The 57,671-nt window shown below is 71.7% G+C and carries 42 protein-coding genes, 1 other RNA gene and 1 pseudogene (1 of these 44 only partly in view); 26 read left to right on the forward strand and 18 right to left on the reverse strand.

Annotation, left to right across the window (positions count from 1 at the left end; genetic code table 11):
• The first annotated feature begins 213 nt into the window (after positions 1-213).
• The 4 genes from IEJ02_RS16980 to yicI all read left to right on the forward strand — a co-directional run bounded on the left by IEJ02_RS16980 (position 214) and on the right by yicI (position 5,602).
• Positions 214-1,518, forward strand: a complete 1,305-nt coding sequence (locus IEJ02_RS16980; RefSeq protein ID WP_191065654.1) for an ABC transporter substrate-binding protein — start codon at positions 214-216, stop codon at positions 1,516-1,518.
• A gap of 7 nt (positions 1,519-1,525) precedes the next feature.
• Positions 1,526-2,440, forward strand: a complete 915-nt coding sequence (locus IEJ02_RS16985; protein WP_191065655.1) for a carbohydrate ABC transporter permease — start codon at positions 1,526-1,528, stop codon at positions 2,438-2,440.
• A gap of 92 nt (positions 2,441-2,532) precedes the next feature.
• The gene (locus tag IEJ02_RS16990; RefSeq protein ID WP_191065699.1) at positions 2,533-3,297 is read left to right on the forward strand and encodes a carbohydrate ABC transporter permease; all 765 of its coding nucleotides are present in this window, start codon (positions 2,533-2,535) and stop codon (positions 3,295-3,297) included.
• 19 nt (positions 3,298-3,316) lie between these two features.
• Entirely contained in the window at positions 3,317-5,602 is a 2,286-nt protein-coding gene (yicI, locus tag IEJ02_RS16995) for an alpha-xylosidase (protein ID WP_191065656.1), read from the forward strand.
• A gap of 70 nt (positions 5,603-5,672) precedes the next feature.
• On the opposite strand, the gene dacB is transcribed toward yicI, so the two are convergent.
• Entirely contained in the window at positions 5,673-7,271 is a 1,599-nt protein-coding gene (gene dacB / locus IEJ02_RS17000) for a D-alanyl-D-alanine carboxypeptidase/D-alanyl-D-alanine endopeptidase (RefSeq protein ID WP_191065657.1), read from the reverse strand.
• A gap of 126 nt (positions 7,272-7,397) precedes the next feature.
• Here dacB and IEJ02_RS17005 point away from each other — a divergent pair, with 126 nt between their 5' ends.
• On the forward strand, positions 7,398-7,805 hold the full coding sequence (locus tag IEJ02_RS17005) for a DUF3592 domain-containing protein (protein ID WP_191065658.1): 408 nt from the start codon (positions 7,398-7,400) through the stop codon (positions 7,803-7,805).
• Positions 7,806-7,885: 80 nt separating this feature from the next.
• On the opposite strand, the gene IEJ02_RS17010 is transcribed toward IEJ02_RS17005, so the two are convergent.
• Entirely contained in the window at positions 7,886-8,560 is a 675-nt protein-coding gene (locus IEJ02_RS17010) for a TetR/AcrR family transcriptional regulator (RefSeq protein ID WP_191065659.1), read from the reverse strand.
• Between the two features lie 99 nt (positions 8,561-8,659).
• Here IEJ02_RS17010 and IEJ02_RS17015 point away from each other — a divergent pair, with 99 nt between their 5' ends.
• Positions 8,660-9,586, forward strand: coding sequence for a zinc-binding dehydrogenase (locus IEJ02_RS17015; RefSeq protein ID WP_191065660.1), 927 nt, complete (start codon positions 8,660-8,662; stop codon positions 9,584-9,586).
• A 16-nt stretch (positions 9,587-9,602) separates the two neighbouring features.
• Here IEJ02_RS17015 and IEJ02_RS17020 read toward each other — a convergent pair whose 3' ends face one another.
• Positions 9,603-10,118, reverse strand: a complete 516-nt coding sequence (locus IEJ02_RS17020; RefSeq protein ID WP_275559540.1) for a GNAT family N-acetyltransferase — start codon at positions 10,116-10,118, stop codon at positions 9,603-9,605.
• Positions 10,115-11,446, reverse strand: a complete 1,332-nt coding sequence (locus IEJ02_RS17025; protein ID WP_498067038.1) for an NsdA family TPR-like regulatory protein — start codon at positions 11,444-11,446, stop codon at positions 10,115-10,117. Before IEJ02_RS17025 ends, IEJ02_RS17020 begins: the two co-directional genes overlap by 4 nt.
• Before the next feature lie 123 nt (positions 11,447-11,569).
• Here IEJ02_RS17025 and IEJ02_RS17030 point away from each other — a divergent pair, with 123 nt between their 5' ends.
• The 8 genes and pseudogenes from IEJ02_RS17030 (at position 11,570) to IEJ02_RS17065 (ending at position 18,785) form a co-directional block, all read left to right on the forward strand.
• Positions 11,570-12,037 carry an ATP-binding protein gene (locus tag IEJ02_RS17030; RefSeq protein WP_191065663.1) on the forward strand — a complete coding sequence of 156 codons (468 nt, stop codon included), beginning with the start codon at positions 11,570-11,572 and terminating at the stop codon, positions 12,035-12,037.
• Between the two features lie 69 nt (positions 12,038-12,106).
• The gene (locus tag IEJ02_RS17035) at positions 12,107-13,234 is read left to right on the forward strand and encodes an adenosylhomocysteinase (protein ID WP_223863960.1); all 1,128 of its coding nucleotides are present in this window, start codon (positions 12,107-12,109) and stop codon (positions 13,232-13,234) included.
• A gap of 9 nt (positions 13,235-13,243) precedes the next feature.
• Positions 13,244-13,786: an NUDIX hydrolase gene (locus tag IEJ02_RS17040; RefSeq protein ID WP_191065665.1), complete on the forward strand. Its 543-nt coding sequence runs from the start codon at positions 13,244-13,246 to the stop codon at positions 13,784-13,786.
• Between the two features lie 77 nt (positions 13,787-13,863).
• Positions 13,864-15,039: pseudogene (gene tgmC / locus IEJ02_RS17045) on the forward strand (ATP-grasp peptide maturase system methyltransferase).
• Positions 15,040-15,636: 597 nt separating this feature from the next.
• Positions 15,637-16,038: a hypothetical protein gene (locus IEJ02_RS17050; RefSeq protein WP_191065666.1), complete on the forward strand. Its 402-nt coding sequence runs from the start codon at positions 15,637-15,639 to the stop codon at positions 16,036-16,038.
• Between the two features lie 132 nt (positions 16,039-16,170).
• Positions 16,171-16,923, forward strand: coding sequence for an ATP-binding cassette domain-containing protein (locus IEJ02_RS17055; RefSeq protein WP_191065667.1), 753 nt, complete (start codon positions 16,171-16,173; stop codon positions 16,921-16,923).
• A 3-nt stretch (positions 16,924-16,926) separates the two neighbouring features.
• Positions 16,927-18,195: a DUF7224 domain-containing protein gene (locus IEJ02_RS17060; RefSeq protein WP_191065668.1), complete on the forward strand. Its 1,269-nt coding sequence runs from the start codon at positions 16,927-16,929 to the stop codon at positions 18,193-18,195.
• A complete protein-coding gene (locus tag IEJ02_RS17065) occupies positions 18,192-18,785 on the forward strand; it encodes a hypothetical protein (protein ID WP_191065669.1) in 594 nt (197 codons plus the stop codon). Before IEJ02_RS17060 ends, IEJ02_RS17065 begins: the two co-directional genes overlap by 4 nt.
• A gap of 165 nt (positions 18,786-18,950) precedes the next feature.
• Here the strand turns inward: IEJ02_RS17065 and ssrA are convergent.
• The 5 genes from ssrA to ftsE form a co-directional block, all read right to left on the reverse strand.
• Positions 18,951-19,320, reverse strand: a transfer-messenger RNA (tmRNA) gene (gene ssrA / locus IEJ02_RS17070).
• Positions 19,321-19,436: 116 nt separating this feature from the next.
• Positions 19,437-19,916 carry an SsrA-binding protein SmpB gene (smpB, locus tag IEJ02_RS17075; protein ID WP_137978213.1) on the reverse strand — a complete coding sequence of 160 codons (480 nt, stop codon included), beginning with the start codon at positions 19,914-19,916 and terminating at the stop codon, positions 19,437-19,439.
• 18 nt (positions 19,917-19,934) lie between these two features.
• Positions 19,935-21,146, reverse strand: coding sequence for a S41 family peptidase (locus IEJ02_RS17080; RefSeq protein WP_191065670.1), 1,212 nt, complete (start codon positions 21,144-21,146; stop codon positions 19,935-19,937).
• Positions 21,147-21,214: 68 nt separating this feature from the next.
• Positions 21,215-22,126, reverse strand: coding sequence for a permease-like cell division protein FtsX (gene ftsX, locus IEJ02_RS17085; protein WP_020870885.1), 912 nt, complete (start codon positions 22,124-22,126; stop codon positions 21,215-21,217).
• A 9-nt stretch (positions 22,127-22,135) separates the two neighbouring features.
• Entirely contained in the window at positions 22,136-22,825 is a 690-nt protein-coding gene (gene ftsE / locus IEJ02_RS17090) for a cell division ATP-binding protein FtsE (protein WP_069863504.1), read from the reverse strand.
• A 330-nt stretch (positions 22,826-23,155) separates the two neighbouring features.
• Between ftsE and IEJ02_RS17095 the strand changes: the two genes are divergently transcribed.
• A complete protein-coding gene (locus IEJ02_RS17095; RefSeq protein WP_020870883.1) occupies positions 23,156-23,350 on the forward strand; it encodes a hypothetical protein in 195 nt (64 codons plus the stop codon).
• A 130-nt stretch (positions 23,351-23,480) separates the two neighbouring features.
• Here the strand turns inward: IEJ02_RS17095 and IEJ02_RS17100 are convergent, their stop codons facing one another.
• The 4 genes from IEJ02_RS17100 to IEJ02_RS17115 form a co-directional block, all read right to left on the reverse strand.
• Complete coding sequence (locus IEJ02_RS17100) at positions 23,481-24,149, reverse strand: LPXTG cell wall anchor domain-containing protein (protein ID WP_191065671.1); 669 nt, start codon at positions 24,147-24,149, stop codon at positions 23,481-23,483.
• Between the two features lie 291 nt (positions 24,150-24,440).
• Positions 24,441-25,553: a peptide chain release factor 2 gene (gene prfB, locus IEJ02_RS17105; protein ID WP_137978216.1), complete on the reverse strand. Its 1,113-nt coding sequence runs from the start codon at positions 25,551-25,553 to the stop codon at positions 24,441-24,443.
• A 40-nt stretch (positions 25,554-25,593) separates the two neighbouring features.
• Complete coding sequence (locus IEJ02_RS17110) at positions 25,594-26,934, reverse strand: serine/threonine-protein kinase (protein WP_137978217.1); 1,341 nt, start codon at positions 26,932-26,934, stop codon at positions 25,594-25,596.
• A gap of 206 nt (positions 26,935-27,140) precedes the next feature.
• Positions 27,141-28,859 carry a serine/threonine-protein kinase gene (locus tag IEJ02_RS17115; RefSeq protein ID WP_191065672.1) on the reverse strand — a complete coding sequence of 573 codons (1,719 nt, stop codon included), beginning with the start codon at positions 28,857-28,859 and terminating at the stop codon, positions 27,141-27,143.
• Positions 28,860-29,512: 653 nt separating this feature from the next.
• On the opposite strand from IEJ02_RS17115, the gene IEJ02_RS17120 reads away from it, so the two are divergent.
• The 4 genes from IEJ02_RS17120 (at position 29,513) to IEJ02_RS17135 (ending at position 38,093) form a co-directional block, all read left to right on the forward strand.
• On the forward strand, positions 29,513-34,171 hold the full coding sequence (locus IEJ02_RS17120; protein ID WP_191065673.1) for an FtsK/SpoIIIE domain-containing protein: 4,659 nt from the start codon (positions 29,513-29,515) through the stop codon (positions 34,169-34,171).
• A 287-nt stretch (positions 34,172-34,458) separates the two neighbouring features.
• Positions 34,459-35,817, forward strand: a complete 1,359-nt coding sequence (locus tag IEJ02_RS17125; protein ID WP_191065674.1) for an ABC transporter substrate-binding protein — start codon at positions 34,459-34,461, stop codon at positions 35,815-35,817.
• 24 nt (positions 35,818-35,841) lie between these two features.
• Positions 35,842-37,215 carry a carbohydrate ABC transporter permease gene (locus IEJ02_RS17130; protein WP_191065675.1) on the forward strand — a complete coding sequence of 458 codons (1,374 nt, stop codon included), beginning with the start codon at positions 35,842-35,844 and terminating at the stop codon, positions 37,213-37,215.
• Positions 37,212-38,093 carry a carbohydrate ABC transporter permease gene (locus tag IEJ02_RS17135; protein WP_191065676.1) on the forward strand — a complete coding sequence of 294 codons (882 nt, stop codon included), beginning with the start codon at positions 37,212-37,214 and terminating at the stop codon, positions 38,091-38,093. Before IEJ02_RS17130 ends, IEJ02_RS17135 begins: the two co-directional genes overlap by 4 nt.
• 64 nt (positions 38,094-38,157) lie before the next feature.
• On the opposite strand, the gene IEJ02_RS17140 is transcribed toward IEJ02_RS17135, so the two are convergent.
• On the reverse strand, positions 38,158-38,613 hold the full coding sequence (locus IEJ02_RS17140; protein ID WP_191065677.1) for an ATP-binding protein: 456 nt from the start codon (positions 38,611-38,613) through the stop codon (positions 38,158-38,160).
• A gap of 168 nt (positions 38,614-38,781) precedes the next feature.
• On the opposite strand from IEJ02_RS17140, the gene IEJ02_RS17145 reads away from it, so the two are divergent.
• The 5 genes from IEJ02_RS17145 to IEJ02_RS17160 all read left to right on the forward strand — a co-directional run bounded on the left by IEJ02_RS17145 (position 38,782) and on the right by IEJ02_RS17160 (position 43,754).
• On the forward strand, positions 38,782-39,696 hold the full coding sequence (locus IEJ02_RS17145; protein ID WP_191065678.1) for a helix-turn-helix domain-containing protein: 915 nt from the start codon (positions 38,782-38,784) through the stop codon (positions 39,694-39,696).
• Positions 39,659-39,787: a DUF397 domain-containing protein gene (locus tag IEJ02_RS48605; protein WP_317985826.1), complete on the forward strand. Its 129-nt coding sequence runs from the start codon at positions 39,659-39,661 to the stop codon at positions 39,785-39,787. Before IEJ02_RS17145 ends, IEJ02_RS48605 begins: the two co-directional genes overlap by 38 nt.
• 217 nt (positions 39,788-40,004) lie before the next feature.
• Positions 40,005-40,547 carry a DUF4232 domain-containing protein gene (locus tag IEJ02_RS17150; protein WP_191065679.1) on the forward strand — a complete coding sequence of 181 codons (543 nt, stop codon included), beginning with the start codon at positions 40,005-40,007 and terminating at the stop codon, positions 40,545-40,547.
• Positions 40,548-40,842: 295 nt separating this feature from the next.
• On the forward strand, positions 40,843-42,687 hold the full coding sequence (locus IEJ02_RS17155) for a stealth family protein (RefSeq protein ID WP_191065700.1): 1,845 nt from the start codon (positions 40,843-40,845) through the stop codon (positions 42,685-42,687).
• A complete protein-coding gene (locus IEJ02_RS17160) occupies positions 42,660-43,754 on the forward strand; it encodes an FkbM family methyltransferase (RefSeq protein WP_191065680.1) in 1,095 nt (364 codons plus the stop codon). Before IEJ02_RS17155 ends, IEJ02_RS17160 begins: the two co-directional genes overlap by 28 nt.
• 311 nt (positions 43,755-44,065) lie before the next feature.
• On the opposite strand, the gene IEJ02_RS48610 is transcribed toward IEJ02_RS17160, so the two are convergent.
• Positions 44,066-46,147: a glycosyltransferase family 39 protein gene (locus IEJ02_RS48610; protein WP_223863976.1), complete on the reverse strand. Its 2,082-nt coding sequence runs from the start codon at positions 46,145-46,147 to the stop codon at positions 44,066-44,068.
• Between the two features lie 163 nt (positions 46,148-46,310).
• On the opposite strand from IEJ02_RS48610, the gene IEJ02_RS17170 reads away from it, so the two are divergent.
• On the forward strand, positions 46,311-48,470 hold the full coding sequence (locus IEJ02_RS17170) for a hypothetical protein (RefSeq protein ID WP_223863961.1): 2,160 nt from the start codon (positions 46,311-46,313) through the stop codon (positions 48,468-48,470).
• Positions 48,471-48,670: 200 nt separating this feature from the next.
• Positions 48,671-50,677 (forward strand): glycosyltransferase, encoded by a 2,007-nt coding sequence (locus IEJ02_RS17175; protein WP_191065681.1) that lies wholly within the window; start codon positions 48,671-48,673, stop codon positions 50,675-50,677.
• A 224-nt stretch (positions 50,678-50,901) separates the two neighbouring features.
• On the opposite strand, the gene IEJ02_RS17180 is transcribed toward IEJ02_RS17175, so the two are convergent.
• The 3 genes from IEJ02_RS17180 to IEJ02_RS17190 all read right to left on the reverse strand — a co-directional run.
• Entirely contained in the window at positions 50,902-52,911 is a 2,010-nt protein-coding gene (locus IEJ02_RS17180) for a glycosyltransferase family 2 protein (protein ID WP_191065682.1), read from the reverse strand.
• Between the two features lie 152 nt (positions 52,912-53,063).
• Positions 53,064-55,313 carry a bifunctional glycosyltransferase/CDP-glycerol:glycerophosphate glycerophosphotransferase gene (locus tag IEJ02_RS17185; protein WP_191065683.1) on the reverse strand — a complete coding sequence of 750 codons (2,250 nt, stop codon included), beginning with the start codon at positions 55,311-55,313 and terminating at the stop codon, positions 53,064-53,066.
• Positions 55,314-55,518: 205 nt separating this feature from the next.
• Positions 55,519-57,671 carry the end of an NAD-glutamate dehydrogenase gene (locus tag IEJ02_RS17190; protein WP_191065684.1) on the reverse strand. The gene runs 2,857 nt beyond the window's last position, so 2,153 of the gene's 5,010 nt are visible here — the last part of the coding sequence; its start codon lies off the right edge, out of view; it ends in the stop codon at positions 55,519-55,521.

Here is a 57,671-nt window from a genome sequence, read left to right on the forward strand (position 1 = left end):
GGGGCGGGGAGGGGAGCAGCCCGCCGCGGGCGTCACAACCCGTCGGGCGCCCCCTCCGAGAGCCTGAGGGGTCTCCCCCGGCGCTTCCGGGTACGCCCGTTTTGTCAACGGCATTGACATATCTCTATCACCCCTCGTATACCTCTCCCCATCGAAGCGCTTCGACGAACGTTGCACATGCGCCCTTCCTTCCCACCCTCCCGGAGGCAGCGGATGTTGTCGGCACGGAAACGGACGAAACGAACGGTGGCCGTCATCGCGGCCACACTGGCGGCATCCCTGGTCATCGCGGGTTGCGGGGACGGCGGGGACGAGGCCGGGGACGGCAAGTCGCTCAAGCTCTGGCACTACGAGGCGCCCAACAGCGCCATGGGCATCGCCTGGAAACAGGCGATCGAGGAGTTCAAGAAGAGCCATCCGGGCGTCACCGTGAAGGTCGAGGAGAAGGGCTTCGAACAGATCCAGAAGACCGCCTCGATGGTCCTCAACTCCGGTGACGCGCCCGATCTGATGGAGTACAACAAGGGCAACGCCACCACCGGCCTGCTCTCCAAGCAGGGCCTGCTCACCGACCTCACCCCCGAGGTCACCAAGCGCGGCTGGGACAAGCCGCTCAGCCCCGGCGTGCGCACCACCAGCCGCTATGACGCCCAGGGCGTGATGGGCTCCGGCAACTGGTACGGGATCCCCAACTACGCCGAGTACACGATGGTCTTCTACAACAAGGCCCTCTTCGACCAGCACCACATCAAGGTCCCGACCACCTTCGCCGAATTCACCGCCGCCCTGAAGGCGTTCAAGGACAAGGGCGTCACCCCGCTCGCCGGCGCGGGCGCCGAATACCCCGCCCAGCAGTACGTCTACCAGCTCGCCCTCTCCAAGGCCGACCGCTCCTGGGTGGACGCCTACGAGCAGTACCAGGGCAAGCCGGACTTCCACGACGCCGCCTGGACCTATGGCGCCACCACCTTCGCCGACTGGGTGAAGAAGGGCTACCTCGCCAAGAGTTCGAGCGGCGCCAAGGCCGAGGACGCGGGCGCGGCCTTCATCGCGGGGAAGTATCCGATGTTCTTCTCCGGCAGCTGGTGGTTCGGCCGCTTCAAGGCCGAGATGAAGGACGAGTGGGGCACCTTCCCCTTCCCCGGCTCCAAGCTCACCCTCGGCTCCGGCGGCAATCTCTGGGTCGTCCCCAAGGGCGCCAAGAACAAGGAGCTCGCCTACGACTTCATCGACATCACGATGAGGAAGGGCATCCAGAACACCCTCGGCAACAACGGCGGAGTGCCCGTGGCCGCCGATCCCTCGGCGATCACCGACCCCAAGTCCAAGGCCCTGATCAAGGACTTCACCACCTACGCCGACGGCGACGGCCTGGCCTTCTACCCCGACTGGCCGGTCCCCGGCTTCTATGACGTCCTCGTCTCCGAGACCCAGAAGCTGATCACCGGCAGCGCCGAGCCGGACGCCTATCTGGACGCGCTGAAGAAGGCGTACGACGCGGGCGCGCCGAAGGGATGAGCTCCCGATGAGCTCCCACAGCCACGGCGTCCGACGCGGGCGCCGCGAGTATCCGTACGCCCTGTTCCTGCTCCCCGGCGCGCTGGCCTTCCTCGCCGTCATCGTCGTCCCGTTCCTGATGAACACCGGGATCAGCCTCACCCACTGGCAGGGCGTGGGCAGCCCGAAGTGGGCCGGGCTCGCCAACTACCGCGATCTGCTGGACGACTCCGCGTTCTGGGAGTCCTTCCGGCACAGCCTGGCCATGGTGGTGGCGATGGCGGTGCTCCCCACCGCCCTCGGCCTGGTGCTGGCCGCCGCGCTCTTCGACTACATCGCCAAGCACATCGGCACCCGCACCGCGAGCGTGCTGCGCGCCTGCTTCTATCTGCCACAGGTGCTGCCCATCGCGGTGGCCGGAATCGTCTGGAGCTGGATCCTCGCCCCGGAGAACGGCGCGCTCAACGAGGCGCTGGGCGCCGTCGGCCTCGGCTCACTGCGCCAGGACTGGCTGGGCGACCCGGACTTCGCGCTCTACAGCGTGATGGCCGTGATGGTGTGGGTCCAGCTCGGCTTTCCGCTGGTGGTCTTCATGGCGGGGCTCCAGCGCGCCGACCCGTCCCTGCACGAGGCGGCCGAGCTGGACGGGGCCTCGTGGTGGCGGCGGTTCTGGCATGTGACGCTGGTCCAGATCCGCCCGGAGATCTATGTCGTGCTGCTGTGGTGCACCATCGCGGCGCTCAAGGTCTTCGGCGCGGTGTATGTGCTCACCAAGGGCGGGCCGGGCGGGGCCACCAACGTCCCCTCGTACTTCTCCTTCCAGTCCTTCTTCGAGAAGACACAGGTCGGGTACGGCTCCGCGGTCTCCACCGCCCTCACCGTGATCATCCTGGCGCTGGCCCTGGTGGCATTGCGCCTGCAAACCCGGGCGGAGGACGAGTGACCGCCCTCGGAGGACCAGTGAACGCCCTCAAGCGACACCAGGCCCCGGCCCGCTACCCCGTACTGGCCGCGCTGATCGTGGCGGCCGCCCTCATGGTGCTGCCGTTCCTCGTGGTGGCCCTCAACGCGGTGAAGTCGCCCGCCGACTACTCCGCGAACGGCCCCCTCAGCCTGCCCGAGGGGATCCACCTCGACGGCCTCAGCGACTTCTGGCAGCGGGTGGACTTCGGCCGGAAGCTGTTCAACTCCGCGCTGATCTCCGGCTCGGTGGCGGTGCTCGCCGCGCTGCTGTCGGTGCTCAACGCGTACGCGATCGGCATCGGGCGGGTCAGGGGCCGCCCCTGGGTGCTGGCCTTCTTCGTCCTGGCCAACATGCTGCCGCAGGAGGCCCTGGTCTACCCCGTCTACTACCTGTCCAAGGAGGTGGGCCTGTACGACACCCGGCTGAGCGTGATCATCGTCTTCACCGTGATCCAGTCGGCCTTCGGCACCTATCTGCTCTCCTCCGTGCTCGGCGCCTTCCCCAAGGAGGTCATCGAGGCGGCCCGGATCGACGGCGCCACCAAGTGGCAGGTGCTGTGGCGGGTCGTGGTGCCGGTCAGCCGCCCCACCATCGGGGTACTGCTGGTCTTCTTCTTCATCTGGACCTGGAACGAGTTCCTGCTGCCCCTGGTGATGCTGATCTCCAACGACAACCAGACGGTCTCGGTGGCGCTCGGCGTCCTCCAGGGCCAACGGCTGATGGACGCCACCATGACCAACGCGGCCGCCCTGCTGGGGGTGCTCCCCGCGTTCTGCTTCTTCCTGATCTTCCAGCGGACCCTGACCCGTGGCATCGCCATGGGCGCGGTCAAATGACGAGGAGGGCCGCATTCGCATGAAGTTCAGCGATGGCTATTGGAGGCTGCGCGAGGGCGTCCACGCCGCGTACCCCCAGGGGGTGCTCGATGTGGAGACCGGCCCCGGCACCCTCACCGTCCACGCCCCCACCCATCCCGTACGCCACCGCGGCGATCTGCTCAAGGGTCCCGCCCTCACCCTGACCTGCACCGCCCCCATGCCCGATGTGATCGCCGTCCGGATCACCCACTTCGCGGGCGGGGTGGAGCGCGGCCCGTCGTTCGACATCGCCCGCCAGGAGGGCGACGCCAAGGTGCGCTGCGACGACGGGGAGGCCCGGCTCACCTCGGGCGCGCTCTCGCTGCGCCTCGCCCGCACCGGACCCTGGCGGATGGACTTCGAGGCCGCCGGGCGCACGCTCACCAGCAGCGGCGTCAAGGACATGGGCATCATGGAGACCGCCGACGGCCACCACTACCTGCGCGAACGGCTCGCGCTGCGGGTCGGCACCTCGGTCTACGGCCTCGGCGAGCGCTTCGGCCCGCTGGTGAAGAACGGCCAGGCCGTCGACATCTGGAACGCCGACGGCGGCACCGCCACCGAGCAGGCGTACAAGAACGTCCCGTTCCTCCTCACCGACGCGGGCTACGGCGTCTTTGTGGACCACCCCGGCCGGGTCTCCTTCGAGGTCGGCTCGGAGGCGGTCTCCCGGCTCCAGTTCAGCGCCGAGGACCAGGAGCTCACGTACTACGTCATCCACGGGCCCACCCCCAAGGAGATCCTGCGCCGCTACACCGCGCTCACCGGCCGCCCCGCGCTGCCGCCCGCGTGGTCCTTCGGGCTGTGGCTGTCCACCTCCTTCACCACCTCCTACGACGAGGAGACGGTCACCGGCTTCGTCGACGGCATGGCGGAGCGCGCGCTGCCGCTGTCCGTCTTCCACTTCGACTGCTTCTGGATGCGCGAGTACCAGTGGTGCGACTTCACCTGGGATCCGCGGGTCTTCCCCGACCCGGAGGGCATGCTGCGGCGGCTGCGCGAGCGGGGGCTGAAGATCTCGGTCTGGATCAACCCGTACATCGGCCAGCGCTCCCCGCTCTTCGCCGAGGGCAAGGCGGCAGGCCATCTGCTGAAGCGGCCGGACGGCTCGGTGTGGCAGTGGGACCTGTGGCAGCCGGGCATGGCGCTGGTGGACTTCACCAGCCCCGCCGCCCGCGCCTGGTACGCGGCCAAGCTGACCGCGCTGCTGGACATGGGCGTGGACTGCTTCAAGACCGACTTCGGCGAGCGGGTGCCGTTGGACGTGGTCTACGCGGACGGCTCCGACCCCGAGCGGATGCACAACTACTACACCCAGCTCTACAACCGCACCGTCCACGAGGCGCTGAGCGAGCGGCGCGGGGAGGGCGAGGCGGTGGTCTTCGCGCGCTCGGCCACGGCGGGCGGCCAGCGGTTCCCGGTGCACTGGGGCGGCGACTGCGAGTCCACCTACGAGGCGATGGCCGAATCGCTGCGCGGCGGGCTCTCGCTGGGGCTCTCCGGCTTCGGCTTCTGGAGCCATGACATCGGCGGCTTCGAGGGCACCCCGGACCCGGCCCTGTTCAAGCGGTGGATCGCCTTCGGGCTGCTGTCCTCGCACAGCAGACTGCACGGCTCGTCCTCCTACCGGGTGCCGTGGCTCTTCGACGAGGAGTCGGTCGAGGTGCTGCGCCACTTCACCCGGCTGAAGCTGCGGCTGATGCCGTATCTGTACGAGGCGGCGCGGCAGGCGCACACCGACGGCATCCCGGTGATGCGCGCCATGGTCCTGGAGTTCCCGGACGACCCCGGGTGCGCGGGCCTGGAGCGGCAGTACATGCTCGGCGGGGATCTGCTGGTCGCCCCGGTCTTCGACGACGAGGGCGAGGTGACGTACTACGTACCGGAGGGCGTCTGGACGCATGTGCCCAGCGGGCGGACGGTGCGCGGCCCGGCTTGGGTGCGCGAGACCCACGGCTTCCTCAGCGTCCCGCTGCTGGCCCGCCCCGGCGCGGTGATCCCGTTCGGGGCGGCCGAGGACCGCCCCGACGCCGACTGGGCGGACGGGGTCACGCTGCGGGTGTACGAACCGGTGGCGGGCCCGGTCACGGTGCGGGTGCCGCGCCCGGACGGCACGACGGCCGCCACCTTCACCGTCGTCCGGGACGGGGCGGTGCTGCGCGCCGAGGCCGCCGGCACCTCGGCGCCGTGGCGGCTGGAGGTGGCCGGCGGCCCGTCCGCGGAGGCGGCGGCGGGGACGTCGGTGCTGACGGTGCGGCTTCCGCCTGGCGGCGGCGGGGCCTGACCTCAGCTCAGCGGCGGGGCTTGACCTCAGCAGTTCCGGGGCCTGACCTCAGCACCGGTGGGGCCTGACCTCAGCACCGGCGGGGCTTGCTCCAGGAGCACTCGCGTCCGGCGTCGGCCGTGGCGGCCGTGGCACCCGTGGCGTCGTCCCGTACGGCACGGGGCCGCACCGCCTCCGCATGGCCCGCGCCGGACGTCGCGAGCGTCACCACGATCGCGTCCTCCAGGTTCTTCACCGAGGGGGCGAGATAGTTGTTGAGGACGACGCTGTAGACCAGCTCCCTTCCGTCCGCGTCGGTGACATAGCCGGAGAGCGCGGAGGCGCCGGTCAGGGAGCCGGTCTTGCCGCGGGCGTTCCCGGCCGCCGGGGTGGAGCACATCCGTGACCGCAGGGTGCCGCCCACGAACCGGTCCGGGGCGCAGGCCACCGGCAGCGAGGCGTACCAGTCGGCGTACCAGGGCTCGTCGCGCACCGACAGCAGCAGTTCGGTGAGGCGCCCGGCCGCGATGTTGTCCATCCGGGACAGCCCCGAGCCGTCGACCTGGCGCACCGCGCCGGTGTCCACGCCCTGCTTCTTCAGCCAGTCGGCGATGGCGGCGAGCCCTGCGTCCCAGGTGCCGCGCCCGGCCGTCTCATAGCCGATGGCCTTGGTGAGCGCCTCGGCGTGGATGTTGTTGGACAGCTTCATGAAGGGGATCAGCAGGTCCTTCAGCGGCATGGAGCGGTGCGAGGCGAGCGTTCGGGCGTCCGCCGGGGCGGCCCGGCCCAGGCGGGTGGGCCCGGCCACGCGGACGCCGTGCCGTTCGAGGGCGTCGGCGAAGACCGAGGTGGCGTAGCCGGTGGGCGCCCAGACGCTGACCCACTCCTTGGCGGTCGCCGCCCCGGCCGGGAGGGCGCCGCTGACGGTGATGGTGTTGGAGCCGTGCTGCCGCTCGATGGTGAGGCCGCCGCTCCCGGTGGTCGCGCGGTTGTCGATCCGTACGTACGCGTTCGGCGGCGTGACGGTGACCTTCGGCCGGTCGCCGGCCGCCGCGCCAGGGGTGACCTCCACGATGACGCTGCCCGCGTCGTAGTCGGTGTCGGGGGCGAGGGTCAGCGCGGAGATCTGCGCCGCGTAGTACGAGGACTCGTCGTCGGCCGCCCAGGAACGGCCCACCCGCTGGGCGTCGAAGCGGGTGTCATCGGCGATCAGCCGCCCGCTGACCTTGGTGATCCCCGCGTCGGCGACCCCCTTCGCCAGACGGTCGTAGTCCCCGGCGAGCATCGTGGGGTCACCGGTGCCCCGAAGGTAGAGATCGCCCCTGAGGGTGTGCCCGCGGCGGGCGCCGTCGGTCAGCACATCGGTGCGGAAGCGGTGGTCGGGGCCGAGCAGCCCCATGGCGGCGGCCGAGGTGAACAGCTTGGTGTTGGAGGCGGGCATCAGCCGGTCGTCGGGCCGGTGCCGGTAGAGCACGGCACCGGAGTCGGCGTCGGCGACCACGACCCCGGCCGCGCCGCCCTTCAGCAGGGGGTCGGCGAGGATGGTGTCGATGGCGTCGCCGATCCCGGCGCGGGAGGCGTCCGCACCGGCCGGTGAGCTCCAGGTGAGGGTGAAGGCGAGTCCGGTGACGAGGGGGATGACGAGGGGCCAGATCCAGCCGCTCACACGACGGTTCAGGGGTCTGCTCATGTCACGGGAGGATCCCGCACCCGGGGGCTCGGCGACAGGGCGCCGCCCGACGGCAACCGCGGCTCCGGATCAACGCGTCTCCTGTGGCGGGCGGGGGATTCGAACACGACGAGAGGCGATTCATCGATGGGCGCTCCCGCGGCCGAGGTGCTGTGCATCACGATCGGGCTGTTCCTCTACGCCTGCGCCGTCCGCGACGCCCGGCTGGTGCGACGACTGCGCCGCGAGGGGGTCCGTGCGGAGGGGCTGGTGGTCGCCAACGTCGTGGACCGCCGGGACCAGAACCGGAACCCGACCCAGACGCCGGTCATCCGGTTCCACGACCACCAGGGCTACGAGGTGGAGTTCACGACCGCGATCCAGGGCATCGGAATGGGGCTGGCGACCGGCCGGAGGGTGGACGTGATGTACCTCCCGGGCGAGTCACAGAAGGCCCGGGTATGGATGCGACGCCACATACTCGGCCCGGCGGCGGGCCTGACCCTGGGCGGCACGCTCTTCCTCGGCTTCGGCCTGGTGATCGCCTTCGGCTGACCATCGCCCGCGGGGCGGGGCCGCGAGGTCACCGCGCGTGGGCGGGCAGCGGCCGACCACGGGCGGCCAGGGCCCGAACATCAACCGCCGTCCCCGCCGGGCCCGGCCGTCAGGGCGAGGCTTTCGGGGAGGGCGGCTACCGCCTCGCGGAGGCGGGCGGCCAGTTCCTCGGCGGTGGGCGGCTCGCTATGGCCCGCCTCACGCGCCTCGTCCGCCTGCGCGACCCAGGCCGTGAGCGCCCCGTGGAACGCGGCGACCAGCATGTCCACCGCCAGCCGCGGCCGTAGGTCGCCCGGTGCGCCGAGGCCGAATCGGCGGCGCAGGATCGCCAGCGCCTCCTGCGTGGTGGCCTCGCAGAACTGCAGGCCGTGCGCGCCCATCGAGGGCGTCCGCTCGGCCAGCCGCCGGCTGAGCAGCATCCGCCGGGCCCAGCCCTCGTCGTCCATCCGCGCCAGCGCGGCCAGCAGTGCGTCCCGCCCCAGCTCCACCACCGGCAGCCCGTCCGGCTCCGCCGTCTCCAGCTCCTCCAGGAAGGCCCGCCACAGGTCCTGGTCGGGGGCCATCGCGACGTCTTCCTTACTGGTGAAGGTGCGGAAGAAGGTGCGCTTGGAGACCTCCACCTCCTCGCACAGCTCATCCAGCGTCACCCCGCCGAAGCCGCGCCGGGTGAACAGCTCCAGCGCGGTGTCTATCAGTGCCTGGCGGGTGCGCCGCTTCTTGCGTTCGCGCAGTGAGGAGTCGGGAGCGGCAGTCACGGCGAAAAGTGTAGCCGTCACTGATAACGCCACTTGCACGCGTTTGCCACTCAGTGGCATAACTGATGTCGCCATCACTCACCGGAAAGGCGAACCGCCATGCGCGCCCTGCTCGTTGACCACTCCTCCCCCTCCGGCCTCCGCCTCGGCGCGGCCGCCGACCCCGAACCCGCCCCGCACCAGGCGCTGGTCCGGGTGACCGCCACCTCCCTCAACTACGGCGAGGTCGCCCACCGCACCGAGGCCCCCGACGGCACCGTCCTGGGCTGGGACGCCGCCGGAGTGGTCGAGCACGCGGCCGCCGACGGCTCGGGACCGGCCGCCGGAACCCCCGTCGTCACCCTGGGCGCGGACGGCGGCTGGGCGGAGCTGCGCGCGGTGGACACCGGGATGCTCGGCGTCCCGCCCGCCGGTGCCGACCCCGGCGCGATCAGCACCATCCCGGTCGCGGGCGGCAGCGCCCTGCGCGCGCTGCGCCGGATCGGCGACACCCTCGGCCGACGCATCCTGGTCACCGGCGCCACCGGCGGAGTCGGCCGCTACGCCGTCCAGCTCGCCCGGCTCGGCGGCGCGTACGTCATCGCCTCCACCGGCGATCCGGCGGCCCACGGCGACGGTCTGCGTGCACTGGGCGCCCACCAGGTGGTCACGGACCCGGCGGAGATCGACGAGCCGGTGCACGGAGTGGTCGACAACGTCGGCGGACCGCAGCTGGTGGCGGCGTACGACAAGCTCGCCGCGCACGGCACCCTGGTGTCCGTCGGCCATGTGACGGGCCAGCCCGAGACCTTCCCGTTCGGCGCCCTCTACGGAAACGAAGGCCGCCACAACCGCTCGATCGTCACCTTCTACCTGCTGGACCGCCCCGACATCGGCGCGGACCTCGGCTGGCTCGCGGAGCGCGTCGCGACGGGCGACCTGGACCCCCAGATCACCTGGCGCGGCGGCTGGGACCGAGCCGAGGAGGCCGTCACCGCCCTCACCGAGCGCCGCCTCCACGGCAAGGCCGTCCTGGACATCGGCTGACCGCCGACGGCCGACGTCACCGCACCATGACCGTCAGAACCGGCGCCTCCGGCGAGGACTGGGCGGTGCCCACCACCCGGTAGCCCCATGACACGTAGAGGGCCTGCACCCTCCCGTCCTGGTTCAGGGGGTTGACCATCAACGAGGCTTGCGTCTCGGGCCGCCCGGCCAGCAGGACGTCGTGCAGCCCACGGGCGATCCCCTGCCTGCGCCACCGCTGGCGGACCATCATCTCTTTCACCGCGACCGTAGAAGCCCCCGCAACGACCGACTCGGGCTCTGGTCGGATGCGACGCCACCAGCGGTCATCCGCTCCGGTGAGTCGGTTGGCGTAGATATAGCCGATGGGCTCACCGGAGTCGTAGGCCACCACGGCCTCCCAACCCGGTTCGGCGGCGTGCCGGTGCAAGCGCTCCCCGAACGTCTCCGGGGCGTAGTGCGGTAGGTGGAGTTTGTGCGCCCAGCACTCCTTGTAGATTCCCACCAGGTCATCCCACACGGACTCCACGTCACCGATCCGAACGAAGCTCACGCTGCCCTGCACTGCTGCTCCCAGGAGTCGCAGACAGGGCCGGGCGCGATCCGACGAAGGTCACGGGTGAACGAGTCGAGCATGGACCGCACCCGAGGGTGCTCCACGTCAATGGAGGCGGCGGTGACCACGGCGCGCTCCGCCTCTCCCTGCCCGAGCTGGGCGCGGGCCAAGCGGGCGGTCGTGATGGCCCGGGAGCGGACGAGATGGGGACGGAACAGGGTGAGGGAGGCATGGGCATGCGCCTCGGCCTCGGCACCTCGACCGGCAGCCAGGTACGCGGTGGCGGCAAGGCTGTGCACTTCGGCTTCGTCGTAGAACGCGGGCAGCCACAGTGGCCGCCGCTCGCCAGGATCAGCGCGGAGCATCGCATCCCGGGCGCAGTCCAAAGCGCGGTCCACACCGGCCTTGTCCCGCGTCAGGCCGAGGATCGCGGCATGCCTGGCGTGGCCGAGGGAAGCGAACAGCGGGTCACGGCGGGTGATGGACAGGCGCCGGGCGACATCGTTGGCGTCGAGGGCATCAGCCGGTCGGCCCAGGTGGCGGTAGAGACTGCCCTTGTGGGACCAGACGCGGAACAGGATGGTCTGGTCGCCGGATTCCTGGGCAAGGCTGGCCGCCCGCTCGTGATGCCGTAGGGCCGCATCGAAACGACGCCCGTCGGTGGCGGCCCACATGGCGCTGGACACGCAGGCGGCGGCCGTGGCATACAGGGCGTGCCTGACGCGCTGGGAGCACGAACCGCGCTGCCGCAGGGCAACGGCTTCATCGGCCAGGGCCAGGGCAGCGGTCTCGGTCCGCTTGTCCCCGCCCCTCTTGTGGTCGGCGGCGATGAGTTTGGCGAAGCGGCCTTGCAGAGCCCGTACGTCGCCCATGCCGACGCGGTAGGGCGTGGCGGGAGCCGGTGCGGTTACGGCCGCCCCCAGAGCAACTCCCGTGGTGAGGGCTTGGCGGCGGTTCACATTGTCCTCCGGAGGGGCAGCAGGGAGACGGCCCGGCGGGGGAACGAATCCCAGCTCGACCGGTTCCCGGCCCAGTGTCATCGTGAGGGCGCGGCGCTGGAGCTCGTGGGGCCAGCGGGTTTGGCCGCTCAGCCACCGCCGCACCCCCCGGTCACCGACCCGGCCTGGCCTTCCGGTCATTCGCTCGATGGCCTTGTTCACCGCCTCGGCCAACTTCTCCTGCGTTAATCCAGCATCATCCAGGGCCATTTGGAAGGCTCGGTTCCCCATGTCTCCACGGTAGACACGCATGCACAGCCCACCAAGCAACTGAGTCAAGGGGAGGCAAAAAGGTCCGGGTGCATGCGGGCAGGGCGGATTGCACATGCCCTAAACACGGAGCGCTTCCAAGCGTTGACTGGGCGTCATACAGCGCCAGGCCGCCCACACGAGCAGCCCGTACCCCGATGTCTCCACGCTGCCTGGCCCACTCACCAGAAGGCCGACGAGATGACCACGATGATGATCAGCAAGCCCTCACCGCTCACACCCACCTGCACAGGCCATCCGACCTACACCCAGTCGCTCCCGTGCGCCGAGGAGTCCGTGGGCATCGCGCGCCTGTCCGTCGCCGCGACCCTGCACGCCTGGGGGCTGGAGGACTTGGTGGACGACGCCTGCTTGATCGCCTCAGAGCTGGCCACCAACGCGATCCGGCACGCCACCCGCCACATCCCCGATCCCGAGCAGCGCGGCTGCTTCCGCCTCAAGGTCGAACGCCCCAGCGATCACCTGGTACGAATCTCGACGTTCGACCGATCCCGCACGATCCCCCGCGTCATCGAGGCGAGCGAAACAGCTGAGTCCGGGCGCGGCATGGCCGTAGTGGACGCCGTCTCCTGCCGGTGGGGCATCGCCCCCAGGCCGTGGGGCAAAGGCGTCTGGGCAGAGTGTGCCACCCCGGATCACCTGCCGTGACGCGTGACCGCAGCCCGACGCACCCGGTGCCCAGACCGAAGCACCGAACGTCCCTGCCTTCGTGAGGAGATGCACGTGGAAACCACGGACCTTGTGCGGCTGGATACCTACTTCGGCCGCATCGTGCAGCGGTTTCAGCTGCCCGACCGGCCCGCTTCGCTCCTGGTCACGCATCTGCTGGCCGGGCGCCCAGCGTTCGTCCGAGCCGTGGCCGGTCTGTCGGACCTGCGTGCCGTACTCCCCAAGCCGAAGTCGATCAGCGCCACCGCCCGCCGGGAGGTCGAGCGGTCCTTCCCCTGCGACGCACTGTCCCGGGACCTGTTCGCAAACCCGGATTCGGCCGTGACGTATCTGGAGGCGCGAGCGGCGGGCGACGACGTGTTGCTGCTCGACGTGGGCGGCTACTTCGCCCCCGCACTGGAAGCCCTGTACGACCAGTTCTCCGGCCGGATTCTCGGCGTGGTCGAGGACACTGAGAACGGGCACCGCCGGTACGCCGAGATCGACAAGCTGCCCTGCCCCGTCGTGTCCGTGGCCCGCTCACCGCTCAAGGACCCGGAGGACTTCCTCGTCGGCCAGTCCGTCGTTTTCTCCACCGAAGCCCTGCTGCGGGGCAGAGGCGACATCTTGCACGGCCGCCCCGCCCTGGTCCTCGGGTTCGGGAAGCTCGGCTCCAGCATCGCCCGCCTCCTGCACGCCAAGGGCATCCACGTCACCGTGTACGACGTCAGCCCGGTCCGGCGCGCCCAGGCCCTGTCCCAGGGCTTTGGCGTCGCCCGCGATCGGGACCACGCCCTCACCCAGGCCGGACTGGTCCTGTGCGCGACCGGTTCCCTGTCGCTGCGAGGCGAAGACTTCCCGCAGCTCCGCAACGGCGCCTACGTCGCCACCGTCACCAGCAGCGAAGACGAACTGGAGCTGGACGGACTGCCGGACAGCTACACCCGCAGTGCCGCCGGAGACGGTGTCACCCGCTACCTCGCCACCGGCCACTACTTCTATCTGCTCAACAACGGCAACGCCGTCAACTTTCTGCACGGCGCCAGCGTCGGCCCGTTCATCTTCCTCGTACAGGCCGAGATACTGGCCGCCCTCCGCATGCTGGCGCGGGGAGACCTCACCCCGGGCATGCACGAGGTGCCGTCCGAGGACCGTGCCGCCATCGCCGCGACCTGGCTCAACTACTACAACCGCTAGGGGAGACCCGTGACCATCACGGCCGACCAGATCCGCGCCGTCATCAGCGACTACACCAGCGCTCATCCCGAGGAGAAGACGACCCTCACGCCCGTTCTCGATCTGCTGGACAGCGGCGCCGACCTCACCAGCCGGAAGGAATTCCGGGGCCACGCCACTGCCGGGGCCGTCCTGGTCGACGACGACGGGCAGGCCCTGTTCATCGAGCACCTGGCGCTCGGCAAATGGCTACTGCCCGGCGGCCACTTGGAGGCCGACGACGCCGACCTCATGGGCGCCGCCCTACGGGAACTGGCGGAGGAGACCGGCATCGACGCTGGTATCGTCCCGCTCTCACCCGTCCCGGTGCACGTCGACGTACACCCCATCCCGGCCAACGACGCCAAGGGCGAGCCCGACCACCAGCACTTCGACTTCCGCTACCTGTTCCGCACCACTACTGGCAGCGGCGTGACCTTGCAGGCCGAGGAGGTCAGCGGCTTCGCGTGGCGAGGCCTGGACACCATCAGCGACGAGCGGCTGAGGAACCGCGTTCGCGCCGCCTTGCGCTGACCGGGACCTTGGCTCCGACAGCCTTCCGCCCCCTCCGGCCTCTTCGCCGACCTGCTCGCGCAAGGAGACACCTCCCGATGACACCCGACACCGCACCGGAGCGGCGCGCCCTCGCCGACCGGCTTCAGGAGGCCGGAGTCCTCGCCCATCCGAAGTGGCGCGCGGCGGTCGAGGCCGTACCCCGTGAGCTGTTCCTCCGGCCCGGCGTGTTCCTGCCCGCCGACGATGGGCGCTGGCGGCCCGTCACCGCACTCGGCACCGACCCGAAGGAATGGTCCGAGATCGCCTACCGCGACGAGTCCCTGGTGACACAACTGGACGGGCACCTCACCGCCGACCAGGCCACCGAACCCGTCCCTGGCGTGCCCACGTCATCGTCCACCACCCCCGTGACGGTCGTCGGCATGCTCGAGGCCCTGGATATCGAGGACGGTCACACCGCGCTGGAGGTCGGCACCGGTACCGGCTACTCCACCGCCCTGGTGTGCCACCGGCTCGGAGAAGACAACGTCACCACGATCGAAGTGGACCCGGACGTGGCCGCCCGCGCGGATGCCGCCCTGGAGGCTGCCGGATACTCCACCTGGACCGTGACCGGCGACGGGCTCCTCGGCCACCCCCGCCGCGCCCCTTACGACCGCGTCATCGCCACCTGTGCGGTACGCCGCATCCCCCACACCTGGGTACGCCAGACCAGGCCGGGCGGCACCATCCTCACCACCCTCGCGCCCGGCTCCTGAGCGTACGGCACCGGCCTCGCCAAGGTCACCGTGCACGACGACGGCACGGCCGAGGGGCGGATCATCGGGGAGTCGTCGTTCATGCAGGCACGCTCCCAGGCGGTCGTACCGCTCGCCGGGGACCTCTCGGCGCGCGCCGCCTACGCCGACAGCGAGCGCGAGGCGAAGGTGGGGCCGACCCTGCTGGAGGAGTGGATGCCCGCCTTCCTCGCCCAGCTCGCCGCACCCGGCGCCCAGCTCGTACGCGCCGCCCGACCCGATGGCGCCCAGCAACGCTATGTGTTCGATGCCGACCGCGAATCCTTCGCCGCGTTCACCGACAACGGCTCCGGCTGGACCGTCCGGCAGGGCGGGCCAGTGGCGCTGTGGGACGACATCGAGCGGGCGCTCATCGCCTGGCAGGACGCCGAACGTCCCGACATCAGCACCGTGCGGCTCCGCGTCACCCCCCGCTCGCACACGTACTGGATCGGCGACGGGCCCGCACTGCGCTGGGAACACCGGCTCGACTGATCACAGGCCATACACACGACGAAGGGCCCCGCCGTGGCTTGGATTCCAGGGGCCGCCGTCATGTGGCGCGCTGTCGCGCCCCCTGCCCTCCCTGCTCCGATGACGAGGCGAAGCCCTGTACCGCAGCGTGCTGCTGCAACTACCTGTCGAACCCTGCGCGGCCAGGTCGGCGGCCGGTGGGCTGATGGCTTTGTGTGCGGCACCGTCCGGTTGTGGACTGTAACCATGTGATGACTGTGCGTTTTCGGCCATTGTGGCTGCAGGGGTCCGCGTGAGCATTGCGGAGAGCGACTGAGCCTCGTGGCGGTCTCGGATTGCGACTCGCTCACGCGTACGACCAGGATGGATGCGACATCCACCTCTTCGGTCGAGCGATGAGGTCGCTTACGAGTGGATTCGAGCGATGCGAAAAGCAGTGCGACACTCGCACGCTTTTGGTCGTTATTTGACATGATCATCGCTGTGAATCGGTGATGTGGATATAAGTTCGTGTGGCGATCGCAAGCACGACAGCGCTGCATCCGGGGGGAATGCGAAAGGTGCTTCCTCCGTCATGCCTGCATGGCTCATGTCATGCGCAGGACACAGGAGAACTGAATGCACATGCACCGGAAAGCTGTTGGTCTCGTCGCCGGGGCCGTACTGCTGGGATTCGCCGGCGCGGTCCCGGCCCATGCCGAGGGCAGCCGCACCACGTACTTCACCGGCTGGCACCCCGGCAACGAGTCCTCCCGCTGGACTGACAACAACACCGACGGTGTCAGCACCTCGGTGACCCTCAGCGGCTGCCACACCGACGGGGCCAACGGGTTCCAGAAGGCCAACCTGAAACTGTGGAAGAACCGCGACCTACTGCCCGACGACGACCAGGGCACCCGCAGCAACAGCTGCGGCAGATCCGCCTGGGGGGACCAGTCGTCTGGTAAGTACTACTTCGAGCTCTTCAGCTTCACCACGGGCAGCACCATGAGCGCCAACAAGGTGGTCATCGCCTACTAGAACCCGAAGACAGTACGGCACGTCTTCACAGGTGCCCGGGCGCAGGCAGGCTCTGCCCGCGCCCGGGCACCTCCCGCTCCGCTCCTCACTACAGCCTCCTCGGGACCACCCTGGCGGCGGATTGTGCGACTCATGGCCCTGGAATTCCGCGGTGTCTCCTTCCGGTACAACCGGAAGACGACCGTTCTCGACAGCTTCGACCTTCGCGTCAGCAGCCCGGCAACGGTGCTGCTCGGCCCGAACGGGGCAGGAAAGTCCACGCTGATGGCGCTGGCCGCTTCCCAGCTCAGGCCCCTGGTCGGCACGGTCATCTGGAAGGGCCGCAACCCTGCGGCTCGCAAGGACGTGATGGCGTACCGGAAGGCGGTGGCCTGGCTGCCGCAGCACATCACGCCCGTACCGGGCCTGACCGTACGGGAGCAAATCGCCTATGCCGGCTGGCTCAAAGGCATGAACCGCACTGACGCCTGGAAGGCATCGGCCACCACGCTCGGCCGTGTCGGCCTGGACAAGCTCGCCGACCGCCGCAGCCACCAGGTCTCCGGCGGCCAACTGCGCCGGATGGGCATCGCCGGAGCCCTCACCCACCACAGCGAGCTCATCCTCATGGACGAACCGACCGCGGGCTTGGACCCCACCCAGCGCAAGGTCTTCCGGTCCTTACTCGAACAACTGGCCGACGAGGTCCACATCGTCGTCTCCACCCACCAGACCGAAGACCTCGCGGACCTCTACCAGCACGTGGTCGTCCTGGACCGGGGCACCGTGCGCTTTCACGGCACCACCACCGAATTCCACGCCATGGCCGACAACGCCGACAACGCCCAAGGCCCCCGCGAGCGCGCGGAAGCCGCCTATGCCCAGCTCGTAGGCGAGGAGATCTGACCCGTGCTGCTCCGTACCCTCGTCCGCGTCTCGTCCGGCACCCGTCTCCTGCCGTTTCTGGTCGGCTTCATCGTCATCGCCCTCGGTGACAACCTCTCCGAGTGGGTCACGCCCCACTACTGGCTCTCCGCCACCGGCACCGCGAGCCTGGCCCTGTCCTTCGTGGGTCCTGCGTGTGCCGGAGCCGGTGCCTGGGAGGGAAGCCGGCTCAGGCGCGCACGCATCTCCGACCAGAACGCGGTCCGCTCGCCACTGGCCATCGCCTTCCCCCTGCTGCTGCCGGTGTTCGTGATGGGCGTGGCCGGCATGACGGCGGCCCTGCTCGTCTCCGCGGCTGCCGCCGACGTCGGCTTCGGCATGCCCCACCTCGGCATCCTCGCGGTCGAAGCGGTGCTTCTCGCGGCCAACACTCTGGTCGGCTTCGTTCTGGGCCGTCTGTGGGCTCCGATCATCGCGGTGCCGCTCACGCTGATCGCGAGCTTCGTAGCCAACGCCTACCCGGTCTCCTGGAGCATCGTGTGGATCCGCCACCTCATCGGCGGAGGACTGCAGGACTGCTGCATGCTCGACCAGAGCCTGGACGCATGGGCGCTGGTCAGCGCGGGAACATTCGGCGTGGCGGTCTGTCTGTCCGCCGCCGTGCTGATCCAGTACCGCAAGGCCACCCCCGCCGTCGTCGCCGCGGCCGCGCTGCTCGCCGGAGGGTTCGCAGGCGGTGCCGCCTCCGCCCACGGCATGGGGGCCAACCCGGTGACCTCCCGTTCGACCAGCGACCTGGCGTGCGACCACGGCCGGCCCCGCATCTGCCTGTGGCCCGAGATGGACCACCAAGCCGCCATGATCCGCACCGAATCACGCAAAGCCGTCGCAAGGCTCCGCCAGGCCGGCGTCGCGGTGCCCGCCACCCTGACCATGGCCGACCGGCCAGGCACTGACGAGACCAAGCTCGCCATCGGGCCCGGCATCAGCGCCCTCGGCGTGCCCACAGGAGTGGCGGCAGGACTCCTTCCGCACTCGCCCGCCTGCGCGGACAACGGAGAGCCCTATCCGGCCGCTGACGCCTACGGCCCCGTCGGAGCGTGGCTCTCCCTGACCGCCGGCGCCTCGCCCCGCACCCTCACCAACCGAGTCGCACCGCCCGAACTGGCCCTGGTCCAGCACGTCCTCAAACAGTCCCGACAGGCCCAGCTCGCCTGGTACGAGCACAACACCCGCGCCATGCGATCCTGCAACGCAACCCCCCAACTGGACATCAACGGGAGCCACGGATGAACTGGTGGCTGAAGGCCCGCGCCGTCCCCGCACTGAGCGTGTCCGTCGTCCTGACCAATGCGGTGGGACTCCTCATGGGCAACGCCGAACTCCCTGTACCCGTTCTGACCGGCCAGTCCGGACACTTCCTCGTCGGCCACCTCATCACCCTCCTGCCTGCGATGCTGCTCCTCCACGGCATGGGACGCGGCGACCTGCGCACCGAAAGCGCCGCCTGCCGCCCCGTCCGGACGTGGGACGCCACCCTCGGCCTGGCGGCCGCCACCACCGGGGCGGGGATGGCAGCCCTCTGCTACGCCCTGGGGGCCGACAGCATCGCTCTGGTACTGGGGCGCAACATCGCCGGGTACGTCGGCCTGGCGCTGCTGCTCTTCCCTTTCCTCGGTCACCGCATCGCGGCTGTCACCGTCGCTATCGTGCCCCTTGTGTGCGCGGCGGCCGGCTGGAGAAGCGGCGGTCGCCCCGAGCCATGGGCCTGGATCCTGTACCCCGCGAACTCCCTGATCGCCCCACTCATCACGGCAGCCATCGTCCTCGTAGGCATCCTTGTCTGCCTCACACGACAGGACCCGTTGCGGTCCACTCGCTGAAGAAGCCGTCAGTTACTGCGGCAGGTGCCGGCGAGGCTGCCAGAGCCCGAGTACTGCTCGTTCGTTGCCGCTCTGGAGCCGGGCCGGACCTCGTGGAACCATACGCCGGAACGACGAAGGGCCCCTCGGTCGGCTGACCGAAGGGCCCTTCGTCGTACATGGGATGAGTGGAGATGGCGGGAATCGAACCCGCGTCCAACGGTGCGGAATCAGGGCTTCTCCGAGCGCAGTCCGCTGTGCTTTTCTCGGCCCCGGAGATCACGCGGACAAGTCTCCGACGGGCTCAGTCACTGTTTGATTTCCCACTACACCCCGTGACCGGGTCTAGTGGTTTAGTTCCCTAGTCGATGCCAGGATCCGGGTCGGGAACAGCCCCGGGCTGACACTTCGCAAGTCGCTACTTAGGCAGCGAGGGCGAAGGAATCGCGCTTGGTGTTGGCGATTATTGGTTGCGACATATGGTTAACGAGATCATTGCCGCTTCCTCGGCTCGCTTCCCCTGCTTCGACAGCCGCTGTCGAAACCGATCATCCCCATGTGGTGTTTTCAAAGGTGGTGCCACGCCCTCGGTGGGGCGCAGAGCCATCATAGGTGAACAACGCGCGACAAGGCCACATCATTCCCGCCGCCCGTGGTGCGCCTTCCGGCTGGTCAGGCCCGCTGGCGACGCCGCGCCGCCGACATCGCCCGCTCGGCCTCGCGGCGGTCCTGCTTCTCCCGCAGGGTCTGGCGCTTGTCGTACTCCTTCTTGCCCTTGGCCAGCGCGACCTCGACCTTGGCCCGGCCGTCCTTGAAGTACAGGGCGAGCGGCACCAGGGTGTGGCCGGTCTCCTGGGTCTTGCCGATCAGCTTGTCGATCTCCGCCCGGTGCAGCAGCAGCTTGCGCCGGCGGCGCGCCGAGTGGTTGGTCCAGGTGCCCTGGCTGTACTCGGGGATGTGCACGTTGTGCAGCCATGCCTCGCCGCCGTCCACCTGGGCGAAGCCGTCCACGAGCGAGGCCCGCCCCTGGCGCAGCGACTTCACCTCGGTTCCGGTCAGCACCAGACCGCACTCGTAGGTGTCCAGGATGTGATAGTCGTGCCGCGCCTTCTTGTTCTGCGCGATCAGCTTGCGACCCGTCTCTTTAGCCATGGTCAGGCCATTCTCGCACTAGGACCCGCCCCCGAGGCCACTCAATACCGTGCGCGCCCGCGCCTCCGCGGACGGGCCGTCGTCGCGCTTGACCGTCAGGTCCGGGTCGATGCCCTCGCCGTCGACGTTACGCCCGGCCGGGGTCCGGTAGTGGCCGACGGTGAGCTCGGCGACCGAGCCGTCGGGGAGTTCGCTCGGCATCTGGACCGAGCCCTTGCCGAAGGTCCGGGAGCCCACGACCACGGCGCGGCCGCGGTCCTGGAGGGCGCCGGTGAGGAGTTCGGCGGCGCTCATGGTGCCGCCGTCGACCAGCACCACCAGCGGGCTTTCGGTGTCGCCGCCCGGTCGCGCGTCGAGGACTCGCTGGTCACCGCGGACGTCATAGGTGGCGACCAGGCCGCCGTCGAGGAAGGAGGAGGCGGCGGTGACGGCCTCGGAGACCAGCCCGCCGGAGTTGCCCCGCAGATCCAGCAGGATGCCGTCGCCCCGGGGGATGGAGCGCACCGCGCGCCGGATCCGCTCTCCGGTGCCCTTGGTGAACGAGTCGACCTTGATCCGGACGGCGCCGGGTCTGTGGTCGTCGTAGCCGCTGAGCCGGTCGACGGTGACCGGGTCCGTGGTCAGCCGGGCCCGGCGGAGCTCCTGCGTCCATTCGTGGCCGCCGCGCCGCAGCCCGAGCTCCACCCGGGTGCCCGGGGAGCCGTCGGCGGGGCCGCGCAGCAGGGCCACGACCTCGGTGACGGGCCGCCCGGTCACGGTCTTGTGGTCGACCGTGCGCAGTCGGTCACCGGCGCGGACCCCGGCCTTCTGGGCGGGGCTGCCGGGCTCGACGCGCTCCACCGCGATCCGCCCGTGGGCGTCCCGGCGGGCGGAGATCCCGACGCCGACGTAGGCGCCGTCGAGGGTCTGGCGGTAGCCCTCGTACTCGCGGGCGCTGTAGACCGCGCCCCACCGGTCTCCGCTGCGGCTCACCACCTCACGGGCGGCCTTGGAACCGGACTTCCCGTCCTCCTGGGCCGCGGCCGCGGCCGCCTTGACCTGGTCGCTCTCGACCGCGCCGACATAGGCGCGGGCCGGTATCCGGGCGGCTTGGGGGTCCCGGCGCGATCCGGACTCGGCGCCCCAGGAACCGACGGCCGCCCCGGTGGCGAGCACGCTGGCGAAGACCAATGTCAGGGCGGCCCCGCGGCGAATGCGGCGGGGATGGACGAACAAACACGGGCCCGACATGCCGGTGAGTGTAGGGCACCAAAAGGCGCCGTACCGGGGGTTGTCCGGTACGGCGCCCTAGGCGAATGTCACACCTTGAGGTACTTGCGGAGCGCGAAGAACGCCGCGAGAGCGGGCATGAGCAGGCCAATCGCCAGCACCAGTGGCAGCTTCGCCAGCACCGCGTCCCAGCCGATGAAGTTGATCACATCGATCTTGTCCACCAGCCAGTTGTTGACCAGGAAGTACTGCCCGCTCACCAGCAGTACGCAGGCGAAGCCCGCGCCCAACAGCCCCGCGATGGCGGCCTCCATGATGAACGGCATCTGGATGTAGAAGCTGGACGCGCCGACGAGCCGCATGATCCCGGTCTCCCGGCGGCGGCTGAACGCCGACACCCGCACCGTGTTGACGATCAGCATCAGTGCGACGATCAGCATCAGCGTCATCACGCCGAGCGCCGCGAAGTTCATGCCGTTGAGCAGGTTGAACAAGTCGTCGACCAGGGCCTTTTGGTCCTGGACCTCCTGCACCCCGGGGCGGGCGGCGAAGGCCGTGGAGATGACGTCATAGCGCTCGGGGTCCTTCAGCTTGATACGGAAGGACTCCTGCATCTGGTCCGGGGTCAGGGAGTCGGCCAGCGGCGAGTCGCCGAACTGCTCCTTGTAGTGCTTGTACGCCTCCTCGCTGGTCTCGAAGTGCACCGACTCGACGATGTTCATCTGCTTGAGCTCGGACTCGATCTCCTGCTTCTGCGCCTCGGTGACCGCGCCCTTGGCACAGTTGGCCGAGGTCTCCTTGTCGTTCTTGTTGCAGAGGAAGATCGAGACGTTGACCTTGTCGTACCAGTAGCCCTTCATCGTGCTCACCTGCTCGCGCATGAGCAGGGACCCGCCGAACAGGGCGAGCGAGAGGGCCACGGAGACGATGACCGCGAAGGTCATCGTGAGATTGCGGCGGAGACCGACGCCGATCTCCGACAGGACGAACTGGGCGCGCATGGCGTCCTTTCAGTGCTGGTAGCCGTAGACGCCGCGGGACTGGTCGCGGACGAGCCGGCCCTTCTCAAGTTCGATCACGCGCTTGCGCATCTGGTCCACGATCTGCTGGTCGTGCGTGGCCATGACGACCGTGGTGCCGGTCCGGTTGATCCGGTCCAGCAGCTTCATGATGCCGACGGAGGTCTGGGGGTCCAGGTTTCCCGTCGGCTCGTCGGCGATCAGCAGCATCGGACGGTTGACGAACGCGCGGGCGATGGCCACCCGCTGCTGTTCACCACCGGAGAGCTCACCGGGCATACGGTCGTCTTTACCGCCAAGACCCACGAGATCGAGCACCTCGGGGACGGTTTTCCGAATGGCGCCGCGCGGTTTGCCGATCACCTCGAGCGCGAAGGCGACATTCTCCCCGACCGTCTTGTTGGGGAGCAGCCGGAAATCCTGGAAGACGGTCCCCAACTGGCGGCGCATCTGCGGCACCTTCCAGTTGGACAGCCGCGCGAGGTCCTTGCCCAGCACATGGACCGCGCCATGGCTGGCGCGCTCCTCGCGGAGCAGCAGCCGGAGGAAAGTGGACTTTCCCGACCCCGAGGAGCCCACCAGGAAGACGAACTCGCCCTTCTCGATCTCGAGCGAGACATCCCGGAGTGCGGGACGGTTCTGCTTGGGGTAAGTCTTGGATACGTTGTCGAATCGGATCACTGGAGCACCACGGTCGACCTGGGTAGCGGTACGGGCTGCAGCCGAAGCGGCTCCCGTCGGTGAGCGTGACCATACGCGAAGCGCGCATGGGCGCGCAGTCCGCCGTCCGGCGTGGGTGGGTTTCTTCACTGCACTATTGGGGTCAAACGGTTGACAAACCGCCCGTCGGCGCGGCTGAAACGGCCACGAAACCGGTACGGATGCGGCACGGAATCGTGCGGGGCGCGCCGAACCGGACGGAAGCTGGCACAGTGGAGGGGGAACCAACCCATTTTCCTGAGCGTTGGCCCCGTGTCTACTGCGGCACCGCCGCGCGGGAGGAGAAAGCGCATGACGTACGACAGGCTCGTCTGCGCCAACTGCGCGAGCCCCGTCAGCGAGGGCCGCTGCCCGGTCTGCCGGGCCAGCAGGGAGCGCCTGCAGCAGGAGGGCATGTTCGGCGGGCTGACCCCGGCCGCGCTGATAGCGCTGCTGGTGGCGCTCATCGCGGTGGCCGTGCTCGCGCATGAGATGGCGACGGCGTAACGGAGCGTTACGAGGCGATACGCCGGACAGGGCGCCCCTGACCCTGAACGCACCCAGGGGCCCGATCAACGCACCAGGGGCCCGGAGCGCCGCAGCGCTCCGGGCCCCTTACCGTGCGTGAGGCGCGCGATCAGGCCACGTTGTTGCGGTTCACCAGACGCGGCACAAAGCGGAAGCCGATACCACCGGCGATCATCGTCGCGGCGCCGACCAGCAGGAACGTGGTCTCGGAGGCACCGGTCTCGGCCAGCTGCTCCTTGGCCTTGCCCTGCTCCACCGGCTTGGAGCCGACGTTGTCGGTGCCGGTGTTGTCGTCGCAGTTGGTGCTGTCGAGGTCCACCGTGCAGGTGCTGTCGTCGCCACCGGCACCGCCGGTGCCGCCGCCCTGGCCGGGCGTGCTCGGCTGGGCGGTCGGGCCGTCGGTGGGCTCGCCGGTCGGCTCACCCGTCGGCGGCTTGGTGGGCTCGTCCGTGGGCGGCTGGGTCGGCTCGCCCGTGGGCGGCTTGGTGGGCTCGTCCGTCGGCGGCTGGGTCGGGTCCTCGGTCGGCGGCTGAGTCGGCTCAGTCGGGATCGAGGTCGGGTCGTCGGTCGGCGTCGGGTCCTCGGTCGGGTCGTCCTTGCCGATACCGACGCCGACGTCCAGACCCTTCTCGTCCGCGTTGGCCGAAACGTTCACGCCGCCGATACCGACATCAACACCAACGGCCGATGCGGCGCCGGCGGCGGTGAGCGACGCGCCGGCGGCGATCACCGCACCGGCCGCTATTCGCGCCACGCGCAGCCGCGTCTTCTTCGTCATCTGCCTGCTACCCCCAGTAGCTGTACTCGTCAATGGAGCAGCTATGCACGGGGCAACGGCTCGGGGTTCTCAGTCTCCGCGGGCCCCCGTATCCCTCCGAGGCGGTCCGCCGGCCCCCGTTCACACGCGCCCCAGTCATACGCATGCCGCGCGTCAGCCTTCCCAGTTTTCACATCACCGTCAAGGCCATTGCATGCGAGATGTCCGCTATGGAAGCGCTTGCCGCATGCATGGGTACAGGACTGTGACCAAAAGCGCGGGGCGCGCGGCCCGTTGGGGCGAGCGGGAAGGTTACTTCTCCTGCTCCTGCTGCTTGCGCCAGCGGATTCCGGCCTCCAGGAAACCGTCCAGCTCACCGTCGAGCACGGCCTGCGGATTGCCGACCTCGAATTCGGTGCGCAGGTCCTTGACCATCTGGTACGGGTGCAGGACGTACGAACGCATCTGGTTGCCCCAGGAATTGCCGCCGTCGCCCTTGAGCGCGTCCATCTTGGCCTGCTCCTCCTGGCGGCGCCGCTCGAGCAGCTTGGCCTGGAGGACGTTCATCGCGGTGGCCTTGTTCTGGATCTGCGAGCGCTCGTTCTGACACGAGACGACGATGCCGGTGGGGATGTGGGTCAACCGCACCGCGGAGTCGGTGGTGTTGACGCCCTGCCCGCCGGGGCCCGAGGAGCGGTAGACATCCACGCGCAGCTCGGACTCGTCGATCTCGATGTGGTCGGTCTGCTCGACGACCGGCAGCACCTCGACGCCCGCGAAGGAGGTCTGGCGGCGGCCCTGGTTGTCGAACGGCGAGATCCGCACCAGGCGGTGGGTGCCCTGCTCGACCGAGAGCGTCCCGTAGGCGTACGGGGTCTGCACGGCGAAGGTGGTCGACTTGATGCCGGCCTCCTCCGCGTACGACGTCTCGTAGACCTCGGTCTTGTAGCCGTGGCGCTCGGCCCAGCGCAGATACATCCGCTGCAGCTGCTCGGCGAAGTCGGCGGCGTCCACCCCGCCCGCCTCGGCGCGGATGTTCACGACCGCCTCACGGGCGTCGTACTCGCCGGACAGGAGGGTGCGCACCTCCATCTCGTCGACCGCCTTGCGGACGGCCTCCAGCTCGGCCTCGGCCTCGGCGCGTGCGTCCTCGTCGCCCTCGTCGGAGGCCAGCTCGAACAGCACCTCGAGATCGTCGATCCGGCCGCGCAGCTCCTCGGCCCGGCGCAGGTGCCCCTGGAGATAGGAGAGCTTGCTGGTGACCTTCTGCGCGTTCTCCGGGTCGTCCCACAGGGACGGGGCCGCCGCCTGCTCCTCGAGCACGGCGATGTCGGCCCTCATCTTGTCGAGGTCCAGGACGGCCTCGATCGACCCCATGGTCGAGGAGAGGGACTTCAGCTCTTCGGATACATCGACGACTGCCACGGCACCAGCGTAACCGCTACCGAAGACTGACCGTCCCCGGTCATGGCGTACCGGGGTCCTGGGAGGCGGAGTGCTCGCCGCCCTTGGGCGGATCGCCGCCGTCGTCGCCGCTCGCCGCCAGCCATCCGCCGAGCCCCACCGCGACCAGCGCGGCCAGGGTGACCGCGGCCACCTTCAGCCGGCGGCGGCGCAGCGCGCCCGCGACCGCGGGGTTACGGGCCGAGCCCGCCCGGCGCTGGCCGTGCACCCGGGGGGCGCGCGCGGTGCCGTGGGCACCGCCCGCGAGCTCGTCCGCGCTGGGCACCCGCATGCTGGTGTGGGTCTCCCGGCTGGAGTCCGGCACCGCGCCCGGGACCAGCGGCACCGCGCCGCGCCGCCGCGGGGGCGTGTGCGGCGCGGGCCCGGAGGCGGGGACGGAGACGCCACGGTGCGGGGTCTCGGCCTCCGCGCCCTCCCGCTCGCCGCCCTCCTGCTGCTCATCGGGCTCGTCGATGTCCAGCGGCGGATATCCGGCCAGGCCGGGCAGCAGCTCGCGCAGCCGGGCGGCCAGCTCGGAGGCGCGCAGCCGGGAGGCGGGCGCCTTGGCCAGGCACTGGAGGAGCAGCTGCCACAGCTCGTCGGGGATCCCGGGCAGCGGCGCCACGGTCTCGGTCACATGGCGGCGCAGGATCGCGCCCGGGTGGCCGCCGCCGAAGGGCGTGAATCCGGCCAGCATCTCGTACAGGACCGTCGCCAGGGCGTAGACGTCCACGCTGGCCCGGGGCGGCAGCCCCTCGACGATCTCGGGGGCGAGATAGTCCGGAGTGCCGATCACGCTGCGCGGGTTCGGCGAGCGGCCCTGGGAGGACTGCCGGTCGCGGGCGGGCTGGGCGCGGATCGGGGTCGGCTCGTCGACCAGCCGGGCGATGCCGAAGTCGGTGAGCAGGGCGGGGTGCGCGCCGCCGGGGCCGAGCGGGCCCCGCATGTCCAGCAGCACGTTCTCCGGCTTGACGTCGCGGTGGACGACCCCGGCGGCGTGCGCGGCGGCCAGCGCGTCGGCGACGTCCACCGCGATCGCCACGGCGGCCTCGGGGGCGAGCCTGCGCTCGCGGTCGAGGCGAGTGCGCAGATCGGTACCGCGGATCAGGTCCATGACCAGCGCGAGGTCATTGCCGTCGACCACCAGGTCGCGCACCCCGACCACCCGGGGGTGGTCGAGGCCGAGCAGTGCGGTGCGCTCCTGGACGAAGCGCTCCACGAGCTCCTGGTCGGAGGAGAGGTCCTCACGCAGGAGCTTGATGGCGACGGGTCCCTCGGGCCCGTCGCCCAGCCACACCGCGCCGGCGCTGCCGCGCCCCAGGAGCTGATGCGCGGTGTACCGACTGCCGATCTTCCGTGACAAGACTGCTCCGAATCCTCACGAACAAGGGGGGCACGTTGGCGACAAAGCTACGCGGCTACTGGCGCGTTGGGTGCACCAGACAACGCCAACTGTCACTTCTGCGGCGGAAAACACCCTTCGGATGTCGACAAATCACCGGAGTGGGAGGTGCGGAGCGGACATCGGACCGCGAACCGGGCCGGAAACGGGGAGGGATGGGGGGCGGATCAGCTGCTGGGACCGCCGAGGTCCTCGATCCACTTGCCGATGTCCTTGGCCCAGCCCGAGACCGCGTCCCAGTAGCCCTTGCCCTCGGCGATCCAGTCCTTGAGCGGGGTCAACTCCCAGACCAGCCAGGAGCCGATGATCAGGACCACGATCACGAACAGACAGCCCTTGAGGCACCCCAGGCCCGGGATCTTCATCCGGTTGGGGTTGGAGCTCCGCTGCCGGGGCTCGCGGCGCGGCTCCGGCTGCTGCGGCGGCGGGGCGTAGCGCTGCGGCTGGGGCTGCTGGGGGTGGTGCGGCGCCGGGGCGTACTGCTGCGGCTGCTGGGCGTACGGCGGCGGCTGCTGGCGGCCCCGCTGGCGCTGGGGCGGCTGCTGGGGCTGCTGGTACTGCTGCGGCTGCTGGTATTGCTGCTGCTGGTACTGCTGCTGCGGCGCGGGGCGGTGGGGGCGGCGGCGCAGCGGGTCCTCGCTCGGGTCGAGGTACTGGACCTGGGTCTGCTCATTGCGGTCGCGCGCCGCGCGCAGCTGGTTCTGCCAGGGGTGCGGATCGTCCTGGCCCGGCCCACCGGGCGGTACGGGCGGCATGGCGCGCGTCGGATCGGCGCCTCCGGCCGGTCCTGAGCCGCTCGGCAGCACCTGGGTGGGGTCGGCGTTGGCCCCGGCGTTCGCCCCTGTGGTGGGCATCACATTGGTGGGCGCGGCCGGGTCGTACGAGGGGGTGCCGCCCGGGGCGTTCGTGGGGAGCACCTGGGTCGGGTCGGCGGAGTCCGCGGGCGCGGTGTCCGGGACCGGGGCGGGCGCCGGGTCCGGGGCGAGCAGCGCGGCCACGCCGAGCGCCGCCTCCGCCTGCGCGGGCGAGGCGTGCACCCCGACACCGGCGGCGACCACGCGCAGCGCCCGGGCCAGGTTCTCGGCGCTCGGGCGCTCCTCGGGCCGCTTGCTCAGACAGCGCTCTATGACGGTCCACAGCGGCTCGGGCACGGTCGAGGGGCGGCGCGGCTCCTCGCTGAGGTGGCGGTGGAGCACTTCGAGGGCGGTGTTCCCGGCGAACGGCGGACGGCCGGTGACCAGCTCGTAGAGCATGATGCCCGCGCCGTAGATGTCCACCGCCGAGGTCTGCGGACGGCCCTCGGCGGACTCCGGCGCCACATAGGCGGGGGTGCCGACGAACTCCTGGGTGCGGGTGAGGCCGGGCGAGTCGGCGAGGCGCGCGATGCCGAAGTCGGTCAGCATCGGGTGCATCTCCTGGCCCTCGCCGGTGCCCGCGAGCAGCACGTTGGCGGGCTTGAGGTCGCGGTGCACCACGCCGTCGGCGTGGCTGGCGGCGAGCGCGTCCGCGATCTGGGCGGTGAGGAGGGATGCGGCCACGGGGGTGAACGGGCCGTTGCTGCGCAGGTAGTTGTGCAGGTCCGGGCCGTCGATCAGATCCATGACCAGGGCCAGCAGATCGCCCTCGACCACCAGGTCGCGGGTGCGGACGATGTTGGGGTGGGTGAGCCTGAGCAGCACCGAGCGCTCGCGGAGAAAGCGCATGACGATCTCCGCGTCGTTCGCGAGCTCCTCCTTGAGGACCTTGATCGCGACGGTCTCGCCGGGCTGCCCGGCCACGGCCGCCTCGGCCCCCGCCGTCTCCCGCTGGCGGGCTCGCCAGACGGTGCCCGTGGCTCCGCGCCCGAGCGGCTCCTCGAGCAGGTATTTGCTGCCTACCGGCCGCACGTCATGCGCTCCCTGATCGTGGTCTTACATCGGTGGACTGCGATGGTCTGCTGGGTGATCTGCTGTGATCTGCTGGGTGGTCTGCTCTGGTACTCGTCTTGTGATGCTCGTCCGCCCCACTGTAATGGCGCCGCACGGTCAGCCCTATCCGATCACCACACGAGGGTCCGGCGCGGGGTCCGGCGCGGGGGTCCGGAACGGGGTCCGGCGCGGGGGAAGACGTGTGATCCGGGCGGATGGTTGCCAACTGGTCGCCAACGGTGGTCCGGGTCGCTCGGTGACCGCTCAACCGCCGCTCAAACGGGCGCGGCGGGGGGCGGAGGGGCGGCTTCCGTCGCCTTGAAGGCGGCTCAGGGTGGTTCACGGGCGGTTCAGAGCGGTTCGAGGGCGGTTCAGGGCGGCCGTTCCGGTCGCAATCAGCCAGTTTCGGCCGACTAGCCGACCAATCAAGATCATGTAGCGCCGGGCGGCGGGCGAAGTGTCGGTGGCAGGTGCGAGGATGCAGGCAGCACGGAAGCGCCGAGCGCCGGGAGGCTCACGCTCCGTGACCCGTACGACCCCGTACGGACCTGTACGTGCCGAAGGGCCTGGGGGCGGTGGTGGGGGTCGGCACCCCTGCCCGGCCCCCCGGACAGAAGGGACCGTTGACGGCGATGCAGATTCGGCTGACCGTCCTCGGGCCGCGCAGCGCCCACCCGGGCCGTTCCGGCCACCATCCTGCGCCCGCGTCCGGGCCGCACGCCCTTACGGCCGCGGTGGACGTCCTGGTCACCGCCCCCGTCGGCACGGCCCTCGCCGCGGTGGCCAGTGGGCTGGCCGACGCGGTCGCCGCGGCCGGGTACGAGGCGGGGGGCGGCGGAGGTGGGGGCGGCGGCGCGGTGGTGCTGTACGCGGGGGGCGAGCGGCTGGACCCGCAGCGCTGTGCGCTCGGCGAGCCGCCGCTGGTGGACGGCGCGGTGCTTTCCCTGCACGGCCCGGCCGACCCCGACTCCGACCACTACCCCGGCTACCCCGGTCTGCCCGAGAGCGCCGTCGCCGACGCCACGGTCCACTTGGACGTGGTCGCCGGGCCCGACGCGGGCGGCGTCCATCTGCTGCACGGCGGCCAGGTCCGCATCGGCCGCTCCGCCGACGCGGACGTCCCCCTGGACGACCCCGACGTCTCGCGGCTGCACTGCGCGGTCACGGTCGCCGAGGACGGCCGCGTGACGATCGCCGACCTCGGCTCGACCAACGGCACCGCCGCCGACGGCGTCCCCGTGGGCCCCCAGCCGGTGCCCCTGGAGCCGGGGGCGCTGCTGCGGATCGGCGAGTCCGCCCTGCGGCTGCGCGTCCCCTCCAGGGCGTCGGCGATCCCCTCGGCCCCCACGCGCCTCCCCGTCCAGGCGGACGGCGAGGGCCACCTCCGCGTCACCCCCGCCGGGGACCACCCCACCCACGCCAAGGCCCCCTGGACCGGCGCCCCCCAGCCCACCGCCCCCACCCACACCGCCCAGGGCCCCTGGACCCCTCCCGCCCGCCACCCCGGCACGGGCTGGACGAAGGTCGCCGGGCCCGGTGACGAGTCTCACCCGGCCCACGAGAGGGCTGGCGCCCACGGAATCGACGACGGCTGGGGCCCCGGTGAGGCCGCGGCCCCCGCGCCGCGCGGCGACGCGGGCACCGGGACCCCGGGCGGGGCGAGTTCCTACGGCCGCCGGAACGACGACGGGTGGGGGCCCGGTGCGGGCCCGGCCCCCGGGCCGCGCGGCGAAGCCGCCGGACGCGGCCGCGGCCCGCAGCGCCCCTCGCTCCCCGGTGACCGGCCCACACACGACGACCCACGCCTTTCGCCGGGTGCCCCCGGCGATCCCGGCCCTGGCCACGCCCAGGACGTGCGGACCGACTGGGGGCCCGGCGCCCCGGCGAGCCGCGGCCCGGGGGCCGCCGGACAGCGGAGCCCCGGCGCACCCGAGGACACGGGCTACGGCCCCGCCGCCGCGGACGTCGGCCACCGTGGTGGGGAGGGCGGCGACGCGGCCCGACGGGGCCAGCCGTACGACGACCCGTCCCCTGCCCGCACCCGGCGCAGTGAGCTCACCCCCGGGGCCGGAGCCGCCGGGCAGGGCCCGGCGGGGCAGCCCGCGCGAGCCGACCAGGACCGGCCGGGCACGGGCGGCAGCGCGCATCCGGGCCACGGCCCACGGCCGACCGGCAGCCGCCACTCGGACACCCCCCAGGACCACCGGCCCGCACCCCGGGGAACCGCTGGCGACCCGGCGGGTCCCGGTGGCGCCCCTTACGACGGCGCGGCCGCAGGCCGCGACTGGCCGGACGAGGCCGGGGCGGATAACGGCGACGCCCGGCGCGGCGGTCGGCCGGGTGCCGGGCCGCGTAGCGGCTTCGGCTCGGGCGGCACCGACTCCAGCCGTGCGGGCCATGACGGGGCTCCCGCCGACTTCGACCCACGCGGCGGGCGGCCGCGGGCCGCCGGTACGGGGTCCGGCGGGGCCCCCGGGCGGCGGGGCGCCGGGGAGCGTACGCATGGCGCGGGGTATGCGCTGGACGCACCGGGGGCGCAGGCCCGGCGGCGGGGGATAGGGGCCTGGGTGCGGCAGTTGGCCGGGGGCAAGGCGGCCGAGCGGGGTGGGGTGCGGGAGGACCGGGGCGCGACGGCGCGGGCGGCCGCGGAGGCGGAGGCGTTGCAGCGGCGGTGGCCGGATCCGGCCACCCTGCTGATGACGGCGCTGGGGCCGGGCTCGCGCCTCTGGGAGCGCGCCCCCGGGCATCCGGACGCGCTGACCGTGCGGCTCGGCTCGGCCGACCAACTGGCGCCCGACGGCGGGCTGTTGCCCGCCGCGCCCGTGACCGTCGATCTGCGGCAGTGCGGTTCGCTGGGCCTCGCGGGCCCGCGGGCGCGGGTGGCGGGGCTCGCCCGGTCCGTCGTGGCGCAGCTGGCGGCCCTGCACTCACCGGCCGCGTTGGAGATCGTGCTGATCAGCGGCGAGGAGCGGCTCGCGGAGTGGTCGTGGCTCGGCTGGCTGCCGCACGTCCAGCCGTTGCGCGGGCAGGACTGCCGGCTGCTGCTCGCGTACGACGCGGAGCAGGCCACAGCCCGTACGGAGGAGCTGACCCGGCGGCTGGAGGACGGGCCGCTGGGCCCCGGCTGGGCGAGCGCGTCCCCGGCCGCCGCGCGGTCCGCGGCGGCGCGCCACTTCGGGCCGTACACGGTGGTGGTCGTGGACGGCACCCCCGGTCCGGCCGCGCTGCACGACACGCTCGCCCGGCTGGCGGTGAGCGGTTCGGCGGCCGGAATCCATCTGCTCGGCCTGGCCGAGGCACCCGCCGCGTCGCCCACCTCCCCGCTGCCCATGAGCTACGAGGCCGCCCGTTCCGCGTCCGCCGCCTTCGCGGCGTGCGGGGTGGCGGCCGTGCTGAGCGGTGACGTGGCCACCGGGCTCCAGATCGTCCACGGGGACGGGGTCGCGCCCGGCACCAGTGGGGTCCACGGGATCACCGGCGCGACCGGCGCCACCACGACCGTGACCGTGGACGCGGTGTCGGCGGCGTGGGCCGAGCGGTTCGCGCGGGCGCTCGCGCCCCTGCGCCCGGCCACCTCCGCGCAGGACGGCGCGTTCGGCGGCTCCGACGGCCCGCCGACCGTCCCGCTGCCGGACTCGGCGCGACTGCTGGACGAGTTGGGGCTGGCGCGGGCCACGCCCGCGTCCCTGCTGGCCCGTTGGGCGGCCGCGGCGGACGAGGTCCCGGCGGGCGGCCGGGCGCTGGCCGTGCTCGGCGCCGGTCCGCGCGGCCCGCTCACGGTCGATCTGGCCGCCGAGGGCCCGCACGCGCTGATCGACGGCGCGGCGGGCACCGGTAAGACGGAGCTGCTGCGCTCGTTCGCCGCCTCACTCGCGGCCGCCGAACGGCCGGACCGGCTCGAGCTCATCCTCGTCGACGGCGCCGGGTCCGATGCCGGGGCCGGGGCCGGGGCGGGCGAGGGGCTTCGGGTGTGCACGGATCTGCCGCATGTCTCGACGCATCTGGCGGCCACCGATCCGGTACGGATGCGGGAGTTCGCGCAGGCACTCAGCTCGGAGCTCAAGCGCCGCGCCGAACTGCTGGGCCAGCAGGACTTCACCACCTGGCACGACCGGCCCCACCCCGACGATGGCGAGAGCGGCGACAACGACGGCGCCACGGGCCCGGGCGGCACCATGGGCGCCAACACGGGCGCGTCCCGCGCGAGCGGGCCGGGTGCGGCCCGTGCAGCCGGGACGACCGGTACGTCCAGCGCACCTGGCGCCGGTGCGGCCGGTACACCCGGCGCGGCCCGTTCGGGCGGTGGCCCCGGTACAACCGGCGCAACCGGTGCGTCCGGTGCGTCCGGCGCACCCGGCGCCACTTCGCCCGGGGCGCCGCGTTCGACCGGCACGTCAGATACAGCCGGTGCGGCCGGTACACCCGGCGCGGCCGGTGCCGCCGGTACGCCCAGTACCACCCGTGCCGCCCGCACGGCCGGTGCGGCCCGTGTTGTCGCGCCTCGTCCGCCCGGCGATATCGACCCTCCCCCGAGCGACACCCTCCGCACGCTCAATCTGCGTGCCCAGCGCACCGCGAGCGCGTCGGCGACCCGTCCTCGTTCCCTCCTCCCCCGTCTCGTCGTGATCGTTGACGACTTCGACGCGCTGGTGGCCCCGGCCCTCGGCAGCCCCGGCCGTCCGGCGGCCGGTTCGGTCGTCCGTGCGCTGGAGGCGATCGCCCGCGACGGCGCACGCCTCGGGGTGCATCTGGTCGTGGCGTCCGGACGCCCGGACCGTACGGCGGACACGGTGGCCGTCGAGCGGGCCGCCCTGCGGATCGCCCTGGACGCGCGCCCACTGGACGCGCGCCCACTGACCACCGCGACGCCCGCCCGCCCAACCGCCCCCACACAGGCCACACAGACCACCCATGCCACACACCCCACCCACCCCGGCGAGCCCCCGAGACCCCATACATCCCCCGCCGCATCGACACGCTCGGTCACAACCACCCCAGCCGCCGCAGCCGCCCCGGGCGGCGACCCGGCGCCGGGCCGTGGGCGGCTGTTCCGCGCGGATGACGCCGCCGGAACGCCGTTTCAGGCGGGCCGGGTGACCGGACGGATACCGCGCACCGCGACCCAGCGGCCCACCGTCGTACCGCTGGAGTGGCGGCGGATGGGCGATCCGCCCGCCCGCCGGCCGCTGCGCGAGCTGGGGAACGGCCCCACCGACCTGGCCCTTCTCGCCAGTGCGCTCCAGCGCGCCGCGCAGTCGGCGGACGCGCCCACCGCACCCGCGCTGATCTGACCGGCCCCATCCGCCGCCGTCCGCACCCTGCCCGATTCCCGCCCGATTCCTGCCCGTTTCGCGCCCGTTCCCGAGCGGTCCCGCCCCGCCCGACCTTCCGATCCGTTCCGGCCATCCTCCCCTCTGTCCCACCTGCCCCGTTTCACGGCCGACCCTTCATCACGGCCCGATCACGATCCGTGAGTGAACGCCGGACGCAGTATTGCCACGTTCGGTGACCGGGCGTAGGACTACTCAGCACGGGACACGGCCGCACGGGGGCGGCTGGCATCGGAGGGAACACGGGGATGCACGTATCGCTTCGTACGAAGCGTTCGACACGAGCCGCGGTGGCCCTGCTGGCGGCGGGAGCACTCATGCTCACCGCCGCGGGCTGCGGCGGCGACGACGGAGACACGGTCAGCGGCGGCCCACCGCCCAACACCGTGGAACTACCGAATCTGAAGGGGCAGAAACTCCAGGTCACCGCGGTCTGGACGGGCACCGAGCAGGAGAACTTCACCAAGGTGCTCAAGGAGTTCGAGAAGCGCACCGGCGCCAAGGTCTCCTTCGTGCCGAGCGGTGACGACATGGCGGGCTTCGTCGGCTCGAAGATCGCGGGCGGCGCTCCGCCGGATGTCGCGATGGTCGGACAGGTCGGCGTCATGCGCGAATTCGCCCAGAAGGGCTGGGCCAAACCGCTCGACGCCGCCGCCAGGGCCGAGTTGGCCAAGAACTTCGCCAAGGGCTGGCAGGACCTCGGCTCGTACCAGGGCAAGCCCTATGGCGTGTATTTCAAGGCCAGCAACAAATCCCTGCTCTGGTACAACACCTCCGCGTTCGACTACGCGGGCGCCAAGGTGCCCAAGACCTGGCGGGAATTCCTGGAGCAGGCCCAGCTGATCTCCGACTCCGGCACCGACGCGGTCGCGATCGGCGGCCAGGACGGCTGGACGCTCACCGACTGGTTCGAGAACGTCTATCTCTCCCAGGCGGGCCCGGAGAAGTACGACCAGCTCGCCCAGCACAAGATCAAGTGGACCGATCCGTCGGTGAAGAAGGCGCTCGAGACGCTCGCCGAGCTCTGGGGCGCCAAGGGCCTGGTCGCGGGCGGCCGGGGCGGCGCGCTGCAGACCGCGTTCCCGGACTCCGTCACCAAGGCGTTCGGCAACAAGGCGGAGCCGGACGCGGGCATGGTCTTCGAGGCCGACTTCGTCGCCGCAAACGTCGCCGACGCGGGCGCGGAGCTGGACCAGGACGCCAAGGTGTTCCCGTTCCCGGCGGTGGGCGCGGACGCGCCCGTGGTGACCGGCGGCGACGTCGGCGTGGCGCTGAAGAACAGCAAGGCGGCGCAGGCGCTGCTCACCTTCCTCGCCTCGCCCGACGCCGCGACCATCTGGGCCCAGTCCGGCGGGTTCATCTCGGCGAACAAGAACGTCAAGTTCAGCGCCTATCCCAATGCTTCGATGCGCAAAATCGCACAGGCGCTGATCGCGGCGGGCAATGACTTCCGGTTCGACATGTCCGACCAGGCTCCCGCCTCCTTCGGCGGCAAGCCGGCGCAGGGCGAGTGGAAAGCGCTCCAGGACTTTCTCAAGAACCCGAGGAATGTCGAAGGCATCCAGCGCCAGTTGGAGCGGGATGCCGCCAAGGCGTACAAGAACTGACGACTCGACCGGGAGAACCACATCATGTCGACCGCGACAGCGGACGGCGCGGCCACGCCTGGCCGGGCATCGTCCGCCCCACCTGCCAAACGGCCGAGCACGAAGAAGCAGAAGAGCATCATGGGCACCCGGCCCTGGCTGGCGGCGGTGTTCCTGCTGCCCGCGCTGGTGCTGCTCGGGGCGCTCGTCGTCTATCCGATCGGCTACTCCGTCTACCGGAGCTTCTTCGACGCCTCGGGCAACGGCTTCGTCGGCCTGGACAACTACCAGGAGATGTTCTCCGACGACGCCACCAAGACGGCCATCAAGAACAACGTCATCTGGCTGATCCTGGCCCCGACCGTCTCCACCGCGCTGGGCCTGATCTTCGCCGTGCTCACCGAGCGGGTGCGCTGGGCCACCGCCTTCAAGCTGGTCGTCTTCATGCCGATGGCCATCTCGATGCTGGCGGCGGGCATCATCTTCCGGCTGGTCTACGAGCAGGACCCGGACAAGGGCGTGGCCAACGCCATGTGGGTGAGCGTGCATGACTCCTTCAGCGAGTCGCCGCCGTTCCCCGGCGCCCATCCGCGTCCCACCGCCGGGCTGACCGAGGCGCCGAACGGCTCGTTCACCACGCGGGACACCCTCCGCGCGGGCTCCCCCACCTCGCTGCCGCTCGTCGCCGCCAAGCGCGACGACATCGGCGGCGCACAGGACGCCAAGGCTGCCAAGCCCGAGCCGGGGAAGGTCACCGGCACGGTCTGGTTCGACTTCACCCGCGGCGGCCTCGGCAAGGAGGGCGCCATCGACAAGGGCGAGAAGGCGATGGCCGACCTCAAGATCGAGGCGGTCAAGGACGGGAAGGTCGTCGCGCGGGCGAAGACGGCGGCGGACGGCACGTACTCCCTCCCCGCCAAGGCCGAGGGCGCCCAGCTGCGGCTGCCCGCCTGGAACTTCTCCGAGCCGTACAACGGCGTGGACTGGCTCGGCCCGTCCCTCGTCACCCCGGCCATCATCGGCGCGTACGTCTGGATCTGGGCCGGTTTCGCGATGGTGCTGATCGCGGCGGGGCTCGCGGGGGTGCCGCGCGAGCTGATGGAGGCCGCGCGGATGGACGGCGCCAATGAGTGGCAGGTCTTCCGGCGGATCACGGTGCCGATGCTGGCGCCGGTGCTCTCGGTCGTCGTCGTCACACTGATGATCAACGTGATGAAGATCTTCGACCTCGTCTACATCATCGCGCCCGGCCCCTCCCAGGACGACGCCAACGTCCTCGCCCTCCAACTCTTCCAGTCGTCCTTCGGCACCGACGTCAACCAGGGTCTCGGCAGCGCGATCGCCGTGCTGCTGCTGTTGCTCGTGCTGCCCGTCATGTTCATCAACATCCGCCGGATCCGAAGGGAGAGCCGCCGATGACCAGCGCGGACACGGTCGTACAGGCGAAGCAGTCCCTGGTCGCGCGGATCGCCGCCCGCACCGGCGGCGGGGCCCTGCGGGTCGTCCTGCTCCTGGTCGGCCTGCTGTGGCTGATGCCGACCGCCGGACTGCTGCTGTCCTCCCTGCGGGACCCGTCGCAGGTGGACCTCTCCGGGTGGTGGAAGGTCTTCACCGACCCCGGACAGCTCACCTTCAGCGGCTACGACCATCTGCTGGGCAACCAGCAGATCACCGACTCCCTCTGGACCACGCTCGCCATCACCGTCCCGGCGACCCTGCTGGTCGTCGTGATCGGCGCCCTGGCCGGCTACGCCTTCGCCTGGATGGACTTCCCCGGCCGCGACGTATGGTTCCTCATCGTGGTCGGCCTGCTGGTGGTCCCGGTCCAGGTGGCGCTGATCCCGGTGGCCAAGCTCTTCGGCGAGATCGGCATCTTCCAGACCACCACCGGCGTGGTCCTCTTCCACACCGCCTTCGGCCTCCCCTTCGCGATCTTCCTCCTGCGCAACTTCTTCGCGGAGATCCCCCGCGAACTCCTGGAGGCGGCCCGCCTGGACGGCGCGGGCGAGCTGCGGCTCTTCCTCCGCGTCGTCATGCCCCTGGGCGGCCCGGCCATCGCCTCGCTGGGCATCTTCCAGTTCCTCTGGGTCTGGAACGACATGCTGGTCGCCCTGATCTTCGCCGACAGCGGCAACCCCCCGATCACGGTCGCCCTCCAGCAGCAGGTCCGCCAGTTCGGCAACAACATCGACATCCTCGGCCCCGGCGCCTTCGTCTCGATGCTGATCCCGCTGGCGGTCTTCTTCGCCTTCCAGCGCCAGTTCGTGGCGGGCGTGATGGCGGGCGCGGTGAAGTAACCGCACCCCGCGACGGCAGGCGGCCCGGCACCCCTTCGGGGGCGCCGGGCCGCCCCTTTTCACCTCAGGGCGCACCGCACTCCGCCCACACCGTCTTGCCGACGGGGACACGAGGGGTCGTCCCCCAGCGGGTGGCCAGCAGATCCACCAGGAGCAGCCCACGGCCCGATTCGTCATCGGCCGTCGGCGTCGGCGGCATGGCCGGGAGGCGGTCCTCGCGGGCGTCCGAGACCTCGACGCGAATCGTCCGCGTCGCGGGCGCGCAGGCGAGACGGAGCCGGAAGTCCCGCCCGGGTACGCGGCCGTGCCGTACGGCGTTCGAGGCCAGCTCCGCCACCAGCAGGGCCACCGTGCAGGACGCGTCCGACGCGGGCGGATAGCCCCACTCCTCCATGCGCCGCACGGCAAGCCGCCGAGCGAGGCGCGCTCCGCGCGGTGTGGCGGGGAACTGCTGGGTGAGCTCCCGGAGTTCGGGCTCGGGGTCCGGCGCCGTGGTCGTCTTCAGCACGGTGTTGTCCATTTCCGTCCGTTCGTCCTTCCGTACGATTCGCACCGTGTGCGCATCGTGACGTTCCGTGCTTAAGGATCGTGGCGCGGGTCTACGCTCGAAAGGCCGTAACGCCTTACCTTTCAGGCTGTAAGGAACGGAAGTGATGTTTTGGCCAAAGAAGTTGATCCTCGCTCATCGATGGCGGCACTCTTCGGATCCCGGGTCCGCAGACTCCGTACGGCCGCCGGTCTGACCCAGGCCGAGCTGGGCGAGCGCACGCATGTGGTCAGCACCCGGATCACCCAGATCGAGCGCGCGTCCGGGGCGAAACCGACGTTCGAGCTGGCACGGACGCTCGACACCGTCCTGGGGGCGGACAGCCTGCTGGTGGACATGTGGCCGTACGTCTACCGGGAGGCGTTCCCGGACTGGTCGCGGGCGTTCATGGCGTACTCGGAGCGAGCGGTGTCCATTCGTGAGTACGCCGCGCAGGTGGTGCCCGGTCTGTTGCAGACGAGGGACTACGCGCGGGCAGTACTGAGCCTCGATCCCTTACTCAGTGGGGAGCAGCAGTTGGAGGAGCGCGTCACCGCTCGCCTCGGACGACAGGAGCGGCTGCGTTCACCGGACCGGCCCGAGCTATGGGTCGTCCTGGACGAGGCGGTGCTACGGCGCCCGATCGGTAGCCACTCGCTCATGCGAGCCCAGTTGTACCGGTTGCTGAAAGCAGCCGCCGAACCAGGCATCACCGTGCAGGTGCTGCCGTTCGACCAGGGCGGACATGAAGCGATGGGCGGATCCCTGACCGTGCTGACCCTGCCGGAGGGCGACGAGGTCGCCTACAAAGAAGGTGCAGACTTCGGTCAACTCGTCGAGGAACCAAAGGATGTGAAGCACTACGCGCTGTCCTACGATCGGCTGCGGGCGGCGTCTCTGCCCCCGCTCATGTCGCTCGACATGATCCGATCCGTGATGGAGGGCAACCACCGTGGAGCGAGTGTCCCGTCCCGATCTGAACGGCGCCGCGTGGCGCAAGAGCAGCTACAGCAATCAGGCGGGTGGCAACTGCGTGGAGGTGGCCGACGGCATACCCGGCGTCGTCCCCGTCCGTGACAGCAAGCGGCCTGACGGTCCCGCGCTGGTCTTCCCGGCGACCTCCTGGACCGCCTTTGTTGATGAGCTGACGACCGGCCGCAGCCTCTGATCCCCGTTTTGCCTGGTCGCCGTTGCGGTGTCCGCCCCACGACGCCGCAACGGCCCGCACCGGATAAGTTCCCTCAATACGGCTCCACTTGGGAGCCTGGCTGTCCGAAATAGGCCCTCCGGCACACGGAACCTCCCCCATGCATCGCACATCTTTCGGTGCGCAGGCGCGCACGACATCGCGCGCCGATTCTTATGCGAGGGGAACCCCACACTTCATGAAGAGCAAGCTGACCGCAGTGGCCCTTGCGGCCCTCGTCGTCGCGGGTACTGCCGCTACCGCCATACCGGCCTCGGCCGCCACCGCCAAGGCCGCGCCGACCCGCTGCCACACCGCCGACCTGAAGGCGGGCTTCGCCACGGGGGAGGACGCCAGACCGGAGATGGACCAGACCGAGAGGCAAACCCAGGCGTACATCTGGTTCACCAACCAGAGCAACCGCACCTGCACCCTGTCCGGCTTCGCCGGTGTCGACATGATCGGCGCTCAGGCGACCGACGGCACCTGGTCGCTGGCGCGCTCCTCCAAGACGCCCGAGAAGATGGTCCTGGGGCCGGGAGACACGACGGACTTCAGCATCACCCTGCTCCCGGTGGCCGCGTCCACGCCGCAGAAGGAGAAGTTCGTTCCGGCGAAGTTCCTGGTCACCCCGCCGAACGAGACGGAGCACTTCACCCTGAAGTGGCCGTTCGGCGGCCAGATCCTCAAGCAGGACGGCGCCACCCACCCGGCCACCTACCTCAACCCGGTCGGGCTGTAACCAAGCCGGACAGCCTCTCACCGCCGTCCCTGAGTCGGCCAGGGGCCGGTCCACGTCGTCATTCCGGGCCCGCCGGACCCTCGTACGCGAGGGCCCGGCGGGCCGCGAACTCCCCCAAAGAACGAAGCTCGACCGTCGGCACCCGCCCACGGGCCAGGCCGGGCGTTCGGCCGAACGGGGGGCTTTTGCGGGTGATCCGCCATGGCGCCGCCCCATCCGGCGGGCGTTCAGATGATGGTGTGAGAAACCATCCATGCCGCGTCAACCGATGGGATGCGCCGTGCCCCGGTTCACGATGCCCCTCACCGCACCGCCCACCGCCCCCCGCCCCTGGCTCGCCGATCCGCCGCCGCTGGTGCGCGGATACCGGCGTACAGTCCCGCTGCCGCTGCGCCGCGCGGTCGTCGCCGTGACCGTCCCCGGGCTGCGCCGGGCGGCCATGCGGGGCCTGGGCGGGCTGTCGGCCGCATCCGGCGCGCTGCGGCTGCGCCGGGCGCGGCGCCGGATGCGGCGGGCCGGGCTGCTGGCGGGGGCCGGCCGGATGGTGATCGCCGACCGACGGGGCGGCGCCCTGGTGGCGACCCTGGTCCCCTCCCCCACCCCCCTGTTCGCGCGCGCCGAGAACCTGCGGCTGGTGTGCGAGGCGCTGGACCGGGCGCGGATCGACCACTTCGTGGTCCGCTGCTACAGCAACGTCGGCTCGGCCGTGGGCGTACGGGCCGATCAGCGGGCCGAGGTGGTCAAGGCGCTGGCCGCGCTGTGCGCCGAGGAGGCGGGGTACGTCTCGCTGCCCCCGGGGCGGGGCCGCCCGGCGCCCCCGCCCCGGCTCGGCGGTACCCGACGGGCCTGGCGGCGGCTGGCCGCCGCCCCCGTGGTCCGCTTCACCCGCTTCCACACCGGACCGGGCGGACGGCTGGTCCTCGGCCCGGCGCACGGCTGCGACATCGAGTTCTGGGAGCCCGGCGGGCAGGGCGAGGAGCGGGTGCTGATCGCGCCGCGCTTCAACCGCACCACCGCGTCCGTACCGCTCGTGGGCGAGCCGGTGCGCGCCCCCGACCAGCTGTTCACCCGGCTCGCCCCGCCCATCGGCTGGCAGCCGGGGCCGCTGGTGCGCACCCGCCCGGAGTTCGTGACCCGGCTGCCGGACGAGGTCCGCTTCCCCATCGACGTCGTCTACACCTGGGTGGACGGCTCGGACCCGCAGTGGCAGCGGCGGCGGGCGGCCCTCGCGGGCACGGGCTACCACGCCCAGGCCGCCAACCCCGCCCGCTACGCCAACCGCGACGAGCTGCGCTATTCGCTGCGCTCGCTGTACCTGTACGCCCCCTGGGTGCGCCACATCTACCTGGTGACCGACCGTCAGGTGCCCGACTGGCTGGACGTCTCGCACCCAGGGATCACCGTCGTGGACCACCACGACATCTTCGACGACCCCGATGTGCTGCCCACCTTCAACTCCCATGCCATCGAGACCCGGCTGCACCACATCGACGGGCTCGCCGAGCACTTCCTCTACTTCAACGACGACGTCTTCCTCGGCTCGCCGGTCACCCCGCAGGACTTCTTCCTGGCCAACGGCGTCTCCAAGTTCTTCCCCTCCCGCGCGCTGATCCCGCTGACCCCTGTGGGCCCCGGTGACGTGCCCGTATCGGCGGCGGGCAAGAACAACCGGGCGCTGCTGGAGGAGCGGTTCGGCCCGGCCATCACCCAGAAGATGAAGCACACCCCGCACGCCCTGCGCACCAGCGTGCTCGCCGAGATCGAGAAGGAGTTCCCGGACGCGGTCCGCGCGACCATGGCCAGCCGGGTGCGCTCGACGACGGACATCTCCGTACCGTCCTCGCTCCACCACTACTACGCGTTCCTGACCGGGCGCGCGGTCCCCGCCCATCTGCGCTACGACTACTTCGACCTGGCCCAGCCCACCGTCCGCACCCGGCTGGCCAGACTGCTGCGGGCGCGCCACTGCCAGGCGTTCTGCCTCAACGACACGGTCTCCTCCGAGCACGACCTCGAGGACCAGTTGGCGTTGGTCCGCCCCTTCCTCGACGCCTACTTCCCCCTCCCCAGCCCGCTGGAGCGGGCCGTCACCCGACAGGAGACGCGGCAGCCATGCCCCTCGCCATCACCCTTCCCCTGAACCCGGACGTCCTCGAGTCGGGCGGGCCGTATCCGCGGGCGCTCAATGTGCTCAGCCGCAAGCAGACCGCCGTGCAACGGCAGTTGCGGCGCGCCGGGCTCGCGGGCTACGAGCCGACCACCCAGGCCACCTTGCTGGCCCTGGCCCAGCAGGCGCCCGAGGGCAGCGCGGTGTACGACATCGGCGCGCACATCGGGCTGTACTCGGCGCTGATCAGCGCGGTGTACGGGGACGGCGGGCGCGGGCCGCGGGCCATCGCGTTCGAGCCGACGCCGGAGACGGCCGCGCTGTGCCGCCGGATCCGGGAGTGCAACCGGCTCGGCTTCGAGGTGCAGCAGACCGCGCTGGCCGACGAACCGGGCACCGCCGAGCTGTACTTCTCCCTCAAGTCGGAGTCCTCCAACTCGCTGAACCCGGCCCACCGCCGGCACACCGAGTCGGTCACGGTGCCGGTCACGACGGTCGACGCGTTCACCGGGGAGCGCGGTCTCGCCCCGCATCTGATCAAGATCGACGTGGAGACGCTGGAGGCGGCGGTGTTGCGCGGGTCGTACGACACGGTCCGGCGTCACCGGCCGTGGATCGTGTGCGAACTGCTCCCCGGGGCGGACCACAACGCGCTGCGCACCGCCCTGGCGCCGCTGACCGCCATGGACTACGGCCTCCACCCGATCACCCCGGAGGCGCCCTGGCACCGCTACGACGAGACCACGTACCGGTCGGCGGTGAGCGGGCAGTGCCGCGACTGGCTGCTGGCGCCGCGGCCGCTGACGCCCGCCTTTCACCGGGTGGTGCGGCGGTGGCTGATCGCGATTTTGGCGTGCGACGAGACGACGAACATCATCACGACGGACAAGGCGTCGTTCCCCTACGGGTGGAACGCGCCGTATCGCTCGGCGCGGGGTGCGGCGCGGGTGCCGCGTACGGGGCCGCGCGGTGCGGCGCGGGTCCCGCTCACGGGGCTGCTGCGGCTGGCGGGCGCCGCCGCGTTGGCGCGTCGCGCCGTCGTTCCGGCTCGGCGGGCTCCGGGGGCGCAGGCTACGGGGAGCGGGTCGTTGCGGGGGTGAGTGGTGGCTTGCCCCACCCCGCCCCTTCCCGAAAGAGGGGGCTCCGCCCCCTCACCCCCACCGGGGCTCCGCCCCGGAGCCCTGAACGGCTCCCGGTGCGGGGGAGCGGCGGGGGCCTGGGGGGTGGTTGGGTGCCGCGGGTGGGCAGCGGGGGTCTCGCAAGCGATTCGCTGCGCGGGGGACCACCGGGGTCTACGGGGAGGGGCTCACCGTGCGGGCAGGTGACCACCGCGAACCCCGGAGCGGCTCGCCGCGCGTAACCATCGGGGCCCGCAGCAGCGGCTCGCGCGAGTGATCGGTGGGGCCCTCGGTCAGCGGTGCCCGCCCTCGAAGCCCCTGGTCAGCGGCGTGACCCCCGAAGTCCTCAGCGGACCCTGGCCCCGGTCAGCGGCGTGACCCCCAAGGTCCTCGGTCGGCGGTGCCCCGGGGCCCTCGGTTCCGTGCGCGAGCCCCGTCCGCACATAGTGCTCCAGGCGGATGCCGGGCAGGCACAGGGAGTACGCCAGCCGGAAGTGCCCCGTCAGCGTGGCCGCCTTCGGGCTGCGTGCCTCCGGCTCGTCGGCCGCGATCAGCCATGCTGACCGCGTCCCGTCCAGCCGTCGCAGCAGCTCGGTGGGGCCGACGTCCACCCCGTAGAGCGTGCCGGAGGCCGGGCCGGGGGTGGCCAGCGCGATGTCGCGCAGCCCGGCGAGGGGGCGCGGATAGGCGATCGCGATCCGCCGTTCCTTGGGTGGGTCGTACAGCACGGGCTCACCCGGTCGGGTGAGGCGCCCCACCGCGGCGGACAGCGCGGCCAGGTCGTCCTGACGGCTCAACGGCTCCCGCTCCCGCTGGTGCAGCGGAAACTGCCAGACGAACGCGCAGCCGACCGCGAAGGCCCCGGCCGCGGCGACCACGGCGCGGCGGCGACCGGCCACCGCCCGGGCCAGTCGACTCGCCACGGCCCTGGGTAGCCCGTCGGCCACCGCCCTGACCGGCCGGTCCCCCACCACCCCGGACGGCCGAGCGGCCTTCCCCCGGCCCAGCCGACCCGTCACCGCCCCCGCCAACCGGTACCGGTCCGCACCCGCTGTGGCCAGACGTCCTGCCACCGCCCTGGGCGGCCGGTCCACCCCCGCCCCGGGCGCCCCGTCCGCCAACACCCCGACCGGCGGGTCCGCCCCCGCTGCGGCCGGCCGTGCGGTCTCCCCCCGGCCCAGCCGACCCGCCGCCGCCCCCGCCAGGCGGTCGGCCCCCGCCGCGGCCAGTAGCGGGATGCCCGTCAGGGCGAAGAGGAGGTAGCGCTCGTGGAAGCAGGGGCGGTGGAGGGCCAAGGCGAAGAGGAGGACGGGCGGGACGCAGATCAGGGGCAGGGCCACCGCGGTCAGCGAGCGCCGGCGGGGGCGGATCACGGCGATCGCGATCAGCAGGAGGTTGACGGCGAGGACGAGCGCGCTGGGGCCCGCGAAGTCCTCGACCACCGCCCACAGCCGACCCGGCGTCGGATGGCGCATCCAGGCGATCTGCGCGCTCTGCCGCCGGGCCGCCAACGCCAGCGGCGCCACCGCCCCCACCGCGCCCGCCGCCGCGCTCCCCCAGCCCCACCACACGCGGCGCGGGGCGCGCGAGACGAGCAGCGTCAACGCGTGCGCGGCGAGCATGAGCACCGCGAACACGTGCAGCAGCGCGGTCACGGCCACCACGCCCCCGTACGCCGCCCAGCGCCACCCTGCCGCATGGCCCCTCGCCTCGGGCCCGCCCGGCGGACCCGGCTCCAGGCGGGGCACGTCGCCGCGGGCCCGTACGGCCGGACGGACCCGTATGCCCGGCGCCGCCTCACCCACCCGCCCGGCCGGGCGGGACGCCGCCCCGGTACCGGGTGTGGGCGTGGGGGCCGAACCCGCCGCGGGCCCCGGCGCGAGGGCCGCTCCCCCGCCCGGCGCGAGGGCCGGACCCCGCGCGGGCCGGTCCGCCCGTCTGCCCCCTCGGCTCGTCCCCGGCGCCAGCCCCGCCGCGTCCACCAGCAGGTACGTCGCCCCGGTCGCGCTCGCCGCGACCAAGGCGTAGGAGCGGCCCTCCTGGGCGTAGTGGGTGACCACCGGCGTGGTCGCGTAGAGGAGGCCGGCCCATAGGCCCACCCGGGGGCGGGCGAGGTGGCAGCCCAGGGTGGCGACGAGGGCGGTGGCGGTCACGGCGGCGAGTACCGAGGGCAGGCGCATGGTCACCTCGGAGGGCCGCAGGGCCAGGACCGGGTGCATCAGCAGGTAGTAGAGGCCGTGGACGGCGTCCACCGTGCCGAGCGCGTCGCGGATCTGAGGGAGGGTCCGCCGGGCCATCTGGTACGTCGCGGACTCATCGCGCCACATCGTGCCCCGGTCCAGCCCCCACAGTCCCAGCCCGAGCATGACGGCCATCGGGAGCACGACCGCCGCCTGCTTGGAGATCCCGCGCTTCCCCACGCGCACCCTCACCGCACCCTCACCTCACCCACTCCGCACGACAACAAAAGGCATAAATACGACTATTCGCCTACAGTGTGCAGTCAGGACGACTCATCCGCCGCGAAGGGCACGCGTCATGAACCGCCTCGGTATCGAAAGCCCCCGCGGTCTCGTGGCCTTCGCCGCGCTGACCGGGTGTCTGGTGACCATGGCGGTGGCGGCGCTCACCGGGGCCGGAGGGGTCTTCGCGGCCGCCGGGCTGGCCGGGTGCGGCTGCGAGCTGCTGCTGCACCGCACCGCGCCGGGGCTGATGACCCGTCTGGGGCGGCTCCACATGGGCGCCACGTCACGCTTCGAGTTCCGCTGCGTCCTGCTGCTCCTCCTGCTCGGCCGACTCCACGTCACCGGCCCCATCGGCCTCGCCGCGGCCATGACGCTGGTGCTGTGCCTGCTCGCCGGGCAGGCCCTGCACGCCGCGCTCACCACCCTCATCCGGCGGCGCCGCGCCCTCGCGGTCGCGGCCCGCAACATCGATCTGCGCCGGCTGAACATCAGCGACCGGCCGCCCCGCAGACTCACCGAATGGCCCGGTCAGCGGATCCTGGTCTACGAGCTGTCCGCCCTGCTCGGGCTCACCGCGTCGCTGACGACCGGTGACGCCCGCTGGGTGGTGGCGGCGCTCACGCTCGCCGCCGGGTCCTCCCTGATCACGGTGGTGGCGCTCGTTCCGTACCTGGTCCGGGCCACCCGTCGGCTGCCCGGCGCCGCCGAGGTGCTGGCCGAGGTGGACGCCTGGCTGATCCGGCACCGCCCCCGCACGGTGCTCTACTTCTCCGGCCCGCGCGAACGCGCCGACCAGGTCGCCCGATGGCTGGGGCCCGTGGCCGCGCTGCACACCCCGTCCCTGGTCATCCTGCGCGAACGGGAGCTGCTGGAGTCCCTGGAGCCGACCCCGCTGCCGGTGCTGTGCGTGCCGAGCGCCGCCCACCTCTCGCAGCTGGACCTGAGCGGAGTACGGGTTGCGCTCTACCCCGCCAACACCGGCCGGAACATCCACCTCCTGCGGATCCCCACCATGCAGCACGTCTTCCTGGCCCCCGGCGACGGCGACGAGACCGCCGCCGTCGATCCGTACAGCAAGGTCTACGACCAGGTGTGGGTCGCGGGCGAGGCGGGGCGCCGCCGCTATGTCCAGGCCGCGGTCGGCGTCGAGGACGCCGACATCGTGGAGATCGGCCGCCCCCAGCTCGACGGCCTGCGCGTCGCGGGAGCCGGTCCTGCCACCGCGCCCATGCCCGCGTCCCTGCCCACCGTGCTGTACACGCCCACCCGTGACCTCGCGGCGGGCGAGCCGATCGTACGAGCCCTGCTGGAGAGCGAACCCCCGGTCCGCGTGCTCTACCGGCCGCATCCGCCCACCGGCCACCGCTCCCCCGAGGACCGCGCCGCCCACCGCCGTATCGCCGCCCTGATCCAGGCCGCGAACGAGCGGCGCGCCGCGCAGGCCCTCGCGGCGGACGCCCGCGCCGCGGACGCCCCCGGCAAGGACGGTCTCGGCAAGAACGGTCCCGGCAAGGACGCCCTCGCCGCCGACGCCCTCGCCGCCGATGCCCTCGCCCCAGACGCCCTCGGCGAAGCGCCCGGCGACGCCGACACCCCGCACACCGAAGCCGCCCGCCACCGCGCCGAGTTGACCAAGCGCATCGCCGCACTGGACGCCCGTCTGCGCCGGGCGGACGCCGACGAGGCCATGCTCACCAGAGACCGCGCCGCCCCCGATCCGGCCCTGCTCACCGAGGCCGAAGGCCTGCGCCGGGAGTGGCACCAGGCCCACTGGGCGGCCTCACCGCCCTGGCTCCACCAGGTGATCGAGGGGGACACCCCCACCCTCCACTCCTGCTTCGACCAGGCCGATCTGCTGATCGGCAACCCCTCCGACGTGGTCGGCGACTTCCTCGCCACCCTCAAGCCGTACGCCCTCACCGCCCCGGCGGGGATCGGCGAAGAGGAGTTCCGGCGGCGACACGTCATGGCCAGGGCGGCCTATCCGCTCGGTCCCGGGGCATCCGGAATGGACAACCTCCTGCGCCCGCTCTTCGACCCCTCCCTCGACGAGCTGCGCACCGCCCGCCACGAGGTGAAGGAGTTTCTCCTCGGCCCCGCCACACCACCGTCCATCCAGCGCTTCTCCGACGCCGTCGACGCGCTCGCCGAGAAGGGAGAGGCGGTCGTCCGGCTGCGCGACCTCCACACGACCTCACCGCCCGGCGCCGGACGCTGGTCCATCACCCGGTAGCGAGACCACGCACCCGTCGGCAAACACGACACCCCACATCGCCGGCAACACGACACCCCACATCTACGTCACCCGGTAGCAGCACTTCCCACACCCGGACCTCACCCCAGGCCCTCACCATGAGCTTCCACCCCCGGCCCCGTCCCCAGGAGCCCCCCTCCCACGCCTCCTGAGCCCCCCGCACACCCTCCGGAGCCAGCATGCCGCGCAATCACCGCCCCGGCCCGCCTCCCCGTGTCAGCGTGATCGTCCCCGCCCGTGACGCCATGCCCGGGATCACCCGGGCCGTCACCTCCGCCATGGAGCAGACCCTCGGGCTCAGCCGCCTCGACATCATCGCCGTCGACGACGGATCGGCCGACGGCACCGCGGAGGAGCTGGACCGGCTCGCCGCCGGCTGCCCCTCGCTCCATGTGGTCCGTAACCCCCACCCCTGCCGCGGCGGCACCGGCGGCCCCCGCAACACCGGGCTGGCCCGCGCCACCGGCGACTTCGTCTTCTTCCTGGACGCCGACGCCCGGCTCGCGCCCGACGCGCTGCGCCGCATGGTCGCGATGGCCGACCAGAACGGCACGGACGTGGTCCTGGGCAAGATGGTCTCCCCGGACGGGCGCGGCGTCCCCAAGGCGGTCTTCCGCCACAACCAGCTGCGCACCGACATCCACAGCTCCCACGCCTACGCCAGCCTGGAGCCGTGCAAGCTCTTCCGCCGCTCCCTCATCGAACGGCTCCGGCTGCGCTTCCCCACCCACCTCCGCCACGGCGAGGGCAAGCCCTTCACCGCGGCCGCCTACCTCAACGCCTCCGGGATCTCCGTCGTCGCCGACTACGACTGCTACCACCTGGGTCCGAACCGGGGCCGCGCCGCCCCCGGTCTCGCCGAGCGCGTCGAGGCCATGCGGCCGCTGTTCGAGACCGCCGCCCGGCACACCAGGGCCGGGGCCCGCCGCGACGCGGTGATGCGCCACCACATCCGGCGCGAGCTGTGCCCGGCCCTGCGCGCGCTGCCGCGCGAGGACGAGACCGAGGTCCGCGAGCGGTTCCTGCCCGAGCTGCGCCGGTGGGCGCTGGCCCACTGCTCCGACGCGCTCTTCTCCACCCTCACCGCGCCCGAGCGGCTGATGGTCCATCTGCTGCGCACCGGCCGCTACGAGGATCTGCTGTCCGTCGTGCGCAACGCCAAGCGGGACGCCCGGTGCGGCCATCTGGTCGAGAAGGGCAGCGTCTACTGGCTGCACCCCTTCTTCCGCGACCCCGACGCCGAGGTCCCCGACGCCTGCTTCGACGTCACCGACCGGCTGCCGGTCCGTCACCACCTCGCGGGCGCCGGCTGGCACGGCCGCAGCACCCTGCGGGTGCGCGGCCGGGCGGCCATCGACGGGCTGGAGGCCGACCCCGAGGAGGACCGCGCCGAGCTGGTGCTGCGCCGCCGCGAGGCGCGGGACGAGGTACGGATCCCGGTGGAGGCCACCGCCGAGAACGACCCGGCCCAGTTCGAGGCCGACGTGGACATCGCCACCGCCGACGGCGGCTCACCGCTGCGCCCCGGGGTCTGGGACGTCTTCCTCGACGTCCGCGCCCAGGGCATCAGCCGCACCGTACGGTTCGGCAACCGCCATGACGACCTGCTCGACATCGGCACCGCCCGCCGGGTGGTGGCCGCCGGGCCCGGGCTGCGCGCCCGGGTCACGCCGTACTTCACCAGCCCGTACCGCAATCTCTCCCTCGACATCGGCCCGGCCCCGCGCGGGGCGCCCTGCGAGGTGACGGAGGCCGTGTGGCATCCGTCGGACAAGGGCACCCTCGTCGTCGCCGGACGGCTGCTGCCGCCCGGCACCCCGGCGCGCGGGCGGATGCTGCGGCTGCGCGCCGAGCACACCGACGGAAGGGTCCACGACCATCCGGTGCGGTTCGCCGCGGGGCATCCGGCGGGCGCCTTCACCGCCCGGCTGCCGGTGCGGGACCTGGGCCGCGGCCGGTGGACGGTGACGCTGGCCGTCGTCGCCCCCGGCGACCAGGGCGCGGGCCGCAACGCGCCCGCCGCGCCCGTGCCGCCGCCCGCCCGGCTGCCCGGCGCCCGCTGGGTGCGGCGCGGCCGGCCGTACTACGCCAAGCCGCTCATGGGGCGCGGCGAGGTGACCCTGGAACTGCGGGTGGCCCCGGTCCGGCTGCTCGCCGCCGTACGCAACCGGCTGGGCCTGAACTGACCGCCGGACGCCTGCGGCGGGCCACGCGGCGGAGCCGCATATCGACGCTTTCCCCTACCCGCCCCTTCCCGTTACCAGGGGCTTCGCCCCTGGACCCCGGGACGCCCTTCGGGCGTGTCCTCAATCGCCGGACGGGCTGATTTCAGCCCCTCCGGCGTTTGAGGAGCGGGGTCTGGGGCGGAGCCCCAGTTGTGGGAAGGGGCGGGTAGGGGAATCTGTCCCGCTCACCACCCCAGCCGCCGCCGCACCCCCGTGACGACCTTGATCGGAGCCACCTCCAGGCCCAGGGCCCGCGCCGGGCCCAGGGCCACCGGCTTGGCGTAGTACGGACGGCAGCCGAAGCGGAGCCAGCGGGTGGCGGCCAGCCGGTCGAAGTACGGCACGATCGCGGTGCGGCGCGGCGCGTCCTCCCCGGGTCCTTCCATGATCAGCTTCAGCGTCCAGCAGCCCGCGCCCAGGCGCCCGATCGGCAGCAGGGCGGTGAAGACGTTCACGGAGCCGCCCGGCTCACCGCGCACCGGCACCTCGTGCACCGCGCCCGTCCCCGTCTCCGCGCGCAGCCGCAGCACCCCGCCGTCCCGCAGCGCCTCCTCGGTCAGCCGGCCGCCGACCAGCAGCGTGCCGCGGGTGCGCCAGATCGTCCGGAGCACCTGGCAGGGCGGGTCGAGGGGGTGGGCCACCTCGCCGACGTCGAGCGAGAGATTGCCGTACGGGGTGAAGTACGGCACCACCGTCACCGGACCCTGGGAGGTGGTGACACGGCGCCGGGTGGGATGGGTGACCTCACCGCCCTCGCGGCGGTTGCCGAACCGCACCGTACGGCTGACGCCCTGGGCGCGGACGTCCAGGTAGATGTTCCACAGCCCCCGCTCCAGCGGGGCGCCGCCGTCCGCGGTGGCCGGGTCGATCTCGGCGGTGAAGCCCGCCATCTCGTACCGCCGCCCCTCCCCCGGCAGCGGATGGGCGGACAGGCACGGCGTGGTGGGCACCCGGACCTCGGGGCGGTCGGCCCGGTACTTGCGCAGCACGATCTCGGTGGCCGGGTCGAGGGAGTCGACGTCCTCGACGTACGCGTGCCCGGCCAGCCGCAGCACCCCGCCGTGCCAGCTCGCCGCCTCCAGGTGGTGCTGGACCGGCAGCCGGTCGGTCACGTCGAAGCAGATGTCGGGGACGGCGGCGGCGTGGTCGCGGAAGAAGGGGTGCAGCCAGTAGACCCGGCCCTTGTCGACGAGATGGCCGCGCCGCTCGTCCTTCTTGGCGTTCCGGGCCACGGTCAGCACATCGTCGAAGCGGTCGGCGCGCAGCAGATGGATCAGCAGCCGGTCGGGGGCGTCGAGCCGTTGGAAGAGGGCGTCGGTCACCCAGGTGCTCGCCCAGTGCCGGAACTCGGGGAAGTACTTCTCCCGCGCGTCCTGTTCGCTCTCCCGGGGCAGCAGGGCGCGCATCGGGCCGCACAGCTCCCACTCCACATGGCGGCGCATGATCTGGTCCCGGCGCGGGCCCGGCTCCAGATAGCGGGCCACGGTCTCGAAGCACAGCCGGGTGCCGTCCATGCGGTGGGCGAGGTCGGAGGCGGTGAGGGTGAGGTTGGTGCGGTTCTCGCGGTAGCGGACGTAGTAGCAGTCGTAGTCGGCGACCACCGAGATACCGGAGGCGTTGAGGTAGGCGGCCGCGGTGAACGGCTTGTCCTCGCAGTTGCGGTAGGGCGGGAAGCGCAGGTGCAGCCGCTCGATGAGGGAGCGGCGGAACAGCTTCCACGGGCCCAGGGTCAGATAGGCGTGGGAGGAGAAGATGTCCGTACGGGGCTGGTTGCGCTGGAAGACGGCGCGCGGCACGGCCCGTCCGCCCACGGAGGCTATCTTGCCGAGGACGACGTCGGTGCCGTGGGCGTCGGCCATGGCGACCATGCGGCGCAGCGCGTCCGGGCCCAGATAGTCGTCGGAGTCGAGGAAGAAGACGAAGTCGCCCCGGGCGTGGTCCAGCCCGGTGTTGCGGGGGACGCCCGCGCAGCCGGAGTTCTCCTGGTGGATGACGTGGAGCGAGGGGCAGGTGCGGGCGAGCCGATCCAGCTCCTCGCCGGTGCCGTCGGTCGAACCGTCGTCCACCGCGATGATCTCGACCCGGTCCGGGCCCAGGGTCTGGTCCATCGCGGAGGTGACGGCCCGGGTCAGCTCCGGCAGGGCGTTGTAGGCGGGGATGATCACACTGACACGAGGTCGGGACAGAGCGGGCATGACGGCCTCCTGACTCCGGGCTCTCGACGGGTCGGGGTCGGGGTCACTCGGCGGACCTTGAGACACGGCCAATCGGGGACACGGCCAATCGGGGACACAAACGGCGGACCGCCGGACCGCACGCCGGACCGCCGGACCGCGCGGCGGATCGGTCACTCGGCGGTGAGGACGCCTCCGCGCGGCCCCGCCGGGGCGCTGTCCGCCAGGGGCCGCGTCCGTGGCGTGGGGGCGAGCGGGAGCGCGATGTCCTGGCCCAGCATCAGGGCCCGCACCACCCGCTCGGCCGCGTGGCCGTCGTCGAACCGGCAGAAGCGGGCCCGGAAGGCGGTGCGCAGCGCGGTCGCGGCCGCGTCGCACCAGCGGCCCTCGCGGAAGACCTCGACCAGCTCCCGCTCGGTGCGGGCGACGGCCCCCGGGGTCTCACCGGGGGACCCCGACAGCAGGTCGAAGTAGACGCCGCGGGAGGAGCGGTAGATGTCCCAGTCGTCGGCGTAGATCACGACGGGCCGGTCCAGCAGGGCGTAGTCGAACATCATCGACGAGTAGTCGGTGATCAGCGCGTCGGCCGCCAGGCACAGCTCCTCCACCGACCGGTGGCGCGAGACGTCGATCACCAGCCCGGCCTCCTGGAGCCGGGCCAGATCGTCCTGCGGCCGGTAGGAGTAGTGGGCCCGCACCAACAGCGTGGTCTCGGGGCCGAGTTCGCGACTGATCCGCTCCAGGTCCAGCCGGGGGGTGAACCCCTTCTGGTAGTCGCGGAGGGTGGGCGCGTAGAGGAGTGCGGTGTTCCCGGCCGGGATTCCCAACTCCGCGCGGATCCGCCGGATGTCCGCCGCGGTCGCGGTGAAGAAGACGTCATTGCGCGGATATCCGTATTCCAGCAGCTGGTACCCGGCGGGGTAGACCCGCTCCCAGATCTGGCTGGAGTGCGGATTGGAGGAGAGGGCGAAGTCCCAGCGGTCGATGCGCTTGAGCAGATTGCCGAAGCTCATTCCGCCCGCGGCGGCGGGATAGCGCTGCTGGTCCAGGCCCATGCATTTGAGCGGGGTGCCGTGGAAGGTCTGCAGATGCACCGTGCCCGGCCGCTTCACCACCTCATTGGGGAAATTGACGTTGTTGATGAGGTATTTCGCGCGGGCCACCGTGCGGTAGAAGTCGCGGGTGCCGGTGACGACGTAGTCGACGCCTTCCGGAAGGGTCTCGATCGCCGACTTCCTGACCGCCCACACTCCGTGGATCTCCGGTGCCAGCTCCCGTGCCTTGTGGTAGATCGCCCCCGGATTGCACAGCACCCCGCGCCCCCAGTACGCGGAGTAGACGGCCAGGTGGGGGTCGACGGGACGCTGCCGGTGCAGCCGGTACAGGCCCTGCTTGGCGCGCGCCGCCAGCGGCGGCCGGACGGTCCGGCGCAGCTTGCGGGCCCCGGCGGCCGCCCGTACGGCCAGCTCGTGCTCGCGGTAGCGGAGGAAGGAGCCGGACGCCAGCGCCTCGAAGCGCCACCGGCCCTCGACCGGCGGGGTGAACCCGGCCGGGAGATGGGCGCGGTACCACTCGGCGGCCCGGGCGAAGAAGCGCGGCCGGTCCGCCGTCGCCACCCGGGAGGTGCGGTCCAGGCAGAACAGGAAATGCGATACGGCCCGCTCGAAGAGCAGCGGGCGCAGCGGATCCAGATGTGGCCGGTCGTCGAGGAAGTCGAAGAGCCGGGCGTACTGCTGGAAGATGATGAAGTGCTTCTCGCCGGGGCTTCCCGTACTGGCCCCGACCCGCCGCTGCCGGTATTCCAGGCCCACCAGATCCACACAGGCTATCCGCCGCGCGGTGAGCATCGTCTTGTACGAGAGCAGGGCGTCCTCGTAGATGCCCTCGCTGAACGCGAAGCCGTGGCGGGTGTAGAAATCCCGCTGATAGACGCGATTGGACGACATCGCGAACAGCCGCAGGAATTCCGGCCGTTCGACGACGGAGAAGACATCGGTGCCCGCCGAGGCCAGCAGTTCCCCGAAGAGGCTGGGGGCCCGGCGCTCCGACCAGTAGGTGCGCACGTGGTTGAAGTAGAGGATCTCCGGGTCGTGGGTGAGGGCGAGCCGGTCGGCGAGGCCCTTCAGGGTGCCCGGGGCGAGGGTGTCATCGCCGTCCAGGAAGAGCAGATAGTCCCCGCTCGCCCGCTCGACCCCGGCGTTACGGGCCCGGCCAGGACCGGAGTTGACCCGCTGGTGCACGGGCACGACCCGGCTGTCGCGTGCCGCGTACGCGTCGATGATCGCGCCGCAGTGGTCCGGTGAGCGGTCGTCCACGGCGACCACCTCGAGGTCGGGATACGACTGCGTCAGCACGGAGTCCAGGCAGGCGCTCAGATAGCCCTGGACGCGATAGGCGGCGATGACGATGGTGAAGCGGGGCATAAGGCTCCTCGGGACGCGGTGGCGGTTCGAGGCGCGAAGCACTCACTGACCTCCCACGCTAGGTGGGTTCGTCCCGGTATGCCCGCTCGGTCGTTGGAGGGGCGCCCAAGTGGGTGACAAACGCCCCCGGCGGACATGAGGTCCACCGGGGGCGCGGCAGCCGTATGGGCTGTCGTCAGCCGTGGGTGCGCAGCAGCGTCCGCGGTCAGCTGTGGGTGCGCAGCAGCGTCCGCATCGTCCGCATCGCGACCGACAGATTGGCCAGGTCGAAGGTCTCCGACGACTGGATCTCATCGAGCGTGGTGCGGGCCCGCTGCAGGATCGCGGCGTTCTTCCCCTCCCACGCCTTGAAGCGCTGCTCGGGCGTGGAGCCGCCGTTGCCCACCGACAGCACATCGGCGGTCAGGGCGGCCTGGGCCGCGTACAGGTCCTCGCGGATGGAGACCCGGGCCATGGACTGCCACCGGTCGGCGCGCGGCAGCTCGATGATCCGGTCCATCAGCTGGCTGATCCGCAGCCGGTCGGCCAGGTCGTAGTAGACCTCGGCGACCGCCAGCGGGTCCTTGCCGGTGCGGTCCGCGATGGCCACGATGTCCAGCGTCGGGAAGGCCGAGGAGAAGCCCGCCACCCGGGTGGCCAGGTCCTCCGGGACGTGCGCCCCGGTCAGATCGTCGTAGATCCGCTGGTACCACTCGATGTCGGAGCCGCGCAGCAGCTTGGGCAGCTGGGCCCGGACCGTGCCGACCCGCTCGCCGAAGAAGTCGATCGTCTCGGCCAGCGCGAGCGGCTGCGGCCGGTTGTTCAGCAGCCAGCGGGTGCCGCGCTCGACCAGCCGGCGCGAGTGCAGCCGCATCCGGGTCTGGATGTCGGCGGCGACGACCGTGTCCAGCGCCTCGACCTCGTCCCACACCTGGTTCAGCTCGAAGATCGCGCGGGCCGCGGTCTGGGCCCGCACGACCTCCTCGGTGGAGGCCCCGGTCTCCTCCCGCATCCGGTGCAGGAACGTCGTACCGGCGGTGTTGACGGTGTCGTTGACCAGCACCGTGGTGATGATCTCGCGCCGCAGGGCGTGGCCGTCGATGTGCTCGGGGAACCGCTGCCGCAGCGCCTGCGGGAAGTACGCGTGCAGCAGCCGCTGGAGGTACGGGTCGTCGGGCAGCCCGGTGGTGATCAGTTCATCGGCCACCGTGATCTTGACGTAGGCCAGCAGCACGGCCAGCTCGGGCTGGGTCAGGCCGCGCCCGGCGGAGAGCCGCTCGCGGATCTGGCGGTCGGTGGGCAGGAACTCCAGCGCCCGGTCCAGCCGCCCCTCGCGGCCCAGGCGGCGCATCAGCCGCTGGTGGGCGTGGAGCAGGCTGGGGGCCTGGGCGACGGAGTTGGCCAGCGCCACGTTCTGCGCGTAGTTGTTGCGCAGCACCAGCGCGCCGACCTCGTCGGTCATCTCGGCGAGCAGCTTGTTGCGCTGCTTGACGGTGAGGTCGCCCTCGGTGACCAGGGCGTTGAGCAGGATCTTGATGTTCACCTCGTGGTCGGAGGTGTCCACACCGGCGCTGTTGTCGATCGCGTCGGTGTTGATCCGGCCGCCGTTGGTGGCGAACTCGATCCGGCCGAGCTGGGTCAGGCCCAGGTTGCCGCCCTCACCGACGACCTTGACCCGCAGGTCCTGGCCGTCCACCCGGATCGCGTCATTGGCCTTGTCGCCGACATCGCCGTTCGACTCGACGGACGCCTTGACGTAGGTGCCGATGCCGCCGTTCCACAGCAGGTCCACCGGGGCCTTGAGGATCGTCTTCATCAGATCGGCCGGGGTCATCTTGGCGACCCGCTTCTCGATCCCGAGCGCGGCCCGCACCTGCGGGGTGATCGGGATGGCCTTGGCCGTACGGGGGTGGATGCCGCCGCCCGCCGACAGCAGCTCGGCGTTGTAGTCCTCCCACGAGGAGCGCGGCAGCTCGAACAGGCGGCGGCGCTCGGCGTAGGAGGTGGCCGCGTCCGGGTTGGGGTCCAGGAAGATGTGCCGGTGGTCGAAGGCGGCGATCAGCCGGATGTGCTCGCTCAGCAGCATCCCGTTGCCGAACACGTCACCGGACATGTCGCCGACGCCCACGACCGTGAAGTCCTGGGTCTGGGTGTCATGGCCCAGCTCGCGGAAGTGGCGCTTGACCGACTCCCAGGCGCCACGGGCGGTGATGCCCATGCCCTTGTGGTCGTATCCGGCGGAGCCGCCGGAGGCGAAGGCGTCCCCGAGCCAGAAGCCGTACGCCTGGGCCACGTCGTTGGCGATGTCGGAGAAGGTCGCGGTGCCCTTGTCGGCGGCGACGACGAGATAGGTGTCGTCCCCGTCGTGGCGGACCACGT

It is taken from the genome of Streptomyces sp. 5-10 (genome assembly GCF_014712245.1).
Taxonomy (GTDB): Bacteria; Actinomycetota; Actinomycetes; order Streptomycetales; family Streptomycetaceae; genus Streptomyces; species Streptomyces violaceusniger.

What these genes read in the sequence shown, in the direction of transcription:
- IEJ02_RS16980 (WP_191065654.1), top strand. Translation starts at nt 214, where the DNA reads ATGTTGTCGGCACGGAAACGGACGAAACGAACGGTGGCCGTCATCGCG.
- IEJ02_RS16985 (WP_191065655.1), top strand. Translation starts at nt 1,526, where the DNA reads ATGAGCTCCCACAGCCACGGCGTCCGACGCGGGCGCCGCGAGTATCCG.
- IEJ02_RS16990 (WP_191065699.1), top strand. Translation starts at nt 2,533, where the DNA reads ATGGTGCTGCCGTTCCTCGTGGTGGCCCTCAACGCGGTGAAGTCGCCC.
- yicI (WP_191065656.1), top strand. Translation starts at nt 3,317, where the DNA reads ATGAAGTTCAGCGATGGCTATTGGAGGCTGCGCGAGGGCGTCCACGCC.
- dacB (WP_191065657.1), bottom strand. Translation starts at nt 7,271, where the DNA reads ATGAGCAGACCCCTGAACCGTCGTGTGAGCGGCTGGATCTGGCCCCTC.
- IEJ02_RS17005 (WP_191065658.1), top strand. Translation starts at nt 7,398, where the DNA reads ATGGGCGCTCCCGCGGCCGAGGTGCTGTGCATCACGATCGGGCTGTTC.
- IEJ02_RS17015 (WP_191065660.1), top strand. Translation starts at nt 8,660, where the DNA reads ATGCGCGCCCTGCTCGTTGACCACTCCTCCCCCTCCGGCCTCCGCCTC.
- IEJ02_RS17025 (WP_498067038.1), bottom strand. Translation starts at nt 11,446, where the DNA reads ATGTGCAATCCGCCCTGCCCGCATGCACCCGGACCTTTTTGCCTCCCC.
- IEJ02_RS17030 (WP_191065663.1), top strand. Translation starts at nt 11,570, where the DNA reads ATGACCACGATGATGATCAGCAAGCCCTCACCGCTCACACCCACCTGC.
- IEJ02_RS17035 (WP_223863960.1), top strand. Translation starts at nt 12,107, where the DNA reads ATGCACGTGGAAACCACGGACCTTGTGCGGCTGGATACCTACTTCGGC.
- IEJ02_RS17050 (WP_191065666.1), top strand. Translation starts at nt 15,637, where the DNA reads ATGCACATGCACCGGAAAGCTGTTGGTCTCGTCGCCGGGGCCGTACTG.
- IEJ02_RS17055 (WP_191065667.1), top strand. Translation starts at nt 16,171, where the DNA reads ATGGCCCTGGAATTCCGCGGTGTCTCCTTCCGGTACAACCGGAAGACG.
- IEJ02_RS17065 (WP_191065669.1), top strand. Translation starts at nt 18,192, where the DNA reads ATGAACTGGTGGCTGAAGGCCCGCGCCGTCCCCGCACTGAGCGTGTCC.
- smpB (WP_137978213.1), bottom strand. Translation starts at nt 19,916, where the DNA reads ATGGCTAAAGAGACGGGTCGCAAGCTGATCGCGCAGAACAAGAAGGCG.
- IEJ02_RS17080 (WP_191065670.1), bottom strand. Translation starts at nt 21,146, where the DNA reads ATGTCGGGCCCGTGTTTGTTCGTCCATCCCCGCCGCATTCGCCGCGGG.
- ftsX (WP_020870885.1), bottom strand. Translation starts at nt 22,126, where the DNA reads ATGCGCGCCCAGTTCGTCCTGTCGGAGATCGGCGTCGGTCTCCGCCGC.
- IEJ02_RS17095 (WP_020870883.1), top strand. Translation starts at nt 23,156, where the DNA reads ATGACGTACGACAGGCTCGTCTGCGCCAACTGCGCGAGCCCCGTCAGC.
- IEJ02_RS17100 (WP_191065671.1), bottom strand. Translation starts at nt 24,149, where the DNA reads ATGACGAAGAAGACGCGGCTGCGCGTGGCGCGAATAGCGGCCGGTGCG.
- IEJ02_RS17120 (WP_191065673.1), top strand. Translation starts at nt 29,513, where the DNA reads ATGCAGATTCGGCTGACCGTCCTCGGGCCGCGCAGCGCCCACCCGGGC.
- IEJ02_RS17125 (WP_191065674.1), top strand. Translation starts at nt 34,459, where the DNA reads ATGCACGTATCGCTTCGTACGAAGCGTTCGACACGAGCCGCGGTGGCC.
- IEJ02_RS17130 (WP_191065675.1), top strand. Translation starts at nt 35,842, where the DNA reads ATGTCGACCGCGACAGCGGACGGCGCGGCCACGCCTGGCCGGGCATCG.
- IEJ02_RS17135 (WP_191065676.1), top strand. Translation starts at nt 37,212, where the DNA reads ATGACCAGCGCGGACACGGTCGTACAGGCGAAGCAGTCCCTGGTCGCG.
- IEJ02_RS17140 (WP_191065677.1), bottom strand. Translation starts at nt 38,613, where the DNA reads ATGGACAACACCGTGCTGAAGACGACCACGGCGCCGGACCCCGAGCCC.
- IEJ02_RS17145 (WP_191065678.1), top strand. Translation starts at nt 38,782, where the DNA reads ATGGCGGCACTCTTCGGATCCCGGGTCCGCAGACTCCGTACGGCCGCC.
- IEJ02_RS17150 (WP_191065679.1), top strand. Translation starts at nt 40,005, where the DNA reads ATGAAGAGCAAGCTGACCGCAGTGGCCCTTGCGGCCCTCGTCGTCGCG.
- IEJ02_RS17155 (WP_191065700.1), top strand. Translation starts at nt 40,843, where the DNA reads ATGCCCCTCACCGCACCGCCCACCGCCCCCCGCCCCTGGCTCGCCGAT.
- IEJ02_RS17160 (WP_191065680.1), top strand. Translation starts at nt 42,660, where the DNA reads ATGCCCCTCGCCATCACCCTTCCCCTGAACCCGGACGTCCTCGAGTCG.
- IEJ02_RS48610 (WP_223863976.1), bottom strand. Translation starts at nt 46,147, where the DNA reads ATGGCCGTCATGCTCGGGCTGGGACTGTGGGGGCTGGACCGGGGCACG.
- IEJ02_RS17170 (WP_223863961.1), top strand. Translation starts at nt 46,311, where the DNA reads ATGAACCGCCTCGGTATCGAAAGCCCCCGCGGTCTCGTGGCCTTCGCC.
- IEJ02_RS17175 (WP_191065681.1), top strand. Translation starts at nt 48,671, where the DNA reads ATGCCGCGCAATCACCGCCCCGGCCCGCCTCCCCGTGTCAGCGTGATC.
- IEJ02_RS17180 (WP_191065682.1), bottom strand. Translation starts at nt 52,911, where the DNA reads ATGCCCGCTCTGTCCCGACCTCGTGTCAGTGTGATCATCCCCGCCTAC.
- IEJ02_RS17185 (WP_191065683.1), bottom strand. Translation starts at nt 55,313, where the DNA reads ATGCCCCGCTTCACCATCGTCATCGCCGCCTATCGCGTCCAGGGCTAT.